This window comes from Pseudomonas sp. GM48 (assembly GCF_000282335.1).
Lineage (GTDB): Bacteria > Pseudomonadota > Gammaproteobacteria > Pseudomonadales > Pseudomonadaceae > Aquipseudomonas.
On the sequence record NZ_AKJM01000115.1, the window covers coordinates 55822 to 112304 of the forward strand.

General features: G+C 58.4%; 56 protein-coding genes and 1 pseudogene (2 of these 57 only partly in view). 38 read left to right on the top strand and 19 right to left on the bottom strand.

Going from position 1 to position 56483, the window contains the following annotated elements; genetic code table 11:
• On the top strand, positions 1-763 hold the 3' portion of the coding sequence (locus tag PMI28_RS08305) for an exodeoxyribonuclease III (protein ID WP_003176915.1). Its footprint begins 17 nt before the window's first position; the window shows 763 of its 780 coding nt (coding positions 18-780); its start codon lies off the left edge, out of view; it ends in the stop codon at positions 761-763.
• A gap of 105 nt (positions 764-868) precedes the next feature.
• On the opposite strand, the gene gltS is transcribed toward PMI28_RS08305, so the two are convergent.
• From gltS to rph, 3 genes are all read right to left on the bottom strand, one after another.
• Positions 869-2074 (bottom strand): sodium/glutamate symporter, encoded by a 1206-nt coding sequence (gene gltS, locus PMI28_RS08300; RefSeq protein ID WP_007989572.1) that lies wholly within the window; start codon positions 2072-2074, stop codon positions 869-871.
• Positions 2075-2467: 393 nt separating this feature from the next.
• A complete protein-coding gene (locus PMI28_RS08295; protein WP_007989573.1) occupies positions 2468-2836 on the bottom strand; it encodes a DUF4870 domain-containing protein in 369 nt (122 codons plus the stop codon).
• Between the two features lie 28 nt (positions 2837-2864).
• The gene (rph, locus tag PMI28_RS08290) at positions 2865-3587 is read right to left on the bottom strand and encodes a ribonuclease PH (RefSeq protein WP_007989575.1); all 723 of its coding nucleotides are present in this window, start codon (positions 3585-3587) and stop codon (positions 2865-2867) included.
• A gap of 268 nt (positions 3588-3855) precedes the next feature.
• Between rph and PMI28_RS08285 the strand changes: the two genes are divergently transcribed.
• The 6 genes from PMI28_RS08285 (at position 3856) to PMI28_RS08260 (ending at position 9172) form a co-directional block, all read left to right on the top strand.
• Positions 3856-4719 carry a YicC/YloC family endoribonuclease gene (locus PMI28_RS08285; protein WP_007989577.1) on the top strand — a complete coding sequence of 288 codons (864 nt, stop codon included), beginning with the start codon at positions 3856-3858 and terminating at the stop codon, positions 4717-4719.
• Positions 4720-4731: 12 nt separating this feature from the next.
• On the top strand, positions 4732-5352 hold the full coding sequence (gene gmk / locus PMI28_RS08280) for a guanylate kinase (protein WP_007975181.1): 621 nt from the start codon (positions 4732-4734) through the stop codon (positions 5350-5352).
• Between the two features lie 167 nt (positions 5353-5519).
• The gene (gene rpoZ, locus PMI28_RS08275) at positions 5520-5783 is read left to right on the top strand and encodes a DNA-directed RNA polymerase subunit omega (protein ID WP_007921129.1); all 264 of its coding nucleotides are present in this window, start codon (positions 5520-5522) and stop codon (positions 5781-5783) included.
• Positions 5784-5840: 57 nt separating this feature from the next.
• Positions 5841-7946 (top strand): bifunctional GTP diphosphokinase/guanosine-3',5'-bis pyrophosphate 3'-pyrophosphohydrolase, encoded by a 2106-nt coding sequence (spoT, locus tag PMI28_RS08270; RefSeq protein WP_007989580.1) that lies wholly within the window; start codon positions 5841-5843, stop codon positions 7944-7946.
• 37 nt (positions 7947-7983) lie between these two features.
• Positions 7984-8364, top strand: coding sequence for a RidA family protein (locus tag PMI28_RS08265; RefSeq protein WP_003229509.1), 381 nt, complete (start codon positions 7984-7986; stop codon positions 8362-8364).
• Between the two features lie 67 nt (positions 8365-8431).
• The gene (locus PMI28_RS08260) at positions 8432-9172 is read left to right on the top strand and encodes a hypothetical protein (RefSeq protein WP_007989583.1); all 741 of its coding nucleotides are present in this window, start codon (positions 8432-8434) and stop codon (positions 9170-9172) included.
• A 128-nt stretch (positions 9173-9300) separates the two neighbouring features.
• On the opposite strand, the gene PMI28_RS08255 is transcribed toward PMI28_RS08260, so the two are convergent.
• Positions 9301-10158, bottom strand: coding sequence for an SDR family oxidoreductase (locus PMI28_RS08255; protein WP_007989585.1), 858 nt, complete (start codon positions 10156-10158; stop codon positions 9301-9303).
• Positions 10159-10346: 188 nt separating this feature from the next.
• Between PMI28_RS08255 and exbB the strand changes: the two genes are divergently transcribed.
• The 8 genes from exbB (at position 10347) to PMI28_RS08215 (ending at position 18425) form a co-directional block, all read left to right on the top strand.
• The gene (gene exbB, locus PMI28_RS08250; protein ID WP_007989587.1) at positions 10347-11300 is read left to right on the top strand and encodes a tonB-system energizer ExbB; all 954 of its coding nucleotides are present in this window, start codon (positions 10347-10349) and stop codon (positions 11298-11300) included.
• Positions 11301-11306: 6 nt separating this feature from the next.
• On the top strand, positions 11307-11735 hold the full coding sequence (gene exbD, locus PMI28_RS08245; protein WP_007989589.1) for a TonB system transport protein ExbD: 429 nt from the start codon (positions 11307-11309) through the stop codon (positions 11733-11735).
• The gene (locus PMI28_RS08240) at positions 11732-12481 is read left to right on the top strand and encodes an energy transducer TonB family protein (RefSeq protein WP_007989592.1); all 750 of its coding nucleotides are present in this window, start codon (positions 11732-11734) and stop codon (positions 12479-12481) included. Before exbD ends, PMI28_RS08240 begins: the two co-directional genes overlap by 4 nt.
• Positions 12482-12733: 252 nt before the next feature.
• Positions 12734-13663 carry a hydrogen peroxide-inducible genes activator gene (locus tag PMI28_RS08235; protein ID WP_007989594.1) on the top strand — a complete coding sequence of 310 codons (930 nt, stop codon included), beginning with the start codon at positions 12734-12736 and terminating at the stop codon, positions 13661-13663.
• Positions 13664-13672: 9 nt separating this feature from the next.
• Complete coding sequence (gene recG, locus PMI28_RS08230; protein WP_007989596.1) at positions 13673-15748, top strand: ATP-dependent DNA helicase RecG; 2076 nt, start codon at positions 13673-13675, stop codon at positions 15746-15748.
• 78 nt (positions 15749-15826) lie between these two features.
• A complete protein-coding gene (locus PMI28_RS08225; protein ID WP_007989597.1) occupies positions 15827-17227 on the top strand; it encodes an aminoacyl-tRNA deacylase and HDOD domain-containing protein in 1401 nt (466 codons plus the stop codon).
• Positions 17228-17406: 179 nt separating this feature from the next.
• Positions 17407-17664, top strand: a complete 258-nt coding sequence (locus PMI28_RS08220) for a hypothetical protein (protein ID WP_007989598.1) — start codon at positions 17407-17409, stop codon at positions 17662-17664.
• A complete protein-coding gene (locus tag PMI28_RS08215) occupies positions 17661-18425 on the top strand; it encodes a Fic/DOC family protein (RefSeq protein ID WP_007989600.1) in 765 nt (254 codons plus the stop codon). The genes PMI28_RS08220 and PMI28_RS08215 overlap by 4 nt, the downstream gene beginning before the upstream one ends.
• Before the next feature lie 246 nt (positions 18426-18671).
• Here the strand turns inward: PMI28_RS08215 and PMI28_RS08210 are convergent, their stop codons facing one another.
• Complete coding sequence (locus PMI28_RS08210) at positions 18672-19064, bottom strand: hypothetical protein (protein ID WP_007989602.1); 393 nt, start codon at positions 19062-19064, stop codon at positions 18672-18674.
• 256 nt (positions 19065-19320) lie between these two features.
• On the bottom strand, positions 19321-19530 hold the full coding sequence (locus PMI28_RS08205) for a hypothetical protein (protein WP_007989605.1): 210 nt from the start codon (positions 19528-19530) through the stop codon (positions 19321-19323).
• 510 nt (positions 19531-20040) lie between these two features.
• Here PMI28_RS08205 and PMI28_RS0128800 point away from each other — a divergent pair.
• Both PMI28_RS0128800 and PMI28_RS29860 read left to right on the top strand, forming a co-directional pair.
• A complete protein-coding gene (locus tag PMI28_RS0128800; protein WP_033063510.1) occupies positions 20041-20421 on the top strand; it encodes a DUF6124 family protein in 381 nt (126 codons plus the stop codon).
• A gap of 454 nt (positions 20422-20875) precedes the next feature.
• Complete coding sequence (locus tag PMI28_RS29860; protein ID WP_081501456.1) at positions 20876-21187, top strand: cupin; 312 nt, start codon at positions 20876-20878, stop codon at positions 21185-21187.
• A 246-nt stretch (positions 21188-21433) separates the two neighbouring features.
• On the opposite strand, the gene PMI28_RS08195 is transcribed toward PMI28_RS29860, so the two are convergent.
• The gene (locus PMI28_RS08195; protein ID WP_007989609.1) at positions 21434-23290 is read right to left on the bottom strand and encodes a P-loop NTPase fold protein; all 1857 of its coding nucleotides are present in this window, start codon (positions 23288-23290) and stop codon (positions 21434-21436) included.
• Between the two features lie 144 nt (positions 23291-23434).
• A complete protein-coding gene (locus PMI28_RS08190) occupies positions 23435-23860 on the bottom strand; it encodes a GNAT family N-acetyltransferase (RefSeq protein WP_007989611.1) in 426 nt (141 codons plus the stop codon).
• Positions 23861-24043: 183 nt separating this feature from the next.
• On the opposite strand from PMI28_RS08190, the gene PMI28_RS08185 reads away from it, so the two are divergent.
• On the top strand, positions 24044-24241 hold the full coding sequence (locus PMI28_RS08185) for a hypothetical protein (protein WP_157395782.1): 198 nt from the start codon (positions 24044-24046) through the stop codon (positions 24239-24241).
• Between the two features lie 35 nt (positions 24242-24276).
• Here the strand turns inward: PMI28_RS08185 and pdxR are convergent, their stop codons facing one another.
• Positions 24277-25830 carry a MocR-like pyridoxine biosynthesis transcription factor PdxR gene (gene pdxR / locus PMI28_RS08180; protein ID WP_007989614.1) on the bottom strand — a complete coding sequence of 518 codons (1554 nt, stop codon included), beginning with the start codon at positions 25828-25830 and terminating at the stop codon, positions 24277-24279.
• A gap of 92 nt (positions 25831-25922) precedes the next feature.
• Between pdxR and PMI28_RS08175 the strand changes: the two genes are divergently transcribed.
• The 4 genes from PMI28_RS08175 (at position 25923) to PMI28_RS08160 (ending at position 30139) form a co-directional block, all read left to right on the top strand.
• Positions 25923-26546 (top strand): FMN-binding negative transcriptional regulator, encoded by a 624-nt coding sequence (locus PMI28_RS08175; RefSeq protein WP_007971713.1) that lies wholly within the window; start codon positions 25923-25925, stop codon positions 26544-26546.
• Positions 26547-26556: 10 nt separating this feature from the next.
• Entirely contained in the window at positions 26557-27003 is a 447-nt protein-coding gene (locus PMI28_RS08170; RefSeq protein ID WP_007989616.1) for a GNAT family N-acetyltransferase, read from the top strand.
• Positions 27004-27019: 16 nt separating this feature from the next.
• On the top strand, positions 27020-27700 hold the full coding sequence (locus tag PMI28_RS08165; RefSeq protein WP_007989618.1) for a GNAT family N-acetyltransferase: 681 nt from the start codon (positions 27020-27022) through the stop codon (positions 27698-27700).
• Positions 27701-27916: 216 nt separating this feature from the next.
• Entirely contained in the window at positions 27917-30139 is a 2223-nt protein-coding gene (locus PMI28_RS08160; protein ID WP_007989620.1) for an autotransporter outer membrane beta-barrel domain-containing protein, read from the top strand.
• A gap of 208 nt (positions 30140-30347) precedes the next feature.
• Here the strand turns inward: PMI28_RS08160 and oadA are convergent, their stop codons facing one another.
• Together oadA and PMI28_RS08150 are read right to left on the bottom strand one after the other, a co-directional pair.
• The gene (gene oadA / locus PMI28_RS08155; RefSeq protein WP_007989622.1) at positions 30348-32156 is read right to left on the bottom strand and encodes a sodium-extruding oxaloacetate decarboxylase subunit alpha; all 1809 of its coding nucleotides are present in this window, start codon (positions 32154-32156) and stop codon (positions 30348-30350) included.
• An 11-nt stretch (positions 32157-32167) separates the two neighbouring features.
• Positions 32168-33583 carry an acetyl-CoA carboxylase biotin carboxylase subunit gene (locus PMI28_RS08150; protein ID WP_007971702.1) on the bottom strand — a complete coding sequence of 472 codons (1416 nt, stop codon included), beginning with the start codon at positions 33581-33583 and terminating at the stop codon, positions 32168-32170.
• A 191-nt stretch (positions 33584-33774) separates the two neighbouring features.
• On the opposite strand from PMI28_RS08150, the gene PMI28_RS08145 reads away from it, so the two are divergent.
• Positions 33775-34737 carry a LysR family transcriptional regulator gene (locus tag PMI28_RS08145; RefSeq protein WP_007989625.1) on the top strand — a complete coding sequence of 321 codons (963 nt, stop codon included), beginning with the start codon at positions 33775-33777 and terminating at the stop codon, positions 34735-34737.
• Here the strand turns inward: PMI28_RS08145 and PMI28_RS29865 are convergent.
• Complete coding sequence (locus tag PMI28_RS29865) at positions 34679-34888, bottom strand: PA3496 family putative envelope integrity protein (protein WP_007989628.1); 210 nt, start codon at positions 34886-34888, stop codon at positions 34679-34681. The genes PMI28_RS08145 and PMI28_RS29865 overlap by 59 nt on opposite strands.
• 214 nt (positions 34889-35102) lie before the next feature.
• Positions 35103-35969, bottom strand: a complete 867-nt coding sequence (gene hexR, locus PMI28_RS08140; RefSeq protein ID WP_007927594.1) for a transcriptional regulator HexR — start codon at positions 35967-35969, stop codon at positions 35103-35105.
• Between the two features lie 351 nt (positions 35970-36320).
• Here hexR and PMI28_RS08135 point away from each other — a divergent pair, with 351 nt between their 5' ends.
• Positions 36321-36635, top strand: coding sequence for a hypothetical protein (locus PMI28_RS08135; RefSeq protein ID WP_007989630.1), 315 nt, complete (start codon positions 36321-36323; stop codon positions 36633-36635).
• Positions 36636-36697: 62 nt separating this feature from the next.
• Here PMI28_RS08135 and PMI28_RS08130 read toward each other — a convergent pair whose 3' ends face one another.
• Positions 36698-39568, bottom strand: coding sequence for an EAL domain-containing protein (locus PMI28_RS08130; RefSeq protein ID WP_007989633.1), 2871 nt, complete (start codon positions 39566-39568; stop codon positions 36698-36700).
• 256 nt (positions 39569-39824) lie between these two features.
• On the opposite strand from PMI28_RS08130, the gene uvrD reads away from it, so the two are divergent.
• The 4 genes from uvrD to PMI28_RS08110 all read left to right on the top strand — a co-directional run bounded on the left by uvrD (position 39825) and on the right by PMI28_RS08110 (position 44199).
• Entirely contained in the window at positions 39825-42008 is a 2184-nt protein-coding gene (uvrD, locus tag PMI28_RS08125) for a DNA helicase II (RefSeq protein ID WP_007989636.1), read from the top strand.
• A gap of 146 nt (positions 42009-42154) precedes the next feature.
• Entirely contained in the window at positions 42155-42595 is a 441-nt protein-coding gene (locus PMI28_RS08120; protein WP_007989639.1) for an EamA family transporter, read from the top strand.
• Positions 42596-42774: 179 nt separating this feature from the next.
• On the top strand, positions 42775-43653 hold the full coding sequence (locus PMI28_RS08115) for a Tim44 domain-containing protein (protein ID WP_007989642.1): 879 nt from the start codon (positions 42775-42777) through the stop codon (positions 43651-43653).
• A 138-nt stretch (positions 43654-43791) separates the two neighbouring features.
• Positions 43792-44199, top strand: coding sequence for an SMI1/KNR4 family protein (locus PMI28_RS08110; RefSeq protein ID WP_007989643.1), 408 nt, complete (start codon positions 43792-43794; stop codon positions 44197-44199).
• 22 nt (positions 44200-44221) lie between these two features.
• Here PMI28_RS08110 and PMI28_RS08105 read toward each other — a convergent pair whose 3' ends face one another.
• Positions 44222-45985, bottom strand: coding sequence for a cation:proton antiporter (locus tag PMI28_RS08105; protein ID WP_033063512.1), 1764 nt, complete (start codon positions 45983-45985; stop codon positions 44222-44224).
• A 286-nt stretch (positions 45986-46271) separates the two neighbouring features.
• Here PMI28_RS08105 and PMI28_RS08100 point away from each other — a divergent pair, with 286 nt between their 5' ends.
• Positions 46272-46754 (top strand): acyl-CoA thioesterase, encoded by a 483-nt coding sequence (locus PMI28_RS08100; RefSeq protein ID WP_007989648.1) that lies wholly within the window; start codon positions 46272-46274, stop codon positions 46752-46754.
• A 129-nt stretch (positions 46755-46883) separates the two neighbouring features.
• Here the strand turns inward: PMI28_RS08100 and pdxY are convergent, their stop codons facing one another.
• Complete coding sequence (pdxY, locus tag PMI28_RS08095) at positions 46884-47756, bottom strand: pyridoxal kinase PdxY (protein ID WP_007989650.1); 873 nt, start codon at positions 47754-47756, stop codon at positions 46884-46886.
• A 119-nt stretch (positions 47757-47875) separates the two neighbouring features.
• On the opposite strand from pdxY, the gene PMI28_RS08090 reads away from it, so the two are divergent.
• On the top strand, positions 47876-48289 hold the full coding sequence (locus PMI28_RS08090; protein WP_007989653.1) for a DUF3301 domain-containing protein: 414 nt from the start codon (positions 47876-47878) through the stop codon (positions 48287-48289).
• Positions 48290-48295: 6 nt separating this feature from the next.
• Here PMI28_RS08090 and PMI28_RS08085 read toward each other — a convergent pair whose 3' ends face one another.
• Complete coding sequence (locus tag PMI28_RS08085; protein ID WP_007989655.1) at positions 48296-49267, bottom strand: CobW family GTP-binding protein; 972 nt, start codon at positions 49265-49267, stop codon at positions 48296-48298.
• A 27-nt stretch (positions 49268-49294) separates the two neighbouring features.
• On the opposite strand from PMI28_RS08085, the gene PMI28_RS08080 reads away from it, so the two are divergent.
• The gene (locus PMI28_RS08080; protein WP_007989657.1) at positions 49295-49651 is read left to right on the top strand and encodes a hypothetical protein; all 357 of its coding nucleotides are present in this window, start codon (positions 49295-49297) and stop codon (positions 49649-49651) included.
• 15 nt (positions 49652-49666) lie between these two features.
• Here the strand turns inward: PMI28_RS08080 and zigA are convergent, their stop codons facing one another.
• The gene (gene zigA / locus PMI28_RS08075) at positions 49667-50872 is read right to left on the bottom strand and encodes a zinc metallochaperone GTPase ZigA (protein WP_007989659.1); all 1206 of its coding nucleotides are present in this window, start codon (positions 50870-50872) and stop codon (positions 49667-49669) included.
• Between the two features lie 142 nt (positions 50873-51014).
• Here zigA and PMI28_RS08070 point away from each other — a divergent pair, with 142 nt between their 5' ends.
• The 7 genes and pseudogenes from PMI28_RS08070 to PMI28_RS08045 all read left to right on the top strand — a co-directional run bounded on the left by PMI28_RS08070 (position 51015) and on the right by PMI28_RS08045 (position 56057).
• The gene (locus PMI28_RS08070) at positions 51015-51392 is read left to right on the top strand and encodes a hypothetical protein (protein ID WP_007989661.1); all 378 of its coding nucleotides are present in this window, start codon (positions 51015-51017) and stop codon (positions 51390-51392) included.
• A 172-nt stretch (positions 51393-51564) separates the two neighbouring features.
• Positions 51565-52461, top strand: a complete 897-nt coding sequence (gene folE2 / locus PMI28_RS08065) for a GTP cyclohydrolase FolE2 (RefSeq protein WP_007989663.1) — start codon at positions 51565-51567, stop codon at positions 52459-52461.
• The gene (locus PMI28_RS08060) at positions 52458-53126 is read left to right on the top strand and encodes a metal ABC transporter ATP-binding protein (protein ID WP_007989666.1); all 669 of its coding nucleotides are present in this window, start codon (positions 52458-52460) and stop codon (positions 53124-53126) included. Before folE2 ends, PMI28_RS08060 begins: the two co-directional genes overlap by 4 nt.
• Positions 53126-53992 carry a metal ABC transporter permease gene (locus tag PMI28_RS08055; protein ID WP_007989668.1) on the top strand — a complete coding sequence of 289 codons (867 nt, stop codon included), beginning with the start codon at positions 53126-53128 and terminating at the stop codon, positions 53990-53992. The genes PMI28_RS08060 and PMI28_RS08055 overlap by 1 nt, the downstream gene beginning before the upstream one ends.
• Before the next feature lie 11 nt (positions 53993-54003).
• On the top strand, positions 54004-54879 hold the full coding sequence (locus tag PMI28_RS08050; protein ID WP_007989670.1) for a metal ABC transporter substrate-binding protein: 876 nt from the start codon (positions 54004-54006) through the stop codon (positions 54877-54879).
• A gap of 16 nt (positions 54880-54895) precedes the next feature.
• Positions 54896-55147, top strand: a pseudogene (locus tag PMI28_RS31195) (dihydroorotase); the annotation flags it as partial.
• A 31-nt stretch (positions 55148-55178) separates the two neighbouring features.
• The gene (locus tag PMI28_RS08045) at positions 55179-56057 is read left to right on the top strand and encodes a His/Gly/Thr/Pro-type tRNA ligase C-terminal domain-containing protein (RefSeq protein ID WP_007989671.1); all 879 of its coding nucleotides are present in this window, start codon (positions 55179-55181) and stop codon (positions 56055-56057) included.
• 97 nt (positions 56058-56154) lie between these two features.
• On the opposite strand, the gene PMI28_RS08040 is transcribed toward PMI28_RS08045, so the two are convergent.
• Positions 56155-56483, bottom strand: the 3' portion of a protein-coding gene (locus PMI28_RS08040) for a DUF3617 domain-containing protein (RefSeq protein WP_007989673.1). It continues 193 nt past the right edge of the window; 329 of the gene's 522 nt are visible here — the last part of the coding sequence; its start codon lies off the right edge, out of view — the gene reads right to left on this strand; it ends in the stop codon at positions 56155-56157.

A 56483-nucleotide genomic window follows, 5' to 3' on the forward strand; every position in this document is an offset into this window, starting at 1 on the left:
GAACGTCAATGGTATTCAGGCTGCAGTCGAGCGTGGTTTGCTCAGTTGGTTGCAAGCACAGAATGCCGACGTCATCTGCCTGCAGGACACCCGCGCCTCCGCCTTTGAACTGGACGATCCAGCCTTCCAACTGGATGGATACTTCCTTTATGCCTGCGATGCCGAAGTCCCTGCCCAAGGTGGCGTGGCTTTGTATTCGCGGCTGCAACCGAAGGCTGTCATCAGCGGTCTCGGTTTCGAGACGGCCGACCGCTACGGGCGCTACCTGCAAGCCGATTTCGACAAGGTCAGCATCGCGACCTTGCTGCTCCCTTCGGGGCAGAACGGCGATGAAGACTTGAACCAGAAGTTCAAGCTAATGGACGACTTCGCCCGTTATCTGGATAAACAGCGGCGCAAACGTCGCGAGTACATTTATTGTGGCTCGCTGTACGTGGCGCAACAGAAGCTGGATATCAAGAACTGGCGCGACAGCCAGCAATCTCCGGGCTTCCTGGCACCTGAACGTGCCTGGATGGACGAGATTGTCGGCAACATGGGTTATGTCGACGCCCTGCGTGAGGTCAGCCGTGAAGGCGACCAGTACAGTTGGTGGCCGGATAACGAACAGGCGGAGATGCTCAACCTCGGTTGGCGCTTCGACTATCAGCTGCTGACCCCTGGCTTGCGCCGCTTCGTACGCAGTGCGCGCCTGCCACGCCAGCCGCGGTTCTCGCAACACGCGCCGCTGATCGTGGACTACGACTGGACGCTGACCATCTAAGTGATTTTCACTGAGCGGTCTGATGGACAGCTAAAAAAATGCCCGTATCGCAAGATACGGGCATTTTTTATTCGCTCTATTCAGCGGGGCCCAGCGGCCTGAACTTCAAACCGCGGCGAAAAACGGCAGTGCAAGGTACATCTTGATCACGATCACATTAATGATGTCGATGAAGAAAGCGCCCACCATTGGCACCACCAGGAACGCGATCTGCGAAGGCCCGTAGCGCTGAGTCACCGCTTGCATGTTAGCGATGGCAGTTGGCGTGGCACCCAGCCCAAACCCGCAGTGTCCCGCCGCCAGTACTGCCGCATCATAATTACTGCCCATGACTCTGAACGTCACAAAAATCGCAAACAGTGCCATGACCAGCGTTTGCGTAGCCAGGATGATGAAGATCGGTAAAGCCAGCGCAGCCAGATCCCACAGTTTGAGTGACATCAGAGCAATCGCCAGAAACAGCGACAAGCTGACATTCCCCAGCACGGAGACTTCACGCTCAAATACCTGATACACGCCAAGTGCTGAAAGCCCGTTTCGTAAAAGCACACCCACAAACAAGACACAAACGAACGTCGGCAACTCAAATGCGGTTTCATGGAGCAGACCATTCAGGAGGGAGCCCACCAGCAAGCTGACCGAGATAAGAGCGAGTGTCTCGATAAACGAAAATGGCGTGATTGAGCGCTCTTTGTTCGGCTGTTCAAAGCCCTTTGGCAACCGTGGTTTTTCCTGCTCGAGGCCGGGTGTCTGGACACGATTTATGAGCAAGCGAGCGACAGGACCACCAATCAAACCGCCCAGCACCAAACCAAACGTCGCGGAGGCCATTGCCAGTTCAGAGGCAGAAGACAGACCGAACTTCTCGCTGAACATCGCCCCCCACGCAGCACCCGTACCGTGACCGCCTGCCAACGTAATCGAGCCTGTCAGCAAGCCCATCAGGGGATCGAGACCCAACGCCGTTGCGAGTCCGATGCCCATCGCATTCTGAATAATTAGAAGTCCGATAACCGCCAGTAGAAAAACCCCCACTACGCGTCCGCCCCTCTTCAGGCTGGCGAAGTCTGCACTCAAGCCGATGGTGGCAAAAAACGCCAACATCAAGGGAGTTTGCAGCGAAGTATCAAAGCGGACTTCAATATCGAGGGACCTCAAAGCCAGAAGACCCAAGGCAACCACCAGGCCGCCCGCTACAGGTTCAGGGATATTATAAGTACGTAAAAAACCGACACGCGTGACAAGAGCGCGCCCCAGCAAAAGCACTAAAGAGGCGGCGACAAGTGTTCCATAAAAATCGAGCTGAAGCATTCTGGACATTCTTTCTTATATATTCAGGGGCGAACTTTTTACCTGGACACGCCTCTTGAACAGGTTGATCGGTCTCAACACTGGCTGGTATTAAATTCAGAGGCCGTCAATGGTCCGAATATATCGAAATATTTCTTGATGAATATTACTTGGGGCAACCTTATCAACCGCCAAGTCTCATTGCCAAGCATACAAGCCGCACCGGGCTTTGCAGTTTGTGTCTAAACGTGTAAGAAACATTATGTGCACGAATGAACTTCACTTGAGTAGCGAGTGACCAAGTACGCAGTAATAGAGATTAATCTGATTGCAAAAAAACAAATGCCCCGACATGTCGGGGCATTTATCCTGATTTGCGCTGAACTGCGCTTGAAACAGCATCAGTGTCTTGGCTTACTTGATCAACCGCCAAGTGAACGGATACCGATAAGGCTGCCCTTCATTGGCCTTCACCCCGGCAATGATCGTCAGCACCAGCGCACCGATCGCGATCAGACCGAACATGAAGAACCCGATGATCACCACCATCAGCAGGAAGGAGATGGCCGAGGCAATGGCAACGGTGATCTGAAAATTCAACGCTTCCTTGCCCTGGGCATCGATGAACGGGTCCATCTCGCGCTTCATCTGCCAGAGAATCAGCGGCCCGATGATCGTGCCGAAGGGAATCCAGATTCCCAGCAAGGCGGACAAGTGGCAAAACATGGCCCACTGACGAACCTCCTGGCTCGGCGTGGGCAGCGGTAGTTGCTCGTCACTCATGGTGTCCTCCTTGTCTGGAGCCGTCCGGTCAGTCGGCCAATGCGGCCTTTTGCAATTCGAAGATCTCGTTCATGCCCTTCTTCGCCAGTTCCAGCATGGCGTTCAGCTCTTCAGGCTGGAACGGCGCGCCTTCGGCAGTGCCCTGGACCTCGATGAAACCGCCAGCGCTGGTCATCACCACGTTCAGGTCAGTCTCGGCAGCCGAGTCTTCCAGGTAGTCGAGGTCGAGCACAGGCTCGCCCTTGTACATACCCACGGAAACAGCGGCGATCATTTGCTTGACCGGGTCGCCGCCCTTCAGGCCGCCACGCTTCTTGATCACTTTCAAGGCATCGATCAGCGCGACCATGGAACCGGTGATCGACGCGGTGCGGGTGCCGCCATCAGCCTGGATCACGTCGCAGTCGACGTACAGGGTGACGTCGCCCAGCTTGGACATGTCCAGCGCAGCGCGCAGGGAACGACCGATCAAACGCTGGATTTCCAGGGTGCGACCACCCTGCTTGCCACGGCTGGCTTCACGCTGGTTACGCTCGCCGGTAGCGCGCGGCAGCATGCCGTACTCGGCAGTCAACCAGCCCTGGCCCTGGCCTTTCAGGAAACGCGGTACGCCCGGTTCAACGCTGACGGTGCAGATGACCTTGGTATCACCGAACTCGACCAGCACAGAACCCTCGGCGTGTTTGGTGTAGTTGCGGGTGATGCGGATCGAGCGGAGCTGATCGGCAGCGCGACCACTTGGACGTATCATAGGGATTACCTGTACTGGGGACGGAAAACTGCGGAGCATTATAGAGCCGCCGGCCGTCACTGGGCACTTCTAAAAAAATCCGCCGACGACCGAGGGCTCTGCACCGTGCGTCGGCGAAGGCCTGCCGCTCTTTGTCACACCGTGTGTTTGGGCGCATCCGCGCCACTGCGCTACAATCCTGCGCCTTTGCTGCCAGTCGGCTTTAATTCATTGATATCGGATTCCCGGAACCTCGGTTCTGTGCCGATCTGCCTTGCGAGGTACCGCCATGGTGCACAGCATGACCGCCTTCGCCCGCGTCGAAAAAGCCGGCGTCCAGGGCACCCTGAGCTGGGAACTGCGGTCGGTCAACAGCCGCTACCTGGAACCCCATCTGCGCCTGCCGGAGTCCTTTCGCGACCTCGAGGGTGCTGTTCGTGAGGCCCTGCGCCAGGGTGTATCGCGAGGCAAACTCGAATGCACCCTGCGCTTCACCGAAGAAAACACCGGCAAAGCGCTGCAAATCGATCAGGAGCGCGCCGCGCAACTGGTCGCTGCCGCCGAGACCGTCGCCAGCCTGATCAAAAACCCGGCAGCGCTGAACCCGCTGGAAGTCCTGGCCTGGCCCGGCGTACTGGTAGGTGACGCCACCGACCCGCAAGCCTTGAACGCTGAAGCGCTGGCACTGTTCAACCAGGGCCTCAAGGAACTCAAGGCCGGCCGCGAACGCGAAGGCGCGGAGCTGGCACGGCTGATCAACGAGCGCCTGACCGCCATTGAAGAAGACGTGGTGATCCTGCGCGAACTCGTTCCGCAAATGCTCGCCACCCAGCGCCAGAAAGTTCTCGACCGCTTCACTGACATGAAGGCCGAGATGGACCCGCAGCGCCTGGAACAGGAAATGGTCATGCTCGCGCAAAAAAGCGACGTCGCCGAAGAACTGGATCGCCTGAGCACCCACATCATCGAAGTTCGCCGGGTACTCAAATCCGGCGGCGCTGCCGGTCGGCGCCTGGACTTCCTGATGCAGGAACTCAACCGCGAAGCCAACACACTGGGCTCCAAAGCCTTCGACCCGCGCAGCACCCAGGCTGCGGTCAACCTCAAGGTGTTGATCGAGCAGATGCGCGAACAAGTGCAGAATATTGAGTAAGGCTACCCCGACATGACCCACAGCACTGGCACCCTTTACATCATTTCCGCGCCTTCAGGCGCGGGCAAGAGCAGCCTGGTCAAGGCCCTGACCGACGCCGATCCGGAGATCCGCGTTTCGGTCTCCCATACCACCCGCGCCATGCGCCCCGGTGAAGTGAATGGCGTGAACTATCATTTCGTCGACCGCAGCGAGTTCGTGAAGATGATCGAGCACGGCGATTTCCTCGAGCGCGCCGAAGTGTTCGGCAATCTCTACGGCACATCGCAAAGCCACCTGCAGCAGACCCTGGACGAAGGCCACGACCTGATTCTGGAAATCGACTGGCAAGGCGCCGAGCAGGTGCGCAAGCTGATGCCTCAGGCCCGCTCGATCTTCATTCTGCCGCCGTCATTGCAGGCCCTGCACCAGCGCCTGACCAATCGTGGCCAGGACAGCGACGAGATCATTGACGGCCGGATGCGCGAAGCGGTCAGCGAAATGAGCCATTACGTCGACTACGATTACCTGATCATCAACGACGATTTCGCCCACGCACTGCACGACCTGAAGGCGATTTTCCGCGCCAATCAGCTGATTCAGAAGCGTCAACAGCAGCGCCACGGCAAATTGCTGGCTGAATTGCTCGGTTAATCAGCTCTTCCCAAAACCGCTGCAAGGGCTTTACATTGGCACTTGCGGCGCGTTGAAGGGCTTGGTTAAAAAATCAGCGCTTCCCTAATCGCTGGTGATTTTTTAAACTGTCGAGTCCGCTCGCCCATCCGGGCAGCGCGCATATTGCATTTGCTACGAGGAAGACCATGGCCCGCGTAACCGTTGAAGACTGCCTAGAACACGTGGATAACCGCTTTGAGCTGGTCATGCTCTCTACCAAGCGTGCCCGTCAATTGGCCACCGGCGGCAAAGAGCCGAAAGTAGCATGGGAAAACGACAAGCCTACCGTCGTCGCCCTGCGCGAAATCGCTGAAGGCCTGATCGACTACGCAGCTATCGCCGAAGCCGAAATCGTTGAAGATGAACCGCTTTTTGCTGCATTCGAGGACGAGTCCAACGAGGCCGTCTAAGCCTATGCCTGGTCGACGTAGCACGGCGCGGGATCACAGCCTACGGCAGGAGACATCATGCCGAGCATAGACGCCCTCGCCGATCGCTTATCGACCTACCTCGGCAAGGACCAGGTCAACCTGGTCCGCCGAGCGTATTTCTACGCCGAACAAGCCCACGACGGCCAACGCCGCCGTAGCGGTGAAGCGTACGTCACGCACCCACTCGCGGTTGCGAACATTCTTGCCGACATGCACATGGACCATCAGAGCCTGATGGCCGCCATGCTGCATGACGTGATCGAAGACACCGGTATTGCCAAGGAAGCGCTGCAAGCGCAGTTCGGCGAGACCGTGGCCGAACTGGTCGACGGGGTCAGCAAACTGACCCAGATGAATTTCGAGACCAAGGCCGAAGCCCAGGCTGAAAACTTCCAGAAAATGGCCATGGCCATGGCCCGCGACATTCGCGTGATCCTGGTCAAACTGGCCGACCGCCTGCACAACATGCGCACGCTCGAAGTGCTGTCCGGCGAAAAACGCCGGCGCATCGCCAAGGAAACCCTGGAAATCTACGCGCCCATCGCCAACCGGCTGGGCATGCACGCCATCCGCATAGAATTCGAAGACCTCGGCTTCAAGGCCATGCATCCGATGCGTTCCGCGCGGATCTACCAGGCCGTCAAGCGCGCCCGGGGCAACCGCAAGGAAATCGTCAACAAGATCGAAGAATCCTTAAGCCACTGCCTGGCCATCGATGGCATCCAGGGCGAGGTCAGCGGTCGCCAGAAACATCTCTACGGCATCTACAAGAAAATGCGCGGCAAGCGTCGGGCCTTCAACGAGATCATGGACGTCTACGCGTTCCGGATCATCGTCGACAAGGTCGATACCTGCTACCGCGTGCTGGGTGCTGTACATAATTTGTACAAACCGCTGCCGGGACGCTTCAAGGATTACATCGCGATCCCCAAGGCCAACGGCTATCAGTCGCTGCACACCACGCTGTTCGGCATGCACGGTGTTCCGATCGAGATCCAGATCCGCACCCGTGAAATGGAAGAGATGGCCAACAACGGCATCGCCGCCCATTGGCTGTACAAATCCAGCGGTGACGAGCAGCCAAAAGGCACCCATGCCCGCGCCCGCCAGTGGGTCAAAGGCGTGCTGGAAATGCAGCAACGCGCCGGCAACTCGCTGGAATTCATCGAAAGCGTGAAGATCGACCTGTTCCCGGACGAGGTCTACGTGTTCACGCCCAAAGGCCGGATCATGGAGCTGCCCAAAGGCTCCACGGCGGTCGACTTCGCCTACGCGGTGCACACCGACGTGGGCAACAGCTGCATCGCCTGCCGGATCAACCGCCGTCTCGCACCGCTGTCCGAACCGCTGCAAAGCGGCTCCACGGTAGAGATCGTCAGTGCTCCCGGTGCGCGGCCGAACCCGGCGTGGCTCAACTTCGTGGTCACCGGCAAGGCACGCACGCACATCCGCCACGCGCTGAAACTGCAACGCCGCTCCGAGTCCATCAGCCTCGGCGAACGCCTGCTGAACAAGGTCCTCAATGGCTTCGACAGTTCACTGGAAAAAATTCCGGCCGAGCGCGTCAAGGCCATGCTCGTCGAGTACCGCCTCGAATTGGTCGAAGATTTGCTCGAAGACATCGGCCTGGGCAATCGCATGGCCTATGTGGTGGCGCGTCGATTGCTGGGCGAAGGCGAACAGTTGCCGAGCCCGGAAGGCCCGCTGGCGATTCGTGGTACCGAAGGCCTGGTGCTCAGCTACGCCAAGTGCTGCACGCCGATCCCGGGTGACCCGATTGTCGGCCACCTGTCCGCCGGCAAAGGCATGGTCGTGCACCTGGACAACTGCCGCAACATCAGCGAAATCCGCCACAACCCGGAAAAATGCATCCAGCTCTCGTGGGCCAAGGATGTCACCGGCGAATTCAACGTCGAACTGCGCGTCGAGCTGGAACACCAGCGCGGCCTGATCGCCCTGCTGGCCAGCAGCGTCAACGCCGCCGACGGCAATATCGAGAAAATCAGCATGGACGAACGCGATGGTCGCATCAGCGTTGTCCAGTTGGTGGTCAGCGTGCACGACCGCGTGCACCTGGCCCGCGTGATCAAGAAACTGCGCGCCTTGACCGGGGTGATTCGCATCACCCGCATGCGTGCATAGCTCGCCAACGTAGCCAACTCATTACAAGGAGTCATCAATGACCAAGACTGTTATCACCAGCGACAAGGCCCCGGCCGCCATCGGTACTTACTCCCAGGCGATCAAGGCTGGCAACACCGTTTACATGTCGGGCCAGATTCCTCTGGACCCAAAAACCATGGAACTGGTTGAAGGCTTCGAAGCCCAGACCGTCCAGGTTTTCGAGAACCTCAAAGCCGTGGCCGAAGCGGCCGGTGGTTCGTTCAAGGACATCGTCAAGCTGAACATTTTCCTCACCGACCTGAGCCACTTCGCCAAGGTCAACGAGATCATGGGCAAGTACTTCGACCAGCCTTACCCGGCCCGCGCCGCCATCGGCGTAGCGGCCCTGCCAAAGGGTTCGCAGGTTGAAATGGATGCCATCCTGGTCATCGAGTAATGCGTGCGGCGCAGCCTCGGGCTGCGCCGACTGCTCTGCTGTAAAGAAAGCTTGAAAGGATTCCACCATGCGCAACGCGCTTGCTCTCTCGCTGCTCGCCCTACTCTTGGGCGGATGTGCCAGCAACCCTGCCGACCGAGATATCAGCGGCACCTGGATTAACCAGGTGGCGATCGATGCTGCCGCCAAAGGCGTCCCTCTGCGTGAAGCGCTCCAGGCCTATGGCCCGAACCTGGAATGGGACATCAACACCAAGGCCGGTCAGGCCCGCTACACCAATGGTTTTGAAAATGTCGACGGCAAGCTGCTGGGTGAAGAATCCGGCGCCTGGAAAATCGACTTTTATGGCAGCTCGGCCAGCGAGCTGAAGCGTGATGGCAAGCAACTCAGCCAGTCCGCCAGCGAAAACGAGCCCGAGCAGGTTTTCGACCGCGCCCAGATTCCGGTGCCGGACGGCGCTCCGATCGGCGCCAGTTTCGAGCGTGCACTGTATTCAGCCTATATGGGCGGCAGCTGGACAATCGTCAGCGGTACCGGCGAAGGCAACACGGTTCAATTCCAGGCCGACGGCCAGGTGACCGGCCTGCCCGGCAGCGACCGCTATGCGTTGTGCCTGGCTGGCGATTGCGCCTCCATGAGCGGCGGCAATGACAACATGTGGCTGCAACTCAATGGCCAGGGCAACGCCTGGATCTTTGCGCGCAAGGGCAAGGAGCTGGAGATTTTCCAGACCGTGAACACGGCGCAGGCGGACGAAATGCCTTCGTTCACTCCGGGTGAGCGCAAGTGGTTGCTCGAGAAGCAGTAACCTGCGCATAACCCATGTGGGAGCGAGCTTGCTCGCGAAAGCGGTGTAACAGCCAACAGAGATGTTGGATGTCATGCCCCCATTCGCGAGCAAGCCCGCTCCCACAGTTGTTTCGGGGTGTCTGAAATTCAGCAACGCCCTTCAATGATCGCCCCATAACCCTCGCGAAAACTCGGATACGTCGGCTTCCAGCCCAAGGCTTTCGCCCGCGCATTGCTGCAGCGCTTGCTGCCAGTGCGACGCACGCTGTCGTCATCGGCCCATTCGGTCACGCCCAGATACTCACGCAACCAGCCCACCACATCGGCCAGCGCTGCCGGCGCGTCATCGACACCGATGTAGACATCATCCAGCGCCACGCCACGCCGATCCGCCTCAAGCAGGCACGCCATCAACCCTGCGGCATCGTCCGCATGAATCCGGTTGGCATACAACGGTGGCTCAACCGCCACGCGATAACCCCGGCGCACCTGCGTCAGCAGCCATTCCCGGCCGGGGCCGTAAATACCGGTCAAGCGCACGATACTGGCTGGAATGCCGCTTTTGAGCGCAAGTTGCTCGGCTTCGAGCATCACACGCCCGGAATAGCCCGCTGCCACGGCCGGTGAAGTCTCGTCGACCCATTCGCCATCCTGCTGACCGTAGACACTGCTACTGGAAACGAACAGCAGGCGATTGGGCAGCTGCCCGTAGTCGTTCAGCCACTCCAGCACATGCTCCAGGCCCTGGACATAGGCAGCACGGTAACCGGCCTCATCGTGATCGGTGGCCGCCGCGCAATACACCAGGTAATCCACGGCGCCAACTGGCCAAGTGGCCGGGCAGTCTTTGTTGAACAAGTCACCGGCAACGCCGATGACACCCTTGGGCAGGCGTGAAACATCGCGTCGCAGGCCATGAACCTCCCACCCCGCCGCCAGCAATTGCGTGGCCAGGCGGCTGCCGACATCACCGCAGCCGGCGATCAAAACAGTAGGCGCAGACATCAGAAAACTCCCATCGGAAAGCCACAGACTAGCGCCGGCAATAGACAGGCGGCTAGCAATGCAGGAAAAAAAGAGACGCTATTACTTTTGTTAACAAGAATTACTTGCAATAATGCACCCCACTTTTGTTCTCGGCCTTTCGAGGCCTGGAAGAACATCACCCGTTTTTTCTCTCAGGTCCGGCCAGCATGACACGCAATCAATTCCCCGCTTCGCCAACCAAACGACCTCGCGCCTGGAGCACAGCGGCCGCGCTGTTCCTCAGCCTGATGCTCGCGCCAGTCGCCGCTTTCGCCGATGCCCAGCCGCCAGCGACTCCAGCCGCCGCAGCACCCGCACCGGCCGTTGCTCCGGCCGCGACCGATCCTGCTCAGGCAGCACCGGCAGAAAACCCGGGTGAAGACGTTCCTCAAGTCCTCGAAGCCGACAACACCCTGGGCATGGCCCATGACCTGTCGCCGTGGGGCATGTACAAGAACGCCGACATTATCGTGAAAATCGTGATGATCGGCCTGGCCATCGCCTCGATCATCACCTGGACCATCTGGATCGCCAAGGGCCTTGAGCTGATGGGCGCCAAGCGTCGTCTGCGCGGTGAAATCGCCCAGCTGAAAAAATCCGCCTCCCTCAAGGAGGCCAGCGCCACGGCGGCGAAGGAAGGCACCCTCGCCAACCTGCTGGTGCACGACGCTCTCGAAGAGATGCGCCTGTCGGTCAACAGCCGCGAGAAAGAAGGCATCAAGGAACGCGTTAGCTTCCGTCTTGAGCGTCTGGTGGCGGCCTGCGGTCGCAACATGAGCAGCGGCACCGGCGTGCTGGCCACCATCGGCTCCACTGCGCCGTTCGTCGGCCTGTTCGGTACCGTGTGGGGCATCATGAACAGCTTCATCGGCATTGCCAAAACCCAGACCACCAACCTCGCCGTCGTCGCTCCCGGCATCGCCGAAGCCCTGCTGGCTACCGCGCTGGGCCTGGTTGCAGCGATCCCTGCAGTCGTGATCTACAACGTCTTTGCCCGCTCCATCGCCGGTTACAAGGCTCAGGTGTCCGATGCATCGGCACAGGTCCTGCTGCTGGTCAGCCGCGACCTCGACCACCAGCCTGAGCGCAGCTCGCAACCGCACATGGTGAAAGTGGGGTAATCGGCCATGGGCCTGCATTTGAAAGAAGGGGCAGACGACGATCTGTCCGAAAACCACGAAATCAACGTCACGCCGTTCATCGACGTGATGCTGGTGCTGTTGATCATCTTCATGGTGGCGGCCCCGCTGGCCACCGTGGACATCAAGGTCGACCTGCCCGCCTCGACCGCCAAACCGGCGCCGCGGCCAGAGAAACCGGTGTTCCTCAGCGTCAAGGCTGACCAGCGCCTGTTCCTTGGTGAAGACGAAGTGAAGGCCGAAGCACTCGGCGCCACCCTCGACGCCAAAACCCAGGGCAAGAAAGACACGACAATCTTCTTCCAGGCCGACAAAGGCGTGGATTACGGCGACCTGATGAGCGTGATGGACAACCTGCGCTCTGCCGGTTACTTGAAGGTGGGTCTGGTCGGACTCGAGACGGCAGCCAAGAAATGATCACGACGCGCCATAAGCTGACGCGTTACAGCGGTAGCCTGGCGGTGGTGCTGGGTGTTCACGCGCTGGCCATCGCGCTGGCGCTGAACTGGTCCGCCCGTCCGCCCATCGAGTTGCCGCCTCAGGCAATGCTGGTCGAACTGGCACCGGTTCCGGCCCCGCCACCGCCTGCACCGCCGAAGGTCGTCACGCCACCGCAGCCACCGGCTCCGGTCGAAGAACTGCCGATTCCCAAGCTCGCTGAAGCGCCGAAAGCTGAAATTGCCGTGCCCAAGCCGGTCAAACCCAAGCCGAAGCCGCAGCCGCCCAAGCCGGTAGAGAAGAAACCCGAACCGCCGAAGGAAAAACCGGCCGAAGAGAAACCGGCAGAAACGCAACAGACCCAGGCGCCAACGGAGAAATCCGCCCAGCCTGCGCCCGGCCCTTCGCCGGCTCAACTGGCGGCCAAGGCCAGTTGGCAAGGCACGCTGCTGGCGCACCTGCAGAAGTACAAAAAGTACCCTGCGAGTGCACAGGCGCGGGGCAAGGAAGGGATGAACCGTCTGCGTTTCGTCGTGGATGCCGAAGGCAATGTGTTGTCGTTTGAGCTGGTAGGCGCCTCGGGCACGGCCGATCTGGACCGGGCCACCCTGGAAATGATCCGCCGCGCCCAACCGCTGCCCAAGCCACCCGCCGACATGCTGACCAATGGCTCCATCGAAATCGTTGCACCGTTTGTTTACTCGCTGGAAAAACGCCGCCGGTAAAAAATGTGGGAGCGGGCTTGCTCGCGAAGACGGTAAATCATTCGACATTGATGTCGCCTGAAGCACCGCTTTCGCGAGCAAGCCCGCTCCCACAGGGTTATGCGCCAAGCAAAAGGCACCGAAAGGTGCCTTTCTCTTATCTGCCAGCGGCAAACCGGCATTGCCCGGTGTCACTCGACACTCTCAGTCTGATAACGTGCGTCTATCGATTGCAGCCGGTATGCTTGGCACGCAAATTCATGGACGCTTGCTATGACTCTCACAGAATTACGCTACATCGTTACCCTCGCCCAAGAGCAGCACTTCGGCCACGCGGCCGAGCGTTGCCATGTCAGCCAGCCGACCCTTTCGGTGGGCGTGAAAAAGCTTGAAGACGAACTCGGTGTGCTGATTTTCGAGCGCAGCAAAAGCGCCGTACGCCTGACCCCGGTCGGCGAAGGTATCGTGGCCCAGGCGCAAAAAGTGCTGGAGCAGGCCCAGGGCATTCGCGAACTGGCCCAGGCCGGCAAGAACCAGCTGACCGCCCCACTCAAAGTCGGTGCGATCTACACCGTTGGGCCGTATCTGTTCCCGCACCTGATTCCGCAACTGCACCGGGTCGCCCCGCAGATGCCGTTGTACATCGAAGAAAACTTCACCCACGTGCTGCGCGACAAACTGCGCAACGGCGAGCTCGATGCGATCATCATCGCCCTGCCGTTCAGCGAAGCCGACGTGCTGACCCTGCAACTCTACGACGAGCCGTTCTACGTCCTGATGCCGGCGCAGCACCCGTGGACGCAAAAAGAATCCATCGACGCCAACATGCTCAACGACAAGAGCCTGCTGCTGCTCGGCGAAGGTCACTGCTTCCGTGATCAGGTACTGGAAGCCTGCCCGACCCTGACCAAAGGCAACGACGGCGCCAAGCACACCACGGTGGAATCCAGCTCCCTGGAAACCATTCGCCACATGGTCGCCTCGGGCCTCGGGATTTCGATCCTGCCGTTGTCGGCGGTCGACAGCCATCACTACGCCCCCGGCGTAATCGAAGTGCGTCCACTCTCGGCACCCGTACCGTTCCGCACGGTGGCCATTGCCTGGCGCGCCAGCTTCCCGCGTCCGAAGGCGATTGAAATCCTCGCCGACTCCATTCGCCTGTGCTCGGTGGCCAAGCCCGCGGCACCGGTGGCTGTCGGTTAAGTCGTTGCCATGACCGAGTTGTCGCAAGTGTCGGTAACGGCACTCAAGGGTGTCGGTGAAGCCATGGCCGAAAAACTGGCCAAGGTCGGCCTGGAAAACCTCCAGGACGTACTGTTTCACCTGCCGTTGCGCTATCAGGACCGCACCCGTGTGGTCCCGATTGGCGCACTGCGACCCGGACAGGACGCGGTCATTGAAGGCACCGTCAGCGGCGCCGATGTGGTCATGGGCCGGCGGCGCAGCCTGGTGGTGCGGTTGCAGGATGGCACCGGGGGCTTAAGCCTGCGTTTCTACCATTTCAGCAATGCGCAGAAAGAAGGCCTCAAACGCGGTACGCGGATTCGCTGCTACGGCGAGGCACGGCCCGGTGCTTCGGGGCTGGAGATCTACCACCCGGAATACCGTGCCATCACCGGTGACGAACCGCCGCCCGTGGATGAAACACTGACCCCGGTCTACCCGCTCACCGAAGGCCTGACCCAACAGCGCTTGCGCCAGTTGTGCATGCAGACCCTCACCCTGCTCGGCCCCAGCAGCCTGCCCGACTGGCTGCCGAATGAACTGGCCCGCGACTACCAACTGGCGCCGCTGGCCGATGCGATCCGCTATTTGCACAACCCGCCCGCCGATGCCGACGTCGATGAACTGGCCCTCGGACACCACTGGGCGCAGCACCGTCTGGCCTTCGAAGAGCTGCTGACCCATCAACTGTCGCAACAACGCCTGCGCGAAAGCATGCGCTCCCTACGCGCGCCGGCGATGCCCAAAGCCACCCAACTGCCGGCCCAATACCTGGCCAACCTCGGCTTCAACCCAACCGGTGCCCAGCAACGGGTTGGCAACGAAATCGCCTACGACCTCAGCCAGCACGAACCGATGCTGCGGTTGATCCAGGGTGACGTCGGCGCCGGTAAAACCGTAGTCGCCGCCCTTGCCGCACTGCAAGCGTTGGAGGCCGGTTATCAGGTCGCGCTGATGGCGCCCACCGAGATTCTTGCCGAGCAGCACTTCATCACCTTCAAGCGCTGGCTCGAACCGCTGGGCATCGAAGTCGCGTGGCTCGCCGGCAAGCTCAAGGGCAAGAACCGCACCGCCGCGCTGGAACAAATCGCCAGCGGCATACCGATGGTGGTCGGTACCCACGCGCTGTTCCAGGACGAAGTGCAATTCAAGAACCTCGCGCTGGCAATCATTGATGAACAGCACCGTTTCGGCGTACAGCAACGCCTGGCCTTGCGGCAGAAAGGTGTCGGCGGGCGCATGTGCCCGCATCAACTGATCATGACCGCCACGCCGATTCCGCGCACGCTGGCCATGAGCGCCTATGCCGATCTCGACACCTCGATCCTCGACGAACTGCCCCCCGGCCGCACCCCGGTCAACACCGTGCTGATCACCGACACCCGGCGGGTCGAAGTCATCGAGCGGGTGCGCAGCGCTTGCGCCGAAGGGCGACAAGCCTATTGGGTGTGCACACTGATCGAAGAGTCGGAAGAGCTGACCTGCCAGGCCGCCGAAACCACCTTTGAAGACCTCACCGCCGCCCTCGGCGAGTTGAAAGTCGGGCTGATCCACGGCCGCATGAAGCCTGCCGAAAAAGCCGCGGTGATGGCCGAGTTCAAGGCCGGCAACCTGCAACTGCTGGTCGCGACCACAGTGATCGAAGTGGGCGTCGACGTACCCAACGCCAGCCTGATGATCATCGAGAACCCTGAACGCCTGGGCCTGGCGCAATTGCACCAGTTGCGCGGCCGCGTCGGGCGAGGCAGCGCCGTCAGCCATTGCGTGCTGCTCTACCATCCGCCGCTGTCGCAGATCGGTCGTCAGCGCCTGGGCATCATGCGTGAAACCAACGACGGTTTTGTCATCGCCGAAAAAGACCTCGAACTGCGCGGCCCCGGCGAAATGCTCGGCACCCGGCAAACCGGCCTGCTTCAATTCAAGGTCGCCGACCTGATGCGCGATGCCGATTTGTTGCCCGCCGTGCGGGATGCCGCCCAGGCATTGCTCGAGCGCTGGCCGACCCACGTCAGCCCGCTACTCGACCGCTGGCTGCGTCATGGCCAACAATACGGCCAAGTGTGACAACCGTCGCAGTTTCTGAGGCGTGGCCCCAGGCAAGCTGGTTATACTCCTGCAATTGTTTTAGCACGGATACAAACCATGACCGACGTTGCCTTCGCACCCGACACCCCGCACGCTCCGTCGGTTATTCGGCTGATGCTGGGCAAGTTAGGCATAACCTACGAAGAAGTGCCGGACCACCACGGCCTCAATGCCGCGCGCAAGATCCAGGCCGTTTTACTGGATGACAGCGTTGGCGCGCTGATGGTGTTGTTCCCACAGAGCCAATTGCTCGACCTCAATCGCCTCACCGAACTCACCGGTCGCCGCCTCACCGCCGTACCGACCGAGCGCCTGACAAAAATGCTCGGCAAGCACAACCTCAGCTTGCTGCCGGGCCTGCCGGCGCTGACCAGTTCACCCTGCCTGTACGACGAAAGCCTGCTGCGTGAACCGAAGCTGCTGGTCAATTCCGGTGAGCCGGGCGTGCTGCTGGAAATTTCCAGCGAAGACTTCAAGACCATGCTGACCAAGGCCAGCGCCGCCAACTTCGGCGAAAAGCTGACCAGCATCCGTCCCAACCTCGACCGCCCCGATGACGACCGCGAGGAAATCACCCAGGCCGTCCAGGCGTTCACCGCACGGCGTATCCAGCAGCGTCTGGAAGCGACCATCGAAATTCCGCCGCTGGCTGAAACCGCGCAAAAAATCATCAAGCTGCGCGTCGACCCCAACGCCACCATCGACGACATCACCGGCGTGGTCGAAACCGACCCGGCGCTGGCGGCACAAGTCGTGAGTTGGGCGGCGTCGCCGTACTACGCCTCGCCGGGCAAGATTCGCTCGGTGGAAGACGCCATCGTGCGCGTGCTGGGCTTCGACCTGGTGATCAACCTGGCGCTGGGCCTGGCCCTGGGCAAAACCCTCAGCCTGCCCAAGGACCACCCGCAACACTCCACGCCGTACTGGCAGCAATCAATCTACACCGCCGCCGTCATCGAAGGCCTGACCCGCGCCATGCCGCGCGCCCAACGCCCTGAAGCCGGCCTGACCTACCTCGCGGGCCTGCTGCACAACTTCGGCTACCTGCTGCTGGCCCACGTGTTCCCGCCGCACTTCTCGCTGATCTGCCGTCACCTGGAGGTCAACCCGCACCTGTGCCACAGTTTTGTGGAACAACACCTGCTGGGCATCAGCCGTGAACAGATCGGCTCGTGGCTGATGCGCCACTGGGACATGCCCGAAGAACTGGCCACCGCCCTGCGCTTCCAGCACGATCCAGCCTACGATGGCCCTTACGCCGAGTACCCGAACCTGGTGTGCCTGTCGGTCCGCCTGCTGCGCAGCCGAGGCATCGGTTCCGGTCCGGACGAAGACATCCCCGACGCCCTGCTCGAACGCCTCGGCCTGACCCGCGACAAAGCCAACGACGTGGTCAGCAAAGTCCTCGAAGCCGAAGTACTGCTGCGCGAACTCGCCTCGCAATTCACCCAAGGCTGAAAAGCATCGCGGGCAAACCGCGCCCCCACAGGATTTAGATAATCCCTGTGGGCGCATGCCTTGCCATGGGCTGCGATCCGAAGACGCTTCTGTGGCGAGGGGGCTTGCCCCCGTTCGGTCCAACAACGACAACAAGCAAGCGCACTGCTATGATTTGACTGCAAACAGAGGGCTTTCCGATGACCCAAACAGCGGCTGCCAGTGTTGCAAGCCAAGTCCGCAAGCTTGCCAAGCACCACAAGATCACTGCCGAACCTGACGGCATGAGTCGTATGGCCGTGACCATTACTTGCCTGGCTGGCGATATCGTCGAACTGGATGGCGTCGAACAGCTGCTGGTCAATCTCAAGAAAAAAGGTGCTCTGAGCAAGTCGGAGGCCCTGGCGCTGCAAGGGCGTTACCTTCAGGAGAGGCGCTCGAAGAAACGTAGCGCATGACGTTTGATCCTTTCGGCGATTTCGAAACGGCTGGCTACCTTCAAAATTCGCTACAGCTGAAAGACCCCACTGAAGTCAAAGAGTCAGAACATTTCGCGTTCGAATTGAGCATCGAAGAGGCCCTGGCCTATCTGGCCAAGACGAAGCCGATCGATTACACGTCCGTCCTCAAAGTTCATGAAATCCTCTTCTCCGGCTTCTATCCCTGGGCAGGGAAAGACCGGAACGAACTGGTCCCTCATCTGGCCGTCTTCAAGGGCCTGCACGGCGATCCGCGAGCCACCGTCTTTGAGCATCCGAACGCCATCAAGATGTCTGTCGACTATGCACTGGAGCTTGCAGCGGACCACAAGCGTTTCAGAGAGCGCCCTGGCGAAGTAATGGGCCAGCTAGCATTCGCACACCCCTTTCTTGACGGCAATGGGCGCACGATCCTGTTGGTCTTCATGGAACTCTGCTATCGGGCCAGGTTCGCCATCGACTGGTCAAAGACCACCAAAGACGACTACCTGCGGGCACTCAGTGACGAAATTCGAGAACCTCGCGAGAGGCATCTCGACCATTACCTGAAACCGTTCGTAGTCGATATCGCCAGTCGCGACGAGTGGCCAGCGACCATCAGTAGCATCAGAGGCCTGGATGGCCTGGACAAGGAAGGCATTACTTACGAGAGCCTGGATAATCCGGAAGTCCAGCAGATCTACAAGACTTACAGGGCCCGATCACTCGACACATCAGGCCCGCAGGAGTCGGATGACTGAAAACTTACGACGAATCCTCGCGGTCGGCCGGAAAAAACCACAAGCCTTAGGCCCAATGCCGATCAGTTAGACGAACCCAGACGCTACACCCTCCTTGTAGCAGCTGCCGAAGGCTGCGTCCGGCTGCGCAGCAGTCGTAAAATCAGAGTTCGCGGTACGTCTGAGAGATCGTGCAAGCCGGATTTACGACTGCTGCGCAGCCGGACGCAGGCTACGCCAGCTGCTACAGATTGCGTTGTGGCTTAACTAAGCGGCATTAGCCTTAGGCTTGGCCTTCTTCGGCTTCAAATACTTGGTCAGCCCCTGGAACCAGATCACCAGCGCCGGGTTGCCCTTGATCTGGATCGACTTGTCCTGAATCCCCGTCATGAACGCCAGTTGCTTGTTCTTCGCCTGCATCGTGGCAAAGCCATACGCGGCGTCTTTAAAGGCAATCGCAAACGCAGGCTCGGCATGCACACCCGATTGGCTGGTAATGCGCTGGTCCTTCACCCGAAAGTGCCGCGCCACTTTGCCGTCCAGGGTCTGCAGCTGAAACACCAGGTCCTTGTCACCCAACTGCTGCTGAAACGCCGGATTGGTCCGGCTGGCCTTACCCATCAACAAACCCAGCATCCACAGCAGAAAACGAAATTTCATGCGCACAGCCTCAGAAGAAAATTGAACGGCCGGGGCAGTGTAACGGCTTCGAACAGGAACGCCACCATCGAGTTTCGTTAGAAGAAGATGTCGCCGTTTTTGACGCTGATGACTACCAAGTCATTGACGAAACACGTCTTTCAGTTGCTTTCAAAAACTACAATTTCTTGACCTGAATTTGAGTTATTGCATTGATATCGCCAATGGTTTCATCGCTTTTGCGTGGTGCCTTGAATGAATCAATAGCCGATTACAGTCAATCGCCCTCCATCATTACAGCGAGCGTCATATTGATGAACTCTTCGTTCTTGCTGATGGTAGAGAGGGCGCTACGCACGTTATTGGCGACGTCATCTGATCCACGCTGCTCGACCCAGTTCGAAAGCTCCATGATGGCGGCTTCGAGAGCAATTTGGTTTTCGTTGATCTTTTGCAGCAGGGATGGGAGTAGATCTAAATTTGGCATCGTGAATCCTGCTTAGGTCATTTGCTGCCTTTGGCAACACTACGTCATTTCCTTGTCGATCATGACTACGAAACATCATGGTCAAACTCAATGTAGCTTAACGGTCAGATGCAACCCAAATGGTTGAGCAGGCACGTGAAAAGAGACGTTTAAGTGGAGTGCGATTTCGTACCTATTCCCCGCAACCTTCTCGGAATTTTCCTTCGAAAAGTAGAGCCCTCCATGAACTATTCACCTTCCATATCCCCGGTTAACCTCTGTTCATCACCGCAAAAAACGGTGACACGGACGTGCAAGTCCGGTACATATCGCCGCGCAAACGCCTCGCAAACCATTGAGCATTAAAAATGCTTTTTTGGATCGCTATATGGCGGCTGTGCGTGGGAGGTCCCTTTGGGACCTGCCGGGGTCCGATATGCCCGGTCTTGCACACCTGCGCACGGCTGCCACCACCATTCGAATGCAAGCGAAAAGGTGTCAGTCCCTAAACACACATATCGGGATACACCAATGATCAAGCCAACACCCAATCCGCCAGATAACCCTGACACATCTCCCTACGAGGGCCTCGATACCAAAAGGCTTCATGAAGCCGCGGAACGCGCCCTAGATCACCATCTTGCCCCACCAAAACAAACACCACCAAAACGCAAAGGCCAGCTCTTCAGCGTGTACCCAAACGTCAACACCGAAGCATTACTCGCTAACGCCTCAGAAGACCTACTATCCATCAGCGCCATAGCCGCCGATCTCGCAGACGATGTTGATGGCTCGCGCCGCTCTATTGCCTTGGCAATCAGCCGCCTGGCTGATGGAGTTCATTTACTGGTGGAGCGAGCACTGGATCATCTAGATGACCCAGAAATACCGGGGAGTCTTGTCAAAGCATAAAGCTGGATCAAAATTACTCGCGCAGAGAAAGCACAGCCCCAATTGTCGTAAACAATTGGGGCTGATTTTTTGAAGCAAGCCATGATTGGATAATTGCACGGACTGCCCACCCATTTGCATTCGACCTGACCAGTCATTTGCATTGGATTTGACTAGCACGATTCATGGACATGACCGGCAGAGAACGACCCATAGCTGCCCTTCGCGGAGGGCAGCTAACGGCCCAGAGTGTGTAAAAACGCTTCACAAAAATTGAAGTATGCGCATCTGTGTTAAATCTGAAATTTATCGGCACGTCAGCAGATGTGGATTTCGCGTAGAAACGCGATTTCCAGTCCGATTTTGAGTACCTGTCGCGCTCAAAAACGTTTTTACACAGCCTCGGCCAGAAGCGGACGGTCGAAGGTTCTGTTAAATTGATAGAAACTCAGTGCCTGTTCGAGAACTACTGTCGATGAGAATTATTCGAAGCAAAGATTTCACCGCCACTCGCGCTTGGGGTGCTGACGATATCGCTAACATGGGCGGAACCACGGTCCGTCTCCACTGGACCGACCAGCCATACAAGTGGCATGTAAACGATGGTGAAGAGGTATTTGCAGTCCTCGATGGCACGGTCGATATGCATTATCGCGAATCGGGCATCGAGCGGATCGTAACACTGGTGGTTGGCGACGTGTTTTTCGCGGGAGTAGGATGTGAACATGTTGCACATCCTCATGGGGAAGCACGGATTCTGGTTATCGAACGTGAGGGCAGCGTTTGAGTTCGCAAGGCTGTCGCTCATGATTACCTACTCGTGGTAATTATATTGTCTTTCGTATACCGACTTGGTTCATTACATTAAAAATATTCAACGAATGACACGACCGTCCGCATGTTGGGTCGTTTTCTGCCCCTAATGACAGGCAAGAATCGACCCATAGCTGCCGGTCAGCAAAGAAAGAATTCAGCTCAAAATAGACACCTGTAGAGCAACGGCCGACTCCGGTCGAAAACCTTCTGTTTTTTTCTATGATGGAGAGCTAGTCTCGCTTGGCAAGTCTACGAGCGCTCTATTTATTGATCGATTTATAATTTCTTTTAAGCAGTGTCCGAATAAAGTCCCAGCGCGAGCTTTAGTTTCTCTCTCTAAAAGTGTCTTGACAGACACTACCCACTCTCGTTCCTTGACGATATCGGACATGCTTTTATTTCTATAGCGCTCCCTGAAGAATTGGCAGGCGCCATCAAGTTCATTGGCCTTGAGTGCTAACAAAGCCTCGACGAAGGCGGACGGGGCGAGACTATTTAAGATTGGAACATCATAATACGTACCGCTGCCATAATTTGAACTGTGAAGCTGTTGAGAGAAGTCCGACGGGGCGGCTTTTAGAAGTGCTAGTAGCTCTATGCTTATGGTCGGGAAAGTATCAAGATAGGCTTCCTCCTCTTGTTGCTTTAGGTGTTCGCAGAATTCGCGAAACTCCTCTCGCTCACAATATATGTAGCCCATCCCCATCGCTGACTCATCATCACGAAAACCGGTAATGCGCCGCTTATTGAAGTGTCCGTCTTTACGAAGAACGGTGACGCAGTTTTTAGCCGTGACAATAATTTGATCAATGCTCTTGTTGATTAGGCCGTTGTCAGAGAAGAAGAGCATCATTCCGAAAACGTGTTTTAACTCATAATGAGCAGTCAGTTGCGAGTTTTCAAACTGATTCCAGACCTCAGAAACTAATATTCTGAATTCGTCATCCGTGTGGCTTCTAAAGTTCCACAGTCTCACCCAAGTGGGGGAGCTTTCGGTGAACAAGTATTTAGAGTTTTTCAGTTGATCACAAATGACATCACTATTAATAATTCCGCTGCCTAGTATGTCTAGCCAAACGTCTTGCTCAATAAGAGTGTCGTGAGTGTCAAAATTCCTATACTTTTCGACCAGTGTTGTAGCCAGTGGTTTTTCATGGTTTCCTTGTTGTTTTTCACGCTTCTCCGACACTGCATACGCAATCCATTGCTTCTTTAAATTACCGATATCACAGGCGGACATTTTCCCATGTCGAATTTCAATAGTGAAAATAAGGAAAAGGCGTAGAAGGTGTGCCATCAACTCAGAAGATTGGGTAACATCCTCTGGTAGCTTATGCTCGAGACGTGCGAAATCGAGTAGTGCCTGTCGTAGATGACGCAAATTCTTGTAGTTCGACTGGAAGTGTGTTTCCTTGATTAACTCTCGATGAGCTTCGAAAAACTGCTCTGATCCTGTGTCGTTGATGAAGTTGTCTAAAGCATCATCAATTTGCGGTGTGATTTCAAAAGTTTTTCCAACTAGTTTTTCTTTGATGGTTTTGTAGTTTTCGTCTTTTACAAGTTCATCTTCGTTCGCGACCAATATTACCTTATAGTCTTGATGTTCGACAAAATGGTTTATATAGCCGAGCAAGTCGCTAAGCTTTATCGAACAACGTTCAATGTCATCGAAAATCAAAACTAGACCAGATGTATTTCTAAGATATTCAGGTAGATTTAAGCTGGGGATGGATATGCTGGCTGAGCCATCAGGCTTTCCATCCATATCTAGATCGACTTTTAAAGTTGCTTTTAGAGCCCCCCTAAGAACCTTACCTGCGATCTCCATTCCTTTATTTGATAGTATGGGATGAAGTTTCCTGTAAAATTCATACTCGATAGCTGAGAAGGAGTTAAGCCCGTAAAGACTAATATAAAGCTCGCGCCCTTCTTTTTTTCTAATGGCATTGGCTAGTTTTTCTACAAACCATGTTTTACCTGAACCCCATGCTCCCTTAAGAAGCAGAGCATATTGTGGAGGGGTAGGAGAAAAGCAGTATTCAAGAGCGAAGTCATGAATGTGGGAGTTGCTCATATAAACCTCGCCTAGGCTGGTAATGGAAAGTAAACGACCTTACGGTATCTCCATCTGGAACGCGTCAAAATTCTCATGCGACTGGCAGCTTCAACCGATTGTGGTCTGCCACGAGGCAACTATCGGGCCAAGATCAAAACGCTGTCAGCACAACGACTTCTGGTAATAGAGCCGGGTATGTCCCGGTGGATAGTCTGCCAGGCGTCCGAATTCGGAGTAGCCAAGTTTTTGATAAAAACCGGGTGCCTGAAAGCTGAAGGTCTCCAGCCAGATACCAGTGCAGTTCTTTTTCTGAGCGATATCTTCGGCCATGCGCATTAGCCGTTCTCCGATACCTTGGCCACGCATCGACTCGGGAACGCTGACAAGGTCAATGAGCAGCCAGCGATAGGAGAACTTTCCGTATAGCCCGCCTATAACTTCGTTACTGTCAGGGTCTCGTAGCAACAGGGCAAATGTTTCATAGGCGTCGTCCCCACCGTTGGCCAGATTATGGGCCAGTAACGGAGTCAATATTCCTAACCGCTCTGCTTCAGTCGCATTTTCCGAAAGCTGGATTTCTACAGACATGTCGCTCTCCCTGAGCTGTGAGTAACTGGGTCAACAAGGTAGCCCATTTCTGTCACCCCATGGTGAATCAGTAAATGCATCAATCGTCCGTTTTTTGATGGGCTGAATGGCTGCTCTTGGCCGTTCTCTGCCGATCATGGTTACAACGCGTGCTGGTCAGGTCGAATGCAAACGGGTGGTCAAGTGAAGCGCAATTTCGCAATGATTCAGGAATTCCCTTATCACACATGGAAATGGTTCTTCCCTGGATTCCGTGAAGAACCTTTTTTACCCGCGATATTTATTTACCGCCAGGCACTCACCACCCTGGCACCGATCGACTACGTGTTGAGGCGCATCAGCGACTCGACGCTGTTCTTCCAACTCGAAGCTCAACCCTGAAACAGCCCGGCGGGCGGACTGAAAAGCCGCCCGCGTCAGCGAACCTGCCACACACTGCGCAATCGCTCCAGCGCTGACTCGATCGCTTTTTCGGGCACGGCAGCAAAGCCCAGCACCAGTCCCGCGCGCTGATCCATTGGCATTGCAGAGTCGGGCAACCAATAGCTGCTCAAACCGTTGATCTCGACATCGACGCTTTGCGCCAACTCGATCAATTCACGTTCACGCGCCACGCTATCGACGGGTACGGTCATGTGCAGCCCCGCGGCGACGGTGGGCAACTGACCGACGCCAGGCACATCCACCGGCCAGCCGCTGAGCAGCGTATTACGCCGGCTCAGCGCCGCACGGCGCATGCGGCGGATATGCCGCTGGAAGTGCCCGGCCGCCATGAATTCGGCCATCACCGCCTGGGTACTGACTTCAGAATGGCGTACGTCCACGGCACGACGCTGGGCAAACGCCTGCACCAGCCCTGCCGGCAACACCAGGTAACCCAAGCGCAACGCCGGAAACGCCACTTTGCCGAACGTGCCGACGTAGAGCACCCGGCCTTGTCGGTCCAGTGCTGCCAAAGGTGCCAGCGGCGCACCGCTGTAGCGGTACTCGCCATCATAGTCATCCTCGACGATCCAGCCCTGAGTGCGTTCTGCCCAGGCCAGCAACTCCAGGCGGCGAGCCAGGCTCATCACCACCCCGGTGGGGTACTGATGGGACGGTGTGACGTAGGTCAGACGACAATCGCCGAGCTGTGCCAGTGCGTTGCAGTCGATACCCTCGCTATCCACCGCGACCCCATGCAACCGGGCACCCGCCACGGCGAACGCATGACCGGCCGCCCGATACCCCGGATTTTCAATCGCCACCCCGTCACCGGGCTCCACCAGCAGCTGTGCACAAAGGCTAATCCCCTGCTGCGCGCCACTGGTGATCACAATTTGTTCAGCCGTGCACTGCATGCCACGGGAACTGCGCAAATACGCGGCGATCATTCCACGCAAGCGCGCATCGCCGGCCGGGTCGCCGTAACACAGTTGCTGCAAATCCGGTTTGCGCCAGAAAGCCGCATTCAGCTTGGCCCAGACCTCGAACGGGAACAGATCGAACGCCGGAACACCCACCCGAAAAGCTCGAGGCGGACCACTCGGCGGGCTGGCCAAATGGTTGTTTTCAACCCGCGCCAACGCGTTGCTGTGGATAACTTTGCTGGATGAATTCACAGGTAAATCGAGCCAATTTGTGGATAAGGCTGTGGGTAAGCCTGTTGAAAACCCTGTGGATACTTTTGTGGATAGTTTTTTTGTCGGCAACACCGCTTGAGGCAGTTGCGCGACATAGGTGCCATCTCCGACTCGCCCCTCAATGAAGCCTTCGGCGTACAGCTGATCGTAGGCACGCACCACGCTGTTACGGGAAATCGCCAGCGCCGCAGCCAGGTCACGACTGGCTGGCAGACGTGTACCGCTGGCCAATCGTCCGTCGAGAACGCGAAGTCGCAAGGCCTGATAGAGCTGGCGACTCAACCCCTGGCGACGATCAAGTTCGATACCGGCCGGGTTGAACGACAAGGAAAGCGGCGCATCTGTCATGACAATGGACCCATGAAATTGGTCATTAATGGCTCTTACAACAGACCAATAGCCTGCCTAGGATGAAGACATTCGCCAAGGAAAATATCTCCATGTATACGCCGCGCGCTTTTGCCATCGACGAGTTGTCCCAACTACATGAACTGATCCTCGCCACCCGTCTCGCCATATTGGTGACCCACGGCGAAAGCGGCCTGCAAGCCAGTCATGTGCCGGTGCTGCTGCATTGCGAACAAGGCTTGAACGGCACGTTGTACGGGCATCTGGCCAAAGCCAATCCACAGTGGAAAGACCTGCGCGACGGTGCCGAAGCCCTGCTGATTTTTGCCGGTGCCGACGCCTACGTCAGCCCCGGCTTCTACCCGAGCAAGGCCGAACACGGCAAAGTCGTGCCAACCTGGAACTACGTCGCCGTACACGCCTATGGCCGAGCCGAAACCTTTAGCGATGGCGGGCGGCTGCTCGACATCGTCAGCACCCTCACCGACCGTCATGAAGCTGGCCGCGCCCAACCGTGGTCAGTGGCCGATGCCCCCGCCGATTACATCGACGGCATGCTCAAGGCCATCGTCGGTTTCGCCATTCCCATCGACCGTCTGGAAGGCAAGCGCAAGCTCAGCCAGAACCGCAGCCCCGCCGACATCGCCGGCGTACGCGAAGGCCTGGCCGCCAGCCCCGACGTCAACGACCAGACCCTCGCCCAATTGATGCGCTAAGGAAATCACCATGAGTCAAATCGACATTCGCCAAGTCACCTCCGGTGATCACGCGGCGTGGCTGCCGCTTTGGCAAGCCTACCTGCGCTTCTATAAAACCGAGTTGCCGGAGGTCGTCACCCACAGCACCTGGCAGCGCATGCTCGATCCGCACGAGCCAACCCACGCCGCCCTCGCCTGGGCTGACGGTAAAGCGGTGGGCATGGTGCATTTCATCTACCATCGTTCGAACTGGGCCATCGAAAACTCCTGCTACCTGCAAGATTTGCTGGTGGTCCCGGAAACCCGTGGCACCGGCGTCGGCCGTCAGCTGATCGAGTTCGTCTACACCACGGCCAAGGCAGACGGCTGCAACAAGGTGCACTGGCTGACCCACGAAACCAACGCCACCGCGATCCAGCTCTACGAGCGCATTGCCGAGCGCCCCGGTTTCATCCAGTTTCGCAAAGCCATTTAGGTTCAAGGAGAACAGCATGTCGATTTCACTCGCCGACTGGAAAGGCGTCCCGGCTCCCACGACTCAACTGATCGAAGGCCGTTACATCCGCCTGGAAAAACTCGACCCGGCGCGCCATGGCGACGACCTGTTCAATGCGCTGCAAGGCCCGGGTGCCGATCCAAAACTGTGGGACTACTTGCCTTACGGCCCCTTCCCCGAACGCAGCACCTTCAACGACTGGCTGAACAACCACGCGGTCAGCAGCGACCCGTATTTTTTCAGCGTGATCGACCGCGCCAGCGGCGAGGTACAAGGCATTCTCAGCCTGATGTCTATCGTCCCGGCCCAGGGCCGCATCGAAATCGGCCACGTCACCTTCGGTGCCCCGATGCAGCGCTCGCCGAAAAGCACCGAGGCGGTTTACCTGCTGGCCAGGGAATCCTTTGCCCTGGGTTACCGTCGCCTGGAATGGAAATGCAACAACGCCAACGCCCGCTCCAAATACGCGGCTGAGCGATTGGGCTTCAGTTTTGAAGGCGTGTTCCGCCAGCACATGGTGGTCAAGGGGCAGAACCGCGATACCGCGTGGTACTCGATCCTGGACTCGGAATGGCCGGCGATTGGCGCCGGGTTTGAGAAGTGGCTGAGCGCTGAGAACCAGACGGCTTCGGGGCAGGTGAAAGGGTTGGCGGAGTGTCGTAGCCAAGGGCAGTAAGTAGACGAGTTTCCGACACTACGCCAACGGACACGTCCGGGAATGCTGTAAGGAAAAACGGCTGACAAACGGGTGAATCCGGGCAAGATCGAAACCTTCCGGTGATTGGGCTACAAGCGCCGCTTCTGCGGACTGCCAGCTACCCGGAAACGCCCGGCATCGCGAATTTTCATCGACTTTTAGAGTTTGGCCTCCCTTCACGAGAGGCTGAACCCCATGTTGATCCGACATGCTTACCGACCCCATTGCATGGCACTGGCGATTTCCGTCGCCTTCGGCCATGCAGGCTGCGCAATCGCTGAACAGTCAACCGTGCCCATTGATCTGCCCGCCGAACAGAGGGCGCGGCTGGAAGCACTGATCAATGATCCAGCCACCGTCAGAACCCCGATAACCAAGCCAGAAACAGGTGCTGACGGCATCGCATTGAAGCTGGGTGATGACCATGACCTGGTCACTGTCAGTCGACGCGGCCGTTTCGATGGCCTGGTTGATGGAGGCGGCGGCAACAACGCGCTGCAACTCGATACTGCGAATGGCGGTGAGCTTGGAGAAAGCCGCAATTTCGATTTTCTGCACATCAAACGAGGCCAGTGGACACTGACGGGGGCAGATGACTTTCGTGACGGCGCCATCGTGATGAACAACGCCACGCTGACCAACCATGGAAGCATTGTCGGTCAAGTGTCCGTTGATAAACGAGGGACGTTTCGTGGCAATGGCCAAGTCGGCCACCTGCAGGTAGAAGGCCATCTTGAGGTTAATGCCTTGCACGGAGCCCCACGCGTGAGGGGCGACCTTACCCTTTATAAAACCGCCGAACTGGCCTATGAGGTCAACCCCGATGGCCGCAGCGAAACGATTAAAGTCGATGGCACTGCCCGTCTTGGCGATGCCACGCTAAAGATTGTCGCAGTAACGGGTGAATACCCGGTGACCAGCCAATACTCGGTCATTGAGGCCGGCCGAATCGAAGGTGAGTTTGGCAAGGTTCGCAACGATCTGGCGTTCTTGACTCCGACATTGCAGTACAACGAAAAGACCGTCGGCCTGACCTTCGTTCGAAATGATGTGGAGATCGAGAGCGTAGCCATCTCTGCCAACGGACGGGAGTTCGCTCAGAACATTTCACAAACAGAGGAAATTCCATCGGTTCAGGTACCCCCTGATGCAATAAACAGCATCAATGCGCCGAGCCCATTGCCTGTCACTGAAACCTCCGTTACTGCTGCGGCTCCAACTACTGTCCTTGATACCTCCGTTACTGCTCCGGTGCCTACCGTTCAACCCTCCGCTGAAACATCACTTGCACCACCTGCCACTCAAGCTTCCGGCACAGCTCAAACCCCTTCCCCGGTCTCCCGACCAACAGTCGCATCGTTCAAGCCTGCCCAGGTAACGAACGCCGCGATCGCGGCTCTGATGGGGGCCAACAAAACCACCGCAGCGCGGGCGCTGGAGCAATTGGCGGGGGGCAGCAATGCCAATCTTGGCAATGCCACGCTTACGAGTGTCAATCCGGTCAGCACCAGCATGCTGTCAGCCATGCGCCAACTGGATAGCACTCAACTCATTTACTCAAAAGGTTCGCCACGTCTGACAGCGGATGGCGAAAACAACGGCAGGGTCTGGCTACAGGCGCTGGGCAATGGAGGCACGCTCGATCGCGGCCAGGGCAGCAGTGCATTGCGTCATGCCACCAAAGGCCTGGTGCTGGGTGCGGACTGGACAGTCGATGAGCAATGGCGACTGGGTGTGATCGGCGGCAAATCGCGCACCCGTCTGGATGCTAACCAGCTGGACGGGAATCTCGAGAGTGTTCATCTCGGTGCCTACGCTCTTCGCCAAAGCGGACCACTGGCGATACGCTTGGGCGCCACCCACAGCAGCCACGACGGCAGCAGCAAACGCCGGGTGGCGTTCAACGGATTCAGCGATCGCCTCAAAGGCAACTACGACGCCAGTACCCGGCAAGCCTTCGCGGAACTCGGCTACAACCTGGGCACCGGCAACCTGAGTGCCGAGCCGTTCGCCAATCTCGGCTATCAGCGTTACCAGCGCGATGGTTATACAGAAAAAGGTGGCCCGGCGGCTTTGCAGGTCGAGGGGCAAACTCAGGACAACATTGGCAGCACTTTTGGCTTGCGCCTCGCCCGACTCAATACGCTGGACAACGGCATGCGCCTGACACCGAGCTTCAGTGCCGGCTGGAAGCATATCTACGGTGACATCGACAGCCGTACCCGGCAAAAACTGAAAACGGGCAGCAGGAGCTTCACCGTTCGGGGGACAGCACTGGATCGTGACAGCCTGAGCCTGGACGCCGCGCTGGAACTGTCCCTTTCGCCGCGGCATACCCTGGGCGTCGGCTATAACGGCGAAGTCGGTAGCGACAGCCGCAGCCACGGCGTGACGGGTCAATGGCGGATGGCGTTCTGATCAACCACTGGCCCAACACAGAACCTGTGGGAGCGGGCTTGCTCGCGAAGGCGGAGTGTCATTCAGTATTTGTGTCGCTGTCACACCGCTTTCGCGAGCAAGCCCGCTCCCACAGGATAGGCGACGCTTTCATGAACGGATTTGCGGGCAAAAAAAAGGGGAGCACATGCCTCCCCGAGGTTTAAAGCGTTGTATCGAGGCCGTTTACTCAGCCTTCGATCTCGATCAGGATCTCGCCCGGGTTCACCCGGTCGCCCTTGGCCACGTGAATGGCGGTGACTTTACCGGCGATGGCGGCCTGGACTTCGGTTTCCATCTTCATCGCTTCGGTGATCAGCACAGCCTGGCCTGCCTTGACGGTGTCGCCCTCCTTGACCAGCACATCGACGATGTTGCCCGGCATGGTGGTGCTGACATGGCCCGGTGCAGTGGCTTGCTTGCGCTTGCTGCTGCCGCCGCTGACGAACTCGTTGAGCGGTTCGAACACCACTTCTTCCGGCATGCCATCGATGGACAGGTAGAAGTGACGCTTGCCTTCGGCCTTGACGCCGACACCGGTGATGTCGACGCGGTAGGTTTCGCCGTGGACGTCGATGACGAACTCGGTCGGCACGCCTTCGCCGCCCGCCGAAGCCACCTTGCCGGCTTCCGGAATCGGCAACAGCACTTCAGGAGTCAGGGTGCCAGCCGCGCGCTCTTCGAGGAACTTGCGGCCGATGTCCGGGAACATGGCAAAGGTCAGCACGTCTTCTTCAGACTTGGCCAGTGCACCGATGTCGGCACGCAGCTTGGTCATTTCCGGCTTGAGCAGGTCGGCCGGACGCACGTCGATCACTTCTTCGCTGCCGATGGCCTGGCGACGCAGTTGTTCGTTCACGGTGCCCGGCGCCTTGCCGTAACCGCCCTGCAAGTACAGCTTCACTTCGTTGGTGATGGTCTTGTAGCGCTCGCCGGCCAGCACGTTGAAGAATGCCTGGGTGCCAACGATCTGCGAAGTCGGGGTCACCAGCGGCGGGAAGCCGAGGTCTTCGCGAACCCGCGGGATTTCGGCCAGCACTTCGTTCATGCGGTTGAGGGCGCCCTGCTCTTTCAACTGGTTGGCCAGGTTGGAAATCATCCCGCCCGGTACCTGGTTGACTTGAACGCGGGTGTCAACGGCAGTGAATTCGCTTTCGAACTGGTGGTACTTCTTGCGCACGGCGTAGAAGTACAGACCGATCTCTTGCAGCAGCTCCAGGTTCAGGCCGGTGTCGAACTCGCTGCCTTTAAGCGCTGCGACCATCGACTCGGTGCCCGGGTGGCTGGTGCCCCAGGCGAAGCTGGAGATTGCGGTATCGATGTGGTCAGCACCGTTTTCGATGGCCTTCATCTGGCACATCGCGGCCAGGCCAGCGGTGTCGTGCGAGTGAATGAACACTGGCAGCGATTGCTCGGCTTTCAGGGCCTTGACCAGTTCGCCGGTGGCGTATGGGGTCAGCAGACCGGCCATGTCCTTGATCGCCACCGAGTCGCAACCCATGGCTTCCATTTGCTTGGCCTGGTTCACGAAGGCCTCGATGGTGTGCACCGGGCTGGTGGTGTAGGCGATGGTGCCCTGGGCGTGTTTGCCGGCGGCTTTTACCGCTTCGATGGCCACGCGCAGGTTACGCACGTCGTTCATGGCGTCGAAGATGCGGAACACGTCGATGCCGTTGACCGCTGCCTTGGCGACGAAAGCTTTGACCACGTCGTCGCTGTAGTGGCGGTAGCCCAGCAGGTTCTGGCCGCGCAACAGCATTTGCAGGCGGGTGTTAGGCAGCGCGGCGCGCAGTTGGCGCAGACGCTCCCACGGGTCTTCTTTCAGGAAGCGCACGCAGGCGTCGAATGTCGCGCCACCCCAGCACTCCAGCGACCAGTAGCCGACTTTGTCGAGCTTGTCGCAAATCGGCAGCATGTCTTCGGTGCGCATGCGGGTCGCGAGCAGCGATTGGTGGGCGTCGCGCAGGATGGTGTCGGTTACGTGAATCTTCTTGGACATTGTTTTATTCCTCACAGGCCTGCGTGGGCGGCGATGGCGGCGGCGATGGCCAGGGCCAGCTCTTCGGGTTTGCGCTTGATCGAGTAGTTGGTCAGTTCAGGATGGCTTTCAACGAAGCTGGTATTGAACTGGCCGCTACGGAATTCCGGGTTACGCAGGATTTCCTGGTAATACGCGGCGGTAGTCTTGACCCCTTGCAGACGCATGTCGTCCAGGGCGCGCAAGCCACGGTCCATCGCCTCTTCCCAGGTCAGCGCCCACACCACCAGTTTCAGGCACATGGAGTCGTAGAACGGTGGAATGGTGTAGCCGGTATAGATCGCCGTGTCGGTACGCACGCCAGGACCACCGGGGGCGTAGTAGCGGGTGATCTTGCCGAAGCTCGGCAGGAAGTTGTTCTTCGGGTCTTCGGCGTTGATCCGGAATTGCAGGGCGAAACCACGGTGCTGGATGTCTTCCTGTTTCACCGAAAGCGGCAGGCCGGAAGCGATGCGGATCTGCTCGCGGACAATGTCGATGCCGGTGATTTCTTCGGTGATGGTGTGTTCCACCTGCACCCGGGTGTTCATCTCCATGAAGTACACCTCGCCCTCGGCGAGCAGGAACTCCACGGTGCCGGCGTTCTCGTAACCTACGGCCTTGGCTGCACGCACCGACAGGTCGCCGATGTAGGCGCGCTGTTCCGGGGTCAGTTGCGGGCTCGGGGCGATCTCGATCAGCTTCTGGTTGCGACGCTGGATCGAGCAGTCACGCTCGAACAGGTGCACTACGTTGCCGAAGCTGTCGCCAAGAATCTGCGCTTCGATGTGCTTAGGATTGACGATACATTTTTCCAGGAACACTTCCGCCGAACCAAATGCCTTGGTGGCTTCGGAAATCACCCGAGGGAAGGCCTGTTCGAGTTCTTCGCGGCTGTTGCAGCGACGAATACCGCGGCCGCCACCACCGGACGTGGCCTTGAGCATCACCGGGTAGCCGATGCGATCGCCTTCGGTCAGGGCTTCTTCGATACCCGACACGTTGCCTTCGGTGCCCGGGGTCACCGGTACGCCGGCCTTGATCATGCTGCGGCGGGCTTCGGTCTTGTCGCCCATGCGACGAATGACTTCAGCCGATGGGCCGATGAACTTGATCCCGCGCTCGGCGCAGATCTCCGCCAGTTCGGCGTTTTCCGAAAGGAATCCGTAACCGGGGTGCAGCGCATCGCAACCGGTTTCCACAGCCAGGTTCACCAGCTTGCGCGGGTTCAGGTAACCGGCCAGCGGTTCGGCACCAATGCTGTGGGCTTCGTCCGCACGCTTGACGTGCAAAGCATGACGGTCGGCGTCGGAGTAGATCGCGACCGAGCGAATGCCCATTTCGGCGCAGGCACGTACAATTCGTACGGCAATCTCACCACGGTTGGCGATCAGGATCTTTGTTATCACTTGGAGTTTCCCTTGAGCCGGTGGTACCCACGACCTGCTAGACCCAGGTCGACGCGTGACCAAATGTTTCAATTTGGTCGCAGGTCCACACTAGCGCCCACAAGGGATTAACAAAAATGAATAATAATTGGGTCGCGCATAAGTAAAGACTTATAGTTGAATCACCAGCCAGCGACGAGAGCGACCAGATAATGCGTAAGTCATTGATGCGTATGACTTTGCGGCAATTGCAGATCTTTAACGAGGTCTGTGATTTGCGGTCCTACAGCCGAGCGGCCGAGGAAATGTCGCTCACACAACCTGCCGTCAGCCTACAGATTCGTCAGCTTGAAGAGCTGATTGGCCAGCCTTTGTTCGATTACGTCGGCAAAAAACTCTACATGACCGAAGCCGCTGAAGCGTTACAGCGGGCCAGCCGGGATATTTTCGGGCGCCTGGAAAACCTCGACATGCAGCTGTCGGACATGCAGGGCTCGTTGCAGGGGCAACTGAAACTGGCAGTGGAATCCAGCGCCAAGTATTTCGTGCCGCACTTGTTTGCCGCATTCAAACGCCAGCACCCGGAAGTGAACCTGCAACTGACGGTGGTCAATCGCGGCCAGGTCATTCGGCGCCTGTCGGATAACCGCGACGACCTGGTGATCATGTCCATGGTGCCCCAGGACATGGGCCTGGAATTTCTGCCGTTCCTGAATAACCCGATCGTCGCCGTGGCGCCACCGGATCACCCGCTGTGCCATATGGGGCCGCTGCGCTTGCAGGATCTCGAGCCCTACACACTACTGCTGCGTGAGCCAGGCTCCGGGACGCGGCTTGCGTGCGAAGAATACTTCAAAGAGAAGCGCGTGCACTTCAACCAGACTCAGGAAGTCTCGTCTGCCGAAGCTCAGCGTGAATGTGTATTGGCGGGTCTGGGCGTTGCGCTATTGACGCGCCACGCCCTGAACCTTGAACTGGCAACCGGCGGACTGATCGAATTGCCGGTCGAAGAATTGCCGCTCTACCGCAGCTGGTGTCTGGTGCAGGCCAAGGCGAAACGCCTGTCACCGGTGGCTCACGCCTTCCTGGCGTTTGTTCGTAGCGAACGGATTCAGATCAGCGCGCTGGTTGAGCGTTTCGACGGGAAGTCGAGGGAGATGACTGCCAGAAGTTGAGCTCCAGCTCTGGAAAATCGCCAATCTCGGCCAGAAGCTGACGACGTTCGCAGCGATCTTCGATGGCGCGGCGGAATTCCATACGGCGCTGATCTTCTTGCTGACGACGGGTTTTGACAGCGCTGTTGCGTTCTTCGTAGGGCATGGCCATTTCGAGTCTCCCAAGGCGAGTACGGGAGTTTCAAGATAGGCGCGCGGGATGACGGTTTGGCGGCTCGTTGATTACAGACCGATGAACATTGGCTGGACCTGTGGCGAGGGAGCTTGCTCCCGCTGGGTTGCGTAGCGACCCTAAGATTTTGCGACTGCTGCGCAGCCGAGCGGGAGCAAGCTCCCTCGCCACAGGGTCCGCGCCAGTCTTGAGATCAGTCGTCCAGTGCCTTCACTGACTTTGGCGACAACCGCAAACTGCGCAGGCTGCGCTTGACGCTCTTGAGGTGGTTCACCAGGCTCGGTCCGCGCGCCATGGCCACACCCATCGCCAATACGTCGATAACGACCAGATGGGCGATCCGCGAGGTCAACGGCGTGTAGATTTCGGTGTCCTCATGCACATCGATCGCCAGGTTGACGGTCGACAGCTCGGCCAATGGCGTCTGGCTCGGGCACAGGGTGATCAACGAAGCACCGCTTTCACGCACCAGGTTGGCAGTGATCAGCAAATCCTTGGAACGCCCCGACTGGGAAATGCAGATCGCCACATCGGTCGGCTTCAGGGTCACCGCCGACATCGCCTGCATGTGCGGGTCGGAATACGCCGCAGCGGTGAGCAGCAAACGGAAGAACTTGTGCTGAGCGTCCGCCGCGACCGCACCCGAGGCGCCGAAGCCATAGAACTCGACACGCTGGGCCTGGGACATTAGCGTCACCGCTCGCTGCAACTCCACCGGATCGAGCTTCTCGCGAACCTCCATCAGGGTGTGCAATGTGGTGTCGAAGATTTTCAGGCTGTAGTCGGCGACCGAATCATCCTCATGGATCGCGAACTGGCCGAAACTCGCACCCGCCGCCAGGCTCTGGGCCAGCTTCAGCTTCAGGTCCTGGAAACCGGAGCAACCGATGGCGCGGCAAAAACGCACGATGGTCGGCTCGCTGATGCCCACGCTGTGGGCCAGGTCGGCCATTGAGCTGTGCATCACGGCCGCAGGATCAAGCAGCACATGGTCGGCGACCTTGAGCTCCGACTTGCGTAACAGGTGGCGAGACTGGGCGATGTGTTGCAGCAGATTCAAAGGGCTGGACTCTTTGTTATTGGCAGGTGCCGGGGATGTAGCACGCTTGTAGTTATACTACATGAATCGGCTTTTTGCCTGCTCAATGCGTAACCACATCCCTCGACATTCAGGCACGCGCGCTCCATGTAGCGCTCATCACCAGCTTTCCAGTTACTCATCGACGCTCGCCTTTTGGCGTTGCGACAAAAATGAGCCCGCCCTTACAAACTTCACCATTAGTTATCTCATCAACAACACACAACCAAAATCAACTTACAAACAAGTCAACTATCGCCACCCACAAACAAATAAAGATGGATATATTAACCAGGCAGGACGCAACTATCTTAGTTAAAGGAGTTACACACAATGACCATTACAACCAAAGACTGGATCGCCCAAATTGATCGCATGCCCGGCGCTGCATCCTTCCGCACTTTCGGTACCGTGACCGTTGCCAACTCTGGCATTACAGCCAGGCTGGTGCTGAGCGAGGTGCAGGACAAATCTTATGATTTACGTCTAGACCTGAAAATTGAAGACACCGGCGCAATTGCACTTCAAGTATTAACCGACAGGTTTGTCGAATACCGAGTAGCCGGTGAATCAAATGTTACTGGCGTCAGTATTTTCTTCGAAGGAAAGTTACTGCACCACATTGATAAAGTACTGATCACCGCTTAAATAATTACCTGCTGCAAACTTCCCGTCAAACCGCCAAAGGGCCTGACGGGAAGCATCCTCAGTCAATCCGCGTCCTGCCCTCGTAGCTGGCCCGCCAGGTCTTGCGCCTCTACCGGCCGACTGATCAGATAGCCTTGCACCTCATCGCAGTGCTCGGCCTTTAGAAACTCAAGCTGCTCCTGCCGCTCCACCCCTTCCGCCACAACCTTCAATGACAAACCATGGGCCATTGCAATGATCGCCCGGGTGATCGCCGCATCCTCGGTACCCTCCCCCAGCCCGCGGATAAACGCCTGATCGATCTTCACGTAATCCACGGGAATGCGCTTGAGGTAGCTCAGGGATGAATAGCCGGTGCCAAAATCATCGATCGCCAGTTTCACCCCAAGATCGCGCAACTGCTGGAAGGTCGCAATGATGTGCTCGACGCTGTCCAGCAACTGGCTTTCGGTCAACTCCAGCTCTAGGAAGTGCGGTGCCAGCCCGGTTTCTTCCAGTACCTGGCGCACCAGGCTGACCAACTTGCCCTGGCGCAACTGATGCACCGACAAATTGACCGAAACCCGAATCGGCTCAAGCCCCTGGCGCTGCCATTCACAGGCTTGCCAGCAAGCCTGGCGCAGTACGAACTCGCCGATCGGACCGATCAGCCCGGTTTCCTCGGCCAGCCCGATAAAGTCCCCCGGCGGCACACGGCCCATGGTCGGATGATCCCAGCGCACCAGCGCTTCAGCGGCGTTCAACCGGCCGGTGGCCAGGCACAGCTTCGGCTGGTAATACACCTTGAGCTGTTTGTCTTCGATAGCTTTGCGCAGATGGTTTTCCAGTTGCAGGCGTTCCAGGGTGCTGGCCTGCAGGCTGTCGGTGTAGAACTGGAAGTTGTTGCCGCCCAAGTGCTTGGCATGTTGCATGGCCATGTTCGACTGGCTGACCAATGCAGACATCTCCCGGGCGTTGTCCGGAAGCAGACTAATACCCATGGACGCACTGACCACCAGCTCATGCCCTTCGACCGTCACCGGCAGGCGTAACTTGGTTGCCAACCGTGTCGCCACCCGCGCCAGGCTCGACAGGTTGCCGTAGGAATTGAACAGCACCGCAAATTCATCGCCGGACAAGCGCGCAATGGTGTCTGCCTCCGGCAACGCGTTGACCATCCGCCGGGCCATTTTCTGCAACAGTTGGTCAGCGACTTCATGGCCGAGACTGTCATTGAGCAGCTTGAAGCGGTCCAGATTGATGTGCAGCAATGCCAGACTGCGATAACCGCCCTGACGTACCCGTTGGTGCGCCTCGCTCAACCGCTCACGAAACAGCGAGCGATTGGCCAGGCCGGTCAATTCGTCATAGTGGGTCAGGTAGCGCATGCGCTCTTCGGATTCGCGTCTCGCCGACAGATCAGCGAAGAAGCCCACTATATGGCTGATCTTCCCCCGAGGATCACGCACGGTATTCAGCTGAAGCCATTGCGGGTACATCTCCCCGTTCTTGCGGGTTTCCACCAGCTCGCCCTGCCAACTGCCGTGCTGCTCCAGCGCTTGATGGATCGCGGTGAAGTGCCGGCGGGCGTCGCGACTGCACGGCAACTCGACCACGTTGCGCCCGAGAATGTCCTCGATGTCATAACCCGTTACGCGGCTGAAAGCCTGGTTGACGGCAATCAGTGCATAGGCGGGGTCAAAAATCACGATGCCTTCACTGGCCGCCTCGAACACCGTCGCTGCCAGTTGCTGTTGTTCCTCCAGCACCTTGCTGGCACTGATGTCGCGCCGCGTCCCGACCATGCGAATGACCCGGCCGTTTTTGCTGCGCTCGACTGCCCGGCCACGGTCCTCGATCCAGACCCAGTGACCGTCGCCATGACGCACCCGGTACTCGACCTGGTAATCCTCGCTTCGGCCCTTCAAGTGCTCGACCAGCGCCCGACGCAAGACCGGAAGATCCTCGGGGTGCAAGCGCGGCTTGAGATGGCGCAGCATCGCTGTCACATATTCCGGCTCCAGGCCGAACAGCTCCTGAATCAGGGTGTGATGCACTTCGTCGGTCTGCAGGTTCCAGTCCCAAAGCCCCAGCTCACTGGCTTTCAAGGCGAGCGCCAGGCGTGCTTCGCTTTTGCTCAGGGCCTGGTTGGCCGCGTCCAGTTCCAGGCTGCGCTGGGTGACGCGGCTTTCCAGTTCAGCCTGGATTTGCCGCAACTCGTCTTCGGCCCGACGGCGTTGGTCGACTTCCCCGGCCAGTTTCTGATTGAGCTGGTCACTGCAATTGCGGGCGTGTTGCAAATGCTCGATCAGCGCCTGATTCTGAAAACGCCGCAACAGACCGCGATCGATCAATCGATTGACCTGCCAGGCAACGACACTCAGTGCACCAAGCAATATCAGGCCGAACCAGCCCCAGCCGTGCTGTTGCTCATCTGCGCCCCAGAACATATAGGCAATGGCTGGCAACAGGCAGGGCAAGGTAAAAGACAGGAAGGCCGGCAGACTCACTGCATAAGCAACGCTGGCCGACAATGCCGCGGCGCCGATCAGGCCGAACACCCAGGCTTGCTGGATAAAATTGTCGGCGGGGACCAACGCGATGCCGGCACCCGCCAGGGTCAGGCCGGTCAGGCCCGAACCGAGCAAAAACATGCGTCCCCAGACAGGATTGGCTTGACGGTTGGGTATGGCCGAATCAAAGGCGGCGACCTGGATGACCCGCAATGCCACCAGCGACAGCAACCAGACCAGCCACACGCTGACCAGGAAGTAGCGCTGCGGGCTCCAGAGCAAACCGGCACAGACCAGGCCATTGATCAGCATGAACAACGTGGGCAGCAGCGAGCCCTGATACAACAGGCGCGTGCGTTCGACCGCCATTTCCATGGCGTATTGCTTGCGGATAACCCGGGGCTCCACAGTGGGGCCCGACAGGTCGAAGCTGAGGGTCATAGGCGATGTTCTTGTTCTTATAATGATGAGCATGAGCCCGAAACTGCTCGGAGCATACACAAGCAATTGCCCGGACCAAACTGCTGCTGATCAACAAATCGCCAAATTTTTCAGCCGCCGACGCCCCTGAAAACGCCGAAGGCATGCCCCGCCAACGCCTGCAGCCGATGACTGACCGGTCGTCCTTTGCATAACTTTCATCGGCTAAATCGAAGCGGAGTTTGCCCGGTGTGTCGCGGCCCCCTAGAATGCCCTGATGCGCGATGATCTCTCCCTTCTGCTGAACTCCCTCAACGATGCCCAACGCCAGGCCGTAGCGGCCCCCGTGGGTCGTCAGTTGGTCCTGGCCGGTGCTGGTTCCGGTAAAACCCGAGTGCTGGTGCACCGTATCGCCTGGTTGATCCAGGTCGAAAACGCCTCGCCCCACTCCATCCTGTCGGTGACCTTCACCAACAAGGCTGCTGCCGAGATGCGCCAGCGCATCGAGCAGCTGATGGGCATCAACCCGGCCGGCATGTGGGTTGGCACCTTCCACGGCCTGGCGCACCGCTTGTTGCGGGCGCACTGGCAGGAAGCGGGCTTGAGCCAGACCTTCCAGATCCTCGACAGCGATGACCAGCAACGACTGGTCAAGCGGGTGATCCGCGAGCTCGGCCTGGACGAACAGCGCTGGCCGGCCCGTCAGGCCCAATGGTTCATCAACGGGCAGAAAGACGAAGGCCTGCGTCCGCAACACATTCAAGCCAGTGGTGACCTGTTCCTGGCGACCATGCGCGGCATCTATGAAGCCTACGAGGCTGCCTGCCTGCGGGCGGGCGTCATCGACTTCTCCGAATTGCTGCTGCGCGCCCTCGATCTGTGGCGCGATCACCCGGGCCTGCTCGCTCACTATCAAAAGCGCTTCCGACACATTCTGGTGGACGAGTTCCAGGACACCAACGCCGTGCAGTACGCCTGGTTGCGCCTGCTGGCCAAGGGTGGCGACAGCCTGATGGTGGTGGGCGACGACGACCAGTCGATCTACGGCTGGCGCGGCGCGAAAATCGAGAACATCTACCAGTATTCCGAAGACTTCCCGGACGCCGAAACCATTCGCCTGGAGCAAAACTATCGCTCCACCGCCGGCATCCTGAAGGCAGCCAACGCCTTGATCGCCAACAACACCGGGCGCCTGGGCAAAGAGCTGTGGACCGACGGTGGCGACGGCGAGGCAATCAATCTGTATGCCGCCTTCAACGAACATGACGAAGCACGTTACGTTGTCGAAACCATAGAAAGCGCGCTGAAAACCGGCCTGTCTCGCAGCGATATCGCGATTCTGTACCGCTCCAACGCCCAATCGCGGGTTTTGGAAGAAGCGCTGCTGCGTGAACGCATTCCGTACCGCATCTATGGCGGCCAGCGCTTCTTCGAGCGCGCCGAAATCAAGAACGCCATGGCTTACCTGCGGTTGCTCGAAGGACGGGGCAACGATGCCGCGCTGGAACGGGTGATCAACGTGCCGGCCCGTGGCATCGGCGAGAAAACCGTCGAAGCGATCCGCGACCATGCGCGCCACAGCGATGTGTCGATGTGGGAAGCAATGCGCCAACTGGTGGCCAACAAAGGCCTGACCGGTCGTGCGGCCGGTGCCCTTGGCGCGTTTATCGAGTTGATCGAGAACCTCGCCGCCAAATGCATGGAAATGCCGCTGCACCTGATGACCCAGACCGTCATCGAGCAATCGGGGCTGATTGCCTATCACCAAGCGGAAAAAGGCGAGAAAGGCCAGGCCCGGGTAGAAAACCTTGAGGAACTGGTCAGCGCCGCGCGCAACTTCGAAAACAGCGAAGAAGACGAAGAGCTGACGCCATTGGCAGCGTTCCTCGGTCACGCCTCGCTGGAAGCCGGCGATACCCAGGCCGACGAGCACGAAGACAGCATTCAACTGATGACCCTGCACAGCGCCAAAGGCCTGGAATTTCCTTATGTGTTCCTGGTGGGCATGGAAGAAGGCCTGTTCCCGCACAAGATGAGCCTGGAAGAACCCGGCCGCCTTGAGGAAGAGCGTCGACTGGCCTACGTCGGCATCACCCGGGCCATGCAGAACCTGGTGATGACCTTTGCCGAAACCCGCCGCCTTTATGGCAGCGAGACCTACAACAAGGTGTCGCGCTTCGTACGCGAGGTGCCGAAAGGTCTGATTCAGGAGGTGCGGTTGTCCAACAGTGTCAGCCGTCCGTTTGGTGGCAACCAGTCGATGAGTGGCAGCAACCTGTTCAGCGGCAGCGAGATTCCACAAACCGGCTTCAGCCTCGGCCAGACCGTACGGCACTCGGTGTTCGGCGATGGTGTGATCCTCAACTTCGAAGGCGCCGGGGCTCAGGCCCGGGTGCAGGTGAACTTCAGCGAAGGCAGCAAGTGGCTGATGCTGGGTTATGCCAAGCTGGAGGCGATCTAAAAGACCGCCAGAAGTCTAATGTGGGAGCGGGCTTGCTCGCGAAGAACGATCACGCGGTGTTTCTGATGAACCGCGGTGCTGCCTTCGCGAGCAAGCCCGCTCCCACAGGGTTAGGCGTTGGCCTATGTGAATGAAAGGGGACAAATATGGGCTCAGGCTTTTTTTCCTCTTGGACATTCTGGGCCCTGTTATCGGCGGCGTTCGCGGCGATGACCGCCATTTTCGCGAAAGTTGGCATCGAAAACGTCAACTCTGACTTCGCCACCCTGCTACGTACGATAGTGGTATTGGTCAGTCTGGCCTTGATTTTGTACGCCACGGGCCAATATCAGTCTTTGGGATCGATCTCTGCGAAGAGCTACCTGTTCCTGCTGTTGTCGGGCCTGGCCACCGGTGCATCGTGGATCTGCTATTTCCGTGCACTCAAGGTTGGTCCGGCGTCACTGGTTGCTCCAGTGGACAAACTCAGCGTGGTGCTGGTGGCCATTCTTGGCGTTGTCCTGCTGGGTGAAAAACTCGACCTGCGCCAATGGGGCGGAATCGGTCTGATCACGGCCGGAGTCGTCATGCTGGCCCTGCGACGCTAGGCGAACGTCCTGCAAAACTTATCCATTCATCTGACATATCAAAGTCAAAAGGCCTTATTGCGCTGACTGAAGCTGAACATGACCTGTCAGGCAAAAGCCCGAAACACTCTGCCGCTAGCCAGTAACACTTCAGCTGTGCAACATGGCGCGCGTGCCTTCCACAAATGGGAATTCCCTTTATGAAACGTTTTCTTAGCATCGCCATGGCGTTGTGCATCGGCCTGACGATGAGTCTCGACGTCAATGCCGCCAAGCGCTTCGGTGGTGGCAAAAGCGCAGGTGCTGCGCCGACGCACCAGACCAGCCAGATGGCTCCTTCTTCCCCAGGCATGGGCGGCGCTGCGGCGACCGCTGGTGCTGCCGGTGCCGCTGGCGCCGCTGCCAAGGCCGGTGGCGCTTCGCGCTGGCTCGGCCCTCTGGCCGGTATCGCGGCCGGTGGCCTGCTGGCATCCATGTTCATGGGTGGCGGCTTCCAGGGCATGCAGATCTTCGACATCCTGATCATGGCCGTCATTGCGTTCCTGGTCTTCCGCTTTATCGCCGCCCGTCGGCGCAAGCAGCAGGAGCATTACGCTCCGGCCGGCCACGCGCCGATGCAACGTGAAGTGTTCGAACAGAAGCCGGCCGGCGGTTCGATCTTCGGTGGTTCGGCAGCGCCTGTTGCCGCTCGTCCGGTGATCAATGCTCCAGCCTGGTTCAACGAAAGCAACTTCGTCGAAGCGGCGCGCAATCACTTCCAGTCCCTGCAACAGCACTGGGACGCCAATGAAATGGACAAGATCGCCGAGTTCGTGACCCCGCAAATGCTGGAGTTCCTCAAGCGTGAGCGGGCAGACCTGGGTGACGGTTTCCAGTCCACCTACATTGATAACCTCAATGTACAGCTGGACGGCGTGGACGATCGCACCGACAAGACCATCGCTACCCTGACCTTCACTGGCGTGTCGAAAACCTCGCGTTTCGACCAGGGCGAAGTCTTCAGCGAAAGCTGGAACATGGAACGCGCACAGGGCGAAAACCAGCCTTGGCTGGTGGCCGGTATCCGCCAGAACGGCTGATCCTCCTCCGCGTTTCACTTGCTGCAATAAAAACCCCAGCCCTGGCTGGGGTTTTCTATTTCGCGGTTGCATCTATAGCGAGCTACTGTATAAACCGCCCCATATAAACCGCGCCATACAAGCAAGAGGATCCCGGACGTGGAAGAAATCATCGAACAACTGCGTGAAGCCAACGAACCGGTACCGGTCCCCTTGGAGTTGCCCGACGAAGACCTGCTGGTCGAAATCGAAGAACAACTGTTCATCGACATTCCGTTCGTCTTCAGAGAGTTTCTGCTGACCGTCAGCGACGTGGTCTACGGAAGCCTGGAACCGGTCACCGTGACCGACCCGCAATCCCATACCTACCTGCCCGACGTTGCCGCCAACGCCTGGGACGCTGGCGTTGATCGCAGCATGATTCCTATCTGCCAGGTCGGTGATGACTACTACCTGGTCGAAGAGGACGGCACCGTGGTGTTTTGGCAGGCCGAAGAAGAGCTGATCGCCGAAGAGACCTGGGAGTCGGTGTGGCACTGGGCGCGGGACGTCTGGCTGGAAAGCTGATCCAACCAACGCCGCAGGGTGGTCAATGCCCGGACGACTCCTTGTGATTGTCGAGGGTTTCCAGCAACGCCACCTGCATCCGCGTATGCACACGAATGAACCAGCGCCACAGCAATGCCGCCACGGCGGCCGCGACGATGGCGATCAGCACCAGCAACTTGTTGGTCGGCAGAATACTGGCCGACAAGGCTGCCAACAGCAAAAAGATCACCAGCAGCGACAGGATCGGAATCACTTCGGCGATCACCCGGCGCACTCGTTGCGTGTGGCGCCCGGCCATTTCCGGCTTCACCCCCATTTCCGCCAGCAGCATCGACAATGCTTTTAGCTTGCGGTACGCCGCAATCAAAAAAGGTAGCGACAGCAACAGCGCCCCACCCCAGATCAATGCCTTCTGCCAGCTCGGGTCGCTGATCCAGCCTTGCAAGTAAGCCGACATGCGCTCGGCGAAGAACGCGCCTGAGAGGAAGATCGCGATCACCAATGCCAGGTTGACCCCAACCTGCAGCAAAATCCTTCTGATCATCGATGCCAGCAATGCCCCCTCACCCTGGGGCTGGATGCTGCGCAGCCATTCGCCGTACATCCCCAACACCCGTCCCAGGCGCTCCGGCATGACGCCGGCGAGCTTGATCGACAATGGATCAGCCGCGCGGATCAAATAAGGCGTCAGCAAGGTCGTGATCACCGAAACAGCCACGGCCACGGGGTATAAAAAGTTGCTGGTGACCTGCAACGTCATGCCCAGTGCCGCGATGATGAAAGAGAATTCGCCAATCTGTGAAAGACCCATCCCGACCCGCAGTGAGGTGCGTCCGTCATTGCCGGCGATAAATGCACCAAGGCCACAGGACAGCATCTTGCCAAGCACCACGGCTACGGTGATTACGGCGATTGGCCACGCGTATTGAAGCAGGATCGCCGGATCGAGCAACAGCCCGATGGCCACAAAGAAAATCGCACTGAAAAGATCGCGAACCGGCTCAATCAAGCGCTCAATTTTCAGCAGTTGCCGGGATTCAGCCATGATCGCGCCAATCAGGAACGCCCCGAGAACCATGCTGTATTCAAGCTTGACCACCAGCAGACAGAAGCCAAAACACAGGCCCAGTACGGTAATCAGCAGCATTTCGTTGCTGTCGAATCTGGCCACGTAGGCCAGCAAACGCGGCACCATCAGAATACCGATGACCAATGCGACGATCATGAACAGCGATAGCTTGCCGACTGTGGAGAACACTTCACCGGAACTGACCGTACCGCTGACGGCGATGCTGGACAGCAGTGCGATGATGCCAATGCCCAGGATGTCCTCGACGATCAGCACACCGAATATCAGCTGTGCAAATCGCTCGTTCTTCAGCTTCAGATCGTTGAGCGCCTTGACGATGATGGTGGTCGAGGAGATCGCCAGGATCGCGCCGAGGAACAGTGAATCCATGGTGTTCCAGTCGAACCAGCGACCAATTTCGTAGCCGATCCAGATCATCAGCACGATTTCCAGGAACGCCGCGATGAATGCCGTCGCACCGACCTTGAACAGCTTGCGCAGGCTGAACTCCAGGCCCAGGCAGAACATCAGGAATATCACCCCGAGTTCGGCCAGGGTCTTGATGGTTTCTTCATCATGGATCAGGCCGAATGGCGGGGTGTGCGGGCCAATGATGAAACCGGCGACGATGTAGCCCAGCACCACCGGTTGTTTCAGGCGATGGAAAATCACCGTCACCACACCTGCGATCAACATGATCACTGCCAGATCCTGAATGAAACTGATGGCATGCACGGCGTGAGACTCCCTGGCTGGCATTGCTCGATCCCCGGACGCAGGAAAAGTCTGATCGAGCAGAACAAAAATCGGAATTGCACGTAGGAAATGCCCTTGAGGCAGGGCTTTTTGCAGGGTAACACCGCGACTTCTGGCAGAAAGGCGGTGCAATATATGGAAACAGATCGATCCGGCGTGACGGCGACTCTGCGCCCGGCGTCCCGATAACTGTTGGTTTGAAAAAACCGCTGAGGCACCCGCAGAGGTGCATCCCTCAAACCTGGCCTTGACCCGTGAGAATGCTATGGAACCCGGAAACGCCCAGCTGTCGATGACGGTATTGATGACCCCCGACATGGCCAACTTCTCTGGCAATGTTCACGGCGGCACCCTGCTCAAGTACCTCGACGAAGTGGCCTACGCCTGCGCCAGCCGTTATGCCGGCCGCTATGTGGTGACCCTGTCGGTTGATCAGGTCATTTTCCGTGAGCCGATCCATGTCGGCGAACTGGTGACCTTTCTCGCCTCCGTCAACTACACCGGCAACACCTCTATGGAGGTGGGCATCAAAGTGGTGACCGAGAACATTCGCGAGCGCTCGGTGCGTCACACCAACAGTTGCTTCTTCACCATGGTCGCCGTGGATGACCAGCGCAAACCTGCACCGGTACCACCGCTGCAACCGCAGAACAGTGAAGACAAGCGCCGTTACATGCAGGCCCAACAGCGCCGGCAGATTCGTCAGGAGCTGGAAAAGCGTTATCAGGATATCAAGGGCGACGCCTGAGTTTTTCAGTCAGGTTGATGGTGTTCTCTAGATAGCCTTCGCGAGCAAGCCCGCTCCCACACTGGATCTATGCAACACCAAAGATCAAATGTGGGAGCGGGCTTGCTCGCGAATGGTTTCAACACTCAATCAGAGACTGATTGGTGTCGCCTCGAACCGCACCCGCGGATGGGCAATCCGGTCCTGAGCCCGAACCAGCTCCAACTCGTAGCTGGCACACGCCTGGGTTTCCAGCAGCACTTCATGCACCGCCGACGCCGTGAACTCGAAGGCGGCCACCAGGCTGTCGCCCAACAGCACCCGCGCCAGGAACAGCCCGGACGTCAGATCGCCCACGCCCACCGGCTGACGCGGAAACGCCAGCAACGGGCGCTGCAAATGCCAACTGCCTTCGGCCGTCACCAACAGCATCTCGAAGACCTCTGCCGATTTACCGGGATAGTCCAGATGCTTGACCAGCACCGCTTTCGGGCCGCGTGTCAGCAATGCACGCGCCATGGCCAGGCAATCGAACAGCGATAGCGGCTTGCGCCCGGAGAAACTGTCCAGTTCCAGCTGGTTCGGGCACATGAAGTCCGCCACGGCAGCGGCCTCTTCCAGCAGAAAATCACTGACTTCCGCCGGAACACTGCAGCCCTTCTCCGGATGCCCCATGACCGGGTCACACAGGTACAGCGCCTTGGGATTCATCGACTTGATCCGCGCCACCCCCGTCAGGATCGCCCGGCCCTGGGCCGCACTGCCGAGGTAACCGGAGAGCACCGCATCGCAGTTGCCCAACTCGCCAATCGCCGCGATGCCTTCGACCAGGTCAGGTATCTGATGCGGCGCCAGCACTTCACCGGCCCACTGACCGTACTGGGTGTGATTGGAGAACTGCACGGTGTTGAGCGGCCAGACATTCACCCCGACCCGTTGCATCGGGAAAACCGCGGCACTGTTGCCGGCGTGACCGAATACCACGTGGGACTGGATAGCGAGCAAATGCGGAGTACGTTTCATGCGGTGGATTTCCGTAAAACGATTGAAATTCTAGCCGCGCAGTATGCGACTAAACGCAGCCTGTACGACAGACCAGCGACACAGTTAAGCTGACACTATCTTGTTGGAGCACCCTGTTGATGCTGACCCTTGGAAATATATTCGTGCTGATGCTTTTCGCCACTGCCGGCGCATGGCTATGGCACAACCACGGCTTGCGCGAGCGTGCACTGGAGCGGGTCAAACAGCATTGCAGCAAACTAGGGATCGAATTGCTCGACGGCAACGTGGCCTTGAAAAGAATCGCGTTCATCAGGGATGCCAGTGGTCGGCGACGCCTGGCCCGTGTGTATAACTTCGAGTTCACCGTAACCGGCGAAACCCGCCACAACGGCACCATCACCCAGTTCGGCGCTCACAGCGCACAGATTGAACTGGCGCCCTACCCGGCCCCATTCGACGAAACCGAATCGGTGGTCGATGTGGTGAAGCCTCGCGCAGAGGTGATCGAGCTGAGCCAGTGGCGTCAGGAACACACCAAGTGGCGGCCTTGAACCACATTAACCCGATTCGGATCGGCACGCTGCCAGCTCACCCTGCAACAGTTCTGCATTTTGCGGCTCACTGAAAATCAGCTCGATACGTGAGTCCTGCCGCCATTCACTGGGTTGCCAGTCCAGTACCGAGTTATCCACAGCGTTCGCCGCGACCCACCCTTCGACACTGTGGATAACCAGCTTCGCCCGCCTCCAGCCAAGGCACTCAAGCCACTGGCTAACCAGACCGGCATCAAACACCTGGCCTGGATGCCAACGCCAACCAATGCTCCAGCCACCGTCCTGTTCTTGACTCAGGCAAATGGGCAACGCGGGATCGCTCCAGACGGCCGGCAACTGCGCCAATCCCTTGGGCACGACGAAGTTATCCACACCTGCCAGCGCTTTGGTATTCAGCCCCGGTAACTCGCTCAAGGGTAAAACCGCCTGTTGCGTCCAACACAGGGGGGTCGACGGCAATAGCGCGGCAATTTGCTGGCGGCGGTCTTCGTCGAGACCTTCAGATTTGTTCAGCAGTAACAATCCCGCATGGCTCAACGCTTGCTGTTGCGCATCCGGCAACGGTTTGCCAGCGGCGAGCGACTGGGCGTCCAGCACCAGCACACAAGGCTGAACAGCCAACACGCCTTGCCACGGCGCTTCGCTCAATTGCCTGAGCAACTGCGCCGGATGCCCCAGCCCCGAGGGTTCGATGAACAGCCGATCCGGTTGCGCCTTGCGCAACAAACGCCCAAGACCAATCTGAAACGGGGCCCCATTGACGCAACACAAGCAGCCCCCGGCCACTTCGCCCAGTGCGATACCATCGGCGTCCCGGGTCAGTAGCGCAGCGTCGAGACCGATCTGGCCGAACTCGTTGATCAATACCGCCCAGCGCTCGCCGGCCGGGCGCTGCGCCAGCAGGTGCTTGATCAGGCTGGTCTTGCCGGCGCCCAACGGGCCGGCAATGACATGAGTGGGGATATTCTGCAGCATGGTCAATGGTTTCTGAGGAGGTGATGGATGCGGTTGATTGGCTTGTCGTTGCTCCTGGCACTCGTTTCAGGCGAGGCGCTGGCCCAGGCGTGTGTGGTTCACAGCCAGGCCGAGCGGCTTGACGTCCAGGTTTGCCAGCAGAATCGCAGCATCCCGCCAAAGCTCTTCGCCGATGGTTTCTGCCAGCCGAACCTGGCGGGGCAGAAAGTCGAAGTGAAGTATGTCGACCAATGCCCCGGCGGCGCATTTGGCATCTGCAGCAACGCCCAAGTCGCCAATATGCCCTACCGGCAAGATATTCACTATTACGGCGTTGCCACCGACGCGGCGTATTTACAACCGTACTGCGAGGCCCAGAGCCAGGGCACCTGGCTCAAGCCTTGAAGCTTGCGCAGCGGGTCAGGCAGCCTCTTCGTACCAAGGGCCGAAGGGATCAGCCAGCAAACGCCAGCCTTCTACACCGAGCGCCATTTCCTCATCGGTCAGCAGGCAGGCGTCCAGCTCGGCCGCTAGCTGCGTGAAATCGATGTTCTGGCCGATAAACACCAATTCCTGGCGACAGTCCCCGCTGTCGGCAGTCCAGTTTTTCATGATCCCGGCGGTACTTTCCGCATCCTGCGGCCACTGGTTTTTCGGTACGAAACGCCACCAGCGCCCGGCAAAACCATAGTGCATCATACCTCCGGCCTGGGACCAGCTGCCGGCGTCCATGTGCTTGCTTGCCAGCCAGAAAAAGCCCTTGGAGCGCAGCAGTTTGCCGTTGTCCCAAGAGCCGTCGATGAAGTTGAAGAAGCGCTGCGGATGAAACGGTCGGCGTGCCCGGTAGGCGCTGGAAGCAATGCCGTACTCTTCGGTTTCCGGTACGTGTTCGCCACGCATTTCCTGCAACCATCCCGGTGCCTGGGCTGCCTTTTCGAAGTCAAAACGACCGGTGTCGAGAATTTTATTCAAAGGGATTTCGCCCATCGCCATCGGAATGATTTCTGCCCGGGCGTTGAGCCGTTCAAGGATGGCGATCAGTTCCTCGCGTTCGTGGCTGCTGATCAAATCGATCTTGCTGAGCAAAATCACATCGGCGAACTCCACCTGTTCAATCAACAGATCGGTAATCGAACGCTCGTCTTCTTCCCCAAGCGTTTCTCCTCGGGAAGCCAGACTTTCGGCAGCCTGGTAATCGAGCAGGAAATTCATGCCATCGACCACCGTGACCATGGTGTCGAGACGTGCGATGTCGCTGAGGCTCTGGCCGTTTTCATCACGGAAGGTGAAGGTCTCCGCCACTGGCAGCGGTTCGGAAATACCGGTGGATTCGATCAGCAGATAGTCGAAGCGGCCATCCCTGGCGAGTTGACTCACTTCCTCCAGCAAATCTTCTCGTAACGTACAGCAAATACACCCGTTGCTCATTTCCACCAACCGCTCTTCAGCCCGATTCAGGCTGACATCGCGCTGGACTTCGGTGCCATCTACGTTGATTTCGCTCATATCGTTGACGATGACCGCAACCCGCAAGCCATCGCGATTACGTAGTATGTAATTAAGAAGTGTACTTTTTCCGGCACCAAGAAAGCCGGAGAGAACGGTCACGGGGAGTCGATTGGACATCTGCATATTCCTCACAGGGATGCCCGGTCGCTGTGTCGGGCTTATTTTAATGTTATAGTATAACAACACAAATAAACCATCCCCTCTTGCCCAACCGGGCAAAGGACACGATGCTAAATGCATCCCTTCCGTGAGAATCCCCATGCGCAACGCCCTGAAACCTGCGTTGATAATGCTTTCCCTGCTGGCTGCTACCGACGCGCTCGCACAGGCCCCGAGCCTGGCCAGGTGCACCCGAAGCGCGAACCTGCTGGCCTGCGTGGATGCGGATGGCAACGCCTACAGCGTCAACACCGCCGGAAGCACAATCTATCTGCGGGGTTTCGAAATGGCCGGAAAACGCTATTGGGTGCAGACCAACAGCCGCTACGGTCAGCTTACGTTTTTCACCGGTATCGCATCCGATGGCGAGGCTTGGGTTGGCTACAACCAGCGCGTCGGCTGGACAACGATCAATCGGTTTTCCAGCTCCGGCGGCAGCAGCGCCAAATTCACCTGCAGCCGGATCGCCGGCTGTTAGGCCTGCCTGTTTTTCTTCGAGTTTGCGTAGCCGACGCACCAAGGCGGCGCTGGCCAGAATCAAGTTGAGCAAGTGGCGTCGTGCATGATGAAAGCCTGTTCATGAAAAAGGCATCGTTGATTTTATTGTTATACTATAACATGCCAAATCAACTCCCACGATGGACCTGCTCATGAATGCGCTGACTCTGCCGGATATCGCCGCGCAGGCCTCACGCCAAGCCCTGCCACTGGAGTGGGTGGGCATGTGCGGCATTGCTCTTCCTGTTTTGTTTGACGGCCAACGACTGAATGCAAAGGCCGATGCTGGCGTGAGTCTCGACGATGGCAACGCGCGCGGCATTCACATGTCACGGCTCTATCTGGCGCTTGAATTACTGGAGCAGGAAAGCCTTTCACCTGCTCTATTGCGCAGGGTTTTGCAGCGTTTTCTTGAGAGCCATGAAGGGCTTTCCAGCAGTGCTCACTTAACCATTCATGCCGATTTGTTGCTGAAAAGGCCGGCGCTGATCAGCCCATTGGTAGGCTGGAAAAGTTATCCGGTGAGCATCGAAGCGCGTTTGAAAAACGCGATGTTCCACGTGGAACTAAAAATCGACGTGCCTTATTCCTCAACATGTCCATGTTCCGCGGCCCTTTCTCGACAGTTGATTCAGCAACAGTTCGCCGATGATTTCGCCAACAAGTCACTGCAACACGCCGACGTTTTAGCGTGGCTTGGCTCCACGAGCGGCATCGTCGCCACACCTCACAGCCAACGCAGCAGCGCAAAGTTGCGCGTACGTCTGGCTGATTTTTTGGATGAGTTGCCTCTGATTGCGGTCATCAACGACGCCGAAGCCGCACTCGGCACAGCCGTTCAAACAGCGGTAAAACGCGCCGACGAACAAGCCTTCGCCCTGGCCAATGGTCAGAACCTGATGTTCTGCGAAGACGCCGCACGCCGTTTGAACCTGGCCCTGAAACGCTCCACCGGCATCAATGCCTTCCACATTCGTGTCATCCATGCCGAAAGCCTGCACGCTCATGACGCCGTGGCCGAAAGCCGTTTCAACTGGGAGATCGCATGATCGGTTGCCACGCATTGCGCTGGGGTGCACCAGGTCAGCCTCTCACGCCAGCGCTGGACCTCGAACTGCCGACGGGCAGCCTGACCGCCATCATCGGCGCGAACGGTTGCGGTAAAAGCAGCCTGCTGAAGGTCATCGCCGGCTTGCAAAAACCGCTGGCCGGAAAAGTGCGACTGAGTGTTCCACTGAAGGGCGGCGTGTCGTTCCTGCCCCAGCAACAACACCTCGACAGGCAATTCCCGATCAGCCTCCAGGCATTGGTCGCCGCCGGTTTTTGGGGCAACAAACAGTCGCCGGAAATCCGCAGTCAACGACTGAAAACCGTCCTCGAAAACTGGTGCCTGAACGGCCTGGAAGATCGGCCCCTGATGGCGCTCTCCGGCGGTGAATTGCAACGCGCCCTGCTCGCCCGATTGAGCCTGACCGAAGCACCCTTGCTGTTACTCGACGAACCCCACGCGGCCCTTGATGAACTCGGCCAGGCATTGCTCTGGAAGCACCTACACGATTGGCACCTCGAAGGCCGGACGCTGATGGTCGTGTGTCATGACCTCGCCGCTGTCCGCGAGCACATCCCACAAACATTGCTGATCAAAAGCAGCGGTTGTGTACTCGGTCAGAGCACCGAACTGATCCGCCAACAACCACAAGCGCAGGTGGCCTGATGATCGCTACCGCGCATCTTTGGCAACCGTTCCACGAATTCGTCTTCATGCGTCGGGCGCTGCTCGGTGGTTTGGTGTTGGCGTGCAGCACAGCGCCCCTGGGGGTATTTCTGATCCTGAGGCGCATGAGTCTGATCGGCGATGCTGTCGCTCACGGCATTCTTCCCGGTGCGGCTTTAGGCTTCTGGTTTGCCGGATTGAGCCTCCCGGCATTGACCATTGGCGGCCTCGGCGCCGGCCTGAGTATGGCGGGCCTCGCTGCCTGGATTACGCGACGCACCGGCCTGCGGGAGGATGCCAGCCTCGCGGCGATTTACCCGATTTCCCTGGCGTGTGGCGTACTGATTCTTGGCATCGCCGGCAAACGCCTGGACCTGTTGCACCTGCTGTTTGGCTCGGCGCTGGCGGTCGACGGCCCCACCTTGACCGGCATGCTCTGGGTGTCAGGCCTGAGTCTGATTGCCATGGCACTGATCTACAAACCACTGTTGCTCGACACCCTCGACCCGCTTTTTTTGCAAACCGTCAGCCGACTCGGCCCGTTGGCCCACGGCGTGTTCCTGACGCTGGTGGTATTGAATCTGGTTATCGGTTTCCAGGCGATCGGTGCATTGATGGTGGTCGGCTTGATGATGTTGCCCGCCGCCGCGGCGCGTTTCTGGAGTCGCCGCTTGCCGGTACTGATCGTTGTCGCGGCCTTGCTCGGCAGCCTCTCGGTGTGGCTCGGTCTGTTGATCTCGTTCCACTACTCACTGCCCAGTGGCCCGGCAATCGTGCTGGTGGCGGGCGCCTGGTATCTGTTGTCCGTGGTGTTCGGGCCGGTGCACGGCTTGCTGCGCCGCCCACCTTTGCTCACATCCCAATGAGGTGTTACCCGATGCGCGCTTTACTCGTGCTGTTCAGCTTGATGGTGTCGATGTCGCTGTCTGCCGCCGAAAAACTTCAGGTGGTCACCAGCTTCAGCATACTCGCCGACATGACCCGACAGGTCGGCAAGGATCATATCCAGATCACCAACATGGTCGGCCCGGACGCGGATGCCCACACGTACGAGCCGACACCGGACGACGCCAAAGCACTGCTCAAAGCCAAACTCATCATCAAGAATGGCTTGGGTTTCGAGCCCTGGCTGGATCGCCTGGTGACCAGCACCGAAACCAAGGCGCCGGTCATCAGCGCGAGCCACGGAGTCATACCGCGTAGCCTGGATGAAGACGGCGAAACCATTCCCGACCCGCATGCCTGGCATAACCTGGCGAACGCCGAGCTGTACATCGCGAACATCACCAAGGCGCTGATCGCTGCTGATCCGGCAAACACAGCCGACTATGAGCGCAACAGCCAGGTGTACCTGAAACAGGTCTACGCCTTGCTCGCCGAAGCCAAGGCCAAACTTGGCTCACTGCCACCGGGCAATCGCAAGATCGTGACGTCCCATGATGCCTTCGGTTATCTCGGCCAAGCCTACGGTATCGACTTCATGGCGCCTCAAGGACTGTCCACCGAGCGCGAACCTTCAGCCGCCGAGGTGGCCGCACTGATCACCCAGATTCGTCAGGCCAAGGTCAAAGCCGTGTTCATGGAAAACATCAAGGACGCCCGCCTGCTCAAGCAGATCGCGGATGAAAGCGGCGCGCAGATCGGGGGCACGTTGTATTCCGATGCCCTTGCGGCGAGCGGTCCGGCCAGCACCTTCACCGGGTTGTTCGAGTACAACCTCAACACCCTGTACAACGCGTTGAGCAAGCCATGATCTGCAAGAACCCCACGCCGACCTATTCGCCATTCCCGATCGCGGTTATCTTCGAGAAGGCTATTGGGCAGATCTGGCGCTGATCAAGCCCGAGCCTGGCGGCGTTGCCGTTTCCACGCAACCAATCCGCTCGCAATGCGGCCGCCCCAGCGCTCGCCGGAGCTTTCGGCACAGCATCAGCACCGTGATCGTGTCGGGGCAATTTTCCTGGCACGACAAACGTCGTAATGACAGCTGCCAGGGTTTGCGCCTACGGTTTATGCAATAACGCTCGTAAGAAGCACGTGAGTACGCCGACCATGATCCAGATCACCCTGCCCGATGGTTCATTGCGTGAATACGACCAACCGCTCTCCGTGCACGAGTTAGCTGCCAGCATCAGCTCCGAACTGGCCAGCGCGGCCGTAGCGGGTCGAGTCAATGGTGTACTGGTGGACTGCGAATACATGATCGAGGCGGATGCCCGGGTCAGCATTGTCACCCCCCGGGAGCCAGACGGCCTGGAGATCCTGCGCCGCTCCTGTGCATTGATGCTGGCCATGGCGATCAAGCAACTTCACCCACATGCGCAAATGCACGCGGGAAAGGAGTTGGGTGATGGCTTCTTTTACGAGTTTGCAGTCGAGCAACCGCTGACCCCGGCAGACCTGCCCCTTATCGAAGCGCGCATGCAGTCACTGGCAGCAACCAATCACTCGATCCGTCGTCGGCCACCACGCGAAGCGGTGTCACTGTACCGTCTGGGAGACACCGAGTACCCGAGCCTTGGGCCGCATGTCCCCACCACTAAAGTCCTGCAGGCGTTTACCCTCGATCACATCAGCGGCACGTTGCAACAACGGATCTACGGCACCTGCTGGTCGAACCATCAGGAGCTACAACACTGGCGCGTTCCACCCCACGTGGTCGTCGTGAGCATGGATGACCGCCAGGCGACTTATGCACAAGCGGTGACCGAATCCTTGCGCCAAAGGGGCGTGCGCGCCAGGGCCGACCTGCGAAGCGAAAAGGTCCACTACAAGATTCGCCAGCACAGCCGAACCGTGCCGTATCTGGTAGTGGTGGGCGAAAAAGAACAGGCGGGCGGATTTGTCAGTGTGCGCAGTCGCACCGGGGAGGATTTCGGCCGGATGGCTGTCGAGGCGGCGTGTGAGTGGTTGAGTCGGCCGGGGATCTAGGGACGCTGGATGGACGCCTTCGCGAGCAAGCCCGCTCCCACATTGATTTCGTGAACACCACAGATCAAATGTGGGAGCGGGCTTGCTCGCGAAGCTTTTAAGCTCTTGGCTTCACAGTGCCGCAATCCTGCCCCAACCAGACAGCACGGGATTCGAGGCTGCCCTTCTGCTGAATGCCGGTAGCGTTGAACGTCCCGTTGACCTTGGTGGTGAATTCGCGATCACTAAGGAATGTCGCCACGCCCGCCCCCTGGGCTTTAGGGCAGCTGAAGCGGAATTTCCACTGATTGCCGGAGCGATCGGTGATTTCCTGCTTGCAGCCCGACTGCGGATCGGTCAGTGGAATGTTATCGGTCTTGACCTGTTCCGGGGTCAGGCACGCCCGGATCCCTTTGCCGCCCATGGTGATGCCCTGTTTTTCCAGCT

What these genes read in the sequence shown, in the direction of transcription:
- gltS (WP_007989572.1), bottom strand. Translation starts at nt 2,074, where the DNA reads ATGCTTCAGCTCGATTTTTATGGAACACTTGTCGCCGCCTCTTTAGTG.
- PMI28_RS08295 (WP_007989573.1), bottom strand. Translation starts at nt 2,836, where the DNA reads ATGAGTGACGAGCAACTACCGCTGCCCACGCCGAGCCAGGAGGTTCGT.
- rph (WP_007989575.1), bottom strand. Translation starts at nt 3,587, where the DNA reads ATGATACGTCCAAGTGGTCGCGCTGCCGATCAGCTCCGCTCGATCCGC.
- PMI28_RS08285 (WP_007989577.1), top strand. Translation starts at nt 3,856, where the DNA reads ATGGTGCACAGCATGACCGCCTTCGCCCGCGTCGAAAAAGCCGGCGTC.
- gmk (WP_007975181.1), top strand. Translation starts at nt 4,732, where the DNA reads ATGACCCACAGCACTGGCACCCTTTACATCATTTCCGCGCCTTCAGGC.
- rpoZ (WP_007921129.1), top strand. Translation starts at nt 5,520, where the DNA reads ATGGCCCGCGTAACCGTTGAAGACTGCCTAGAACACGTGGATAACCGC.
- spoT (WP_007989580.1), top strand. Translation starts at nt 5,841, where the DNA reads ATGCCGAGCATAGACGCCCTCGCCGATCGCTTATCGACCTACCTCGGC.
- PMI28_RS08265 (WP_003229509.1), top strand. Translation starts at nt 7,984, where the DNA reads ATGACCAAGACTGTTATCACCAGCGACAAGGCCCCGGCCGCCATCGGT.
- PMI28_RS08260 (WP_007989583.1), top strand. Translation starts at nt 8,432, where the DNA reads ATGCGCAACGCGCTTGCTCTCTCGCTGCTCGCCCTACTCTTGGGCGGA.
- PMI28_RS08255 (WP_007989585.1), bottom strand. Translation starts at nt 10,158, where the DNA reads ATGTCTGCGCCTACTGTTTTGATCGCCGGCTGCGGTGATGTCGGCAGC.
- exbB (WP_007989587.1), top strand. Translation starts at nt 10,347, where the DNA reads ATGACACGCAATCAATTCCCCGCTTCGCCAACCAAACGACCTCGCGCC.
- exbD (WP_007989589.1), top strand. Translation starts at nt 11,307, where the DNA reads ATGGGCCTGCATTTGAAAGAAGGGGCAGACGACGATCTGTCCGAAAAC.
- PMI28_RS08240 (WP_007989592.1), top strand. Translation starts at nt 11,732, where the DNA reads ATGATCACGACGCGCCATAAGCTGACGCGTTACAGCGGTAGCCTGGCG.
- PMI28_RS08235 (WP_007989594.1), top strand. Translation starts at nt 12,734, where the DNA reads ATGACTCTCACAGAATTACGCTACATCGTTACCCTCGCCCAAGAGCAG.
- recG (WP_007989596.1), top strand. Translation starts at nt 13,673, where the DNA reads ATGACCGAGTTGTCGCAAGTGTCGGTAACGGCACTCAAGGGTGTCGGT.
- PMI28_RS08225 (WP_007989597.1), top strand. Translation starts at nt 15,827, where the DNA reads ATGACCGACGTTGCCTTCGCACCCGACACCCCGCACGCTCCGTCGGTT.
- PMI28_RS08220 (WP_007989598.1), top strand. Translation starts at nt 17,407, where the DNA reads ATGACCCAAACAGCGGCTGCCAGTGTTGCAAGCCAAGTCCGCAAGCTT.
- PMI28_RS08215 (WP_007989600.1), top strand. Translation starts at nt 17,661, where the DNA reads ATGACGTTTGATCCTTTCGGCGATTTCGAAACGGCTGGCTACCTTCAA.
- PMI28_RS08210 (WP_007989602.1), bottom strand. Translation starts at nt 19,064, where the DNA reads ATGAAATTTCGTTTTCTGCTGTGGATGCTGGGTTTGTTGATGGGTAAG.
- PMI28_RS08205 (WP_007989605.1), bottom strand. Translation starts at nt 19,530, where the DNA reads ATGCCAAATTTAGATCTACTCCCATCCCTGCTGCAAAAGATCAACGAA.
- PMI28_RS0128800 (WP_033063510.1), top strand. Translation starts at nt 20,041, where the DNA reads ATGATCAAGCCAACACCCAATCCGCCAGATAACCCTGACACATCTCCC.
- PMI28_RS29860 (WP_081501456.1), top strand. Translation starts at nt 20,876, where the DNA reads ATGAGAATTATTCGAAGCAAAGATTTCACCGCCACTCGCGCTTGGGGT.
- PMI28_RS08195 (WP_007989609.1), bottom strand. Translation starts at nt 23,290, where the DNA reads ATGAGCAACTCCCACATTCATGACTTCGCTCTTGAATACTGCTTTTCT.
- PMI28_RS08190 (WP_007989611.1), bottom strand. Translation starts at nt 23,860, where the DNA reads ATGTCTGTAGAAATCCAGCTTTCGGAAAATGCGACTGAAGCAGAGCGG.
- pdxR (WP_007989614.1), bottom strand. Translation starts at nt 25,830, where the DNA reads ATGACAGATGCGCCGCTTTCCTTGTCGTTCAACCCGGCCGGTATCGAA.
- PMI28_RS08175 (WP_007971713.1), top strand. Translation starts at nt 25,923, where the DNA reads ATGTATACGCCGCGCGCTTTTGCCATCGACGAGTTGTCCCAACTACAT.
- PMI28_RS08170 (WP_007989616.1), top strand. Translation starts at nt 26,557, where the DNA reads ATGAGTCAAATCGACATTCGCCAAGTCACCTCCGGTGATCACGCGGCG.
- PMI28_RS08165 (WP_007989618.1), top strand. Translation starts at nt 27,020, where the DNA reads ATGTCGATTTCACTCGCCGACTGGAAAGGCGTCCCGGCTCCCACGACT.
- PMI28_RS08160 (WP_007989620.1), top strand. Translation starts at nt 27,917, where the DNA reads ATGTTGATCCGACATGCTTACCGACCCCATTGCATGGCACTGGCGATT.
- oadA (WP_007989622.1), bottom strand. Translation starts at nt 32,156, where the DNA reads ATGTCCAAGAAGATTCACGTAACCGACACCATCCTGCGCGACGCCCAC.
- PMI28_RS08145 (WP_007989625.1), top strand. Translation starts at nt 33,775, where the DNA reads ATGCGTAAGTCATTGATGCGTATGACTTTGCGGCAATTGCAGATCTTT.
- PMI28_RS29865 (WP_007989628.1), bottom strand. Translation starts at nt 34,888, where the DNA reads ATGGCCATGCCCTACGAAGAACGCAACAGCGCTGTCAAAACCCGTCGT.
- PMI28_RS08135 (WP_007989630.1), top strand. Translation starts at nt 36,321, where the DNA reads ATGACCATTACAACCAAAGACTGGATCGCCCAAATTGATCGCATGCCC.
- PMI28_RS08130 (WP_007989633.1), bottom strand. Translation starts at nt 39,568, where the DNA reads ATGACCCTCAGCTTCGACCTGTCGGGCCCCACTGTGGAGCCCCGGGTT.
- uvrD (WP_007989636.1), top strand. Translation starts at nt 39,825, where the DNA reads ATGCGCGATGATCTCTCCCTTCTGCTGAACTCCCTCAACGATGCCCAA.
- PMI28_RS08120 (WP_007989639.1), top strand. Translation starts at nt 42,155, where the DNA reads ATGGGCTCAGGCTTTTTTTCCTCTTGGACATTCTGGGCCCTGTTATCG.
- PMI28_RS08115 (WP_007989642.1), top strand. Translation starts at nt 42,775, where the DNA reads ATGAAACGTTTTCTTAGCATCGCCATGGCGTTGTGCATCGGCCTGACG.
- PMI28_RS08100 (WP_007989648.1), top strand. Translation starts at nt 46,272, where the DNA reads ATGGAACCCGGAAACGCCCAGCTGTCGATGACGGTATTGATGACCCCC.
- pdxY (WP_007989650.1), bottom strand. Translation starts at nt 47,756, where the DNA reads ATGAAACGTACTCCGCATTTGCTCGCTATCCAGTCCCACGTGGTATTC.
- PMI28_RS08090 (WP_007989653.1), top strand. Translation starts at nt 47,876, where the DNA reads ATGCTGACCCTTGGAAATATATTCGTGCTGATGCTTTTCGCCACTGCC.
- PMI28_RS08085 (WP_007989655.1), bottom strand. Translation starts at nt 49,267, where the DNA reads ATGCTGCAGAATATCCCCACTCATGTCATTGCCGGCCCGTTGGGCGCC.
- PMI28_RS08080 (WP_007989657.1), top strand. Translation starts at nt 49,295, where the DNA reads ATGCGGTTGATTGGCTTGTCGTTGCTCCTGGCACTCGTTTCAGGCGAG.
- zigA (WP_007989659.1), bottom strand. Translation starts at nt 50,872, where the DNA reads ATGTCCAATCGACTCCCCGTGACCGTTCTCTCCGGCTTTCTTGGTGCC.
- PMI28_RS08070 (WP_007989661.1), top strand. Translation starts at nt 51,015, where the DNA reads ATGCGCAACGCCCTGAAACCTGCGTTGATAATGCTTTCCCTGCTGGCT.
- folE2 (WP_007989663.1), top strand. Translation starts at nt 51,565, where the DNA reads ATGAATGCGCTGACTCTGCCGGATATCGCCGCGCAGGCCTCACGCCAA.
- PMI28_RS08060 (WP_007989666.1), top strand. Translation starts at nt 52,458, where the DNA reads ATGATCGGTTGCCACGCATTGCGCTGGGGTGCACCAGGTCAGCCTCTC.
- PMI28_RS08055 (WP_007989668.1), top strand. Translation starts at nt 53,126, where the DNA reads ATGATCGCTACCGCGCATCTTTGGCAACCGTTCCACGAATTCGTCTTC.
- PMI28_RS08050 (WP_007989670.1), top strand. Translation starts at nt 54,004, where the DNA reads ATGCGCGCTTTACTCGTGCTGTTCAGCTTGATGGTGTCGATGTCGCTG.
- PMI28_RS08045 (WP_007989671.1), top strand. Translation starts at nt 55,179, where the DNA reads ATGATCCAGATCACCCTGCCCGATGGTTCATTGCGTGAATACGACCAA.